Here is a 55,891-nt window from a genome sequence, read left to right as displayed (position 1 = left end):
GTCCGCACAACGTCCCGGTCGGGTTCCGGCTGAACGACGACGGCACCATCGACATCACCGGCCGCGACCTCGGCCGCAGCCGCAAGTACCGGGACGTGGCCGAGCAGCCCGCGGTGTCCTTCGTCGTCGACGACATCGCCGGTACGGACCCGTGGGTGGCGCGCGGGGTCGAGATCCGCGGCCGGGCCACCGCGCTCGCCACCGGCGGGCGGGCGCACAACCCGGACCTCGCCGAGGAGTTGATCCGGATCACCCCGGAGCGGATCGTCGCCTGGGGCGTGGACGCCTCCTGGCAGGAGGGCACCAACGGCCGCGACGTCGGCTGAGCGGCGGAACCACCGGGCCCGGCCCCGTCCGTCACGGAGGGTGGCCGGGCCCGGTTCGTGGGTGGCCGCGCTCAGAGGTGGACGGCGACCGCCCCCGGGGTCAGCGCCTGCTCGCGCAGCCGCTCCTCCGCCGTCTCCTCGATCCGCGCCATGAACCGGCGCAGCAGCGGCGGCGCCATCAGCGAGGTGACGATGGCGACCAGGATCACCACGGTGTACATCTCCTGGCTGAGCACGCCGAGTTTGAGACCGACCATGGCGACCACCACCTCGATCACGCCCCGGGCGTTCATCCCCGCGCCGAGCGCCAGGCCCTCCCAGTGGCTCATCCGGCTGAGCCGCGAGCCCAGGTAGGCGCCGCCGAACTTGCCGGCGACCGCGACCGCGAGCACCGCGAGACCGGCGGCCAGGACCGCGGGCCGGCCGAGGGCGGTCAGGTCCATCCGCAGTCCGGCGGTCGCGAAGAACACCGGGGCGAGCACCGAGACCACGACGGTGCGCACGGGGGCGAGCCTCTCCGGGTCGGCCAGCGGGGTGCCGCTCAGGGCGAGTCCGCACAGGAAGGCGCCGAAGACGGCCTCCAGGCCGAGCGCCTGGGTACCGGCGGCGGAGAGCACCAGCGCGCCGACCAGCACGGCCGGAACGGACGGGCCCGACGCGATCCGGGGCCCGGCAGCGGTGACGGCGCGGCGCAGCACCAGGGCGAGCACCACCACGACCACGAGGTTGGCGATCGAGTGCAGGATCCGGCCGCCGGAGACGCCGACGGTGGCCATCGCCGAGACGACCGAGAGCAGCAGCCAGCCGACGATGTCGTCGACGGTGACGGCGCAGAGGATCAGCTGGCCGATGTTGCGGTGCAGCAGGCCCAGTTCGATCAGGGTCTTGGCGATCACCGGGATGGCGCTGACGCCCATCGCGACCCCCACGAACAGCGCGAAGGTGCCCCGGTCGGAGACGGTGCCGAGCAGTGAGCCGGGCAGCAGGTACGCCAGCCCGATCCCCAGGCCGAGCGGGACGAGGATCCCGGGGACGCTCACCCGGACGGCGGTGGCTCCCCGCCTGCGGACGAGTCCGAGGTCCATCTGCAGGCCGGTCACGCCGACCATCAGGACGACGCCGACCTGCCCGAAGGCGTCCAGGAGGTGGAACCTGGCGGGGTCGTGCGGCAGCAGCCACTCGGCGAAGCCGGGGGCGAGGTGGCCGAGCAGCGACGGCCCGAGCAGCACGCCGACGAACAGTTCGCCGACGACGGCGGAGAGCCCGAGCCTGGTGAAGAGGCGTCCGAGCGCGACGGCGAGCCCGAGCAGCAGGCCCACTTGGAGGAGGAAGACCATCATGTCGTGGGCGGCGAGCGGCGCGACCGGTCCGGCGGCCAGGTGCACGGTGACTCCCTTGCTGGGTAGGGGGTTGGGGCGCGACGGAGTGCCGGGGGCCGGTGGCTCGGCAGGTGCCGGCCACCGGCCCCCGGGTTCGCCGTACGGCGTGGGTCCGGGCGGACGGGTCAGGAGCGGACGGACAACCTCTGGTTGATCAGCTCCAGCAGCTCGCGCACGGTGCCGATCTCACCGAGCTCCCCCTCGGGGAGCTGCACGCCGAACTCGCGCGATATCCGGCTGGTGGTCTCGATCAGGGCCAGGGAGTCGTACCCGAGCTCCTCGAAGCGGAGGTCCAGGATCTCGCCGTCCAGGTCGACGGACTCCTCCTCCCCGGCACAGTCGCGCATGATCCGCTTGAGGTCCTCGATGGTGAACGCGCTCACGATGGTGAATCCTCTCGTTCCGATTCCAGCGGATGACGGATCGTCATCTTCCTTTGACTGGTCGTCAGATTGCCCGCACCACGAGCGCGGTGTTGAAGCCGCCGGCACCGCGTGCCACGACCAGGGCGGTGCGCAGCCGGGCCGGACGGGCCTCGGTGACCAGGTCCAGGCGGTACTCCTCGACCGGCGCCGTGATGTTGACGGAGGGCGGGATCACTCCGTCCCGCAGCGCCAGCAGCGCCAGCGCGACGTCGACCGGCGCACCGCCGGAGCTGAGCCGGCCGAACATGGTCTTCGGTGCGGTCACCGGTACCCCGCGCGGGCCGAACAGCGCGGTGACCGCCTCGGCCTCGGCCCGGTCCGACTCGGGCACCCCGGAGGCGTCGGCGAACACCACGTCGACCTGCTCGGCGGTCAGCCCGGCCGCGTCCAGCGCGCCGCGCATCGCCCCGAGGAGCCGGGAGGGCCGGCCCGACCCCGGGCGCGGGTCGAAGGTGGCGCAGTAGCCGGCGATCTCGCCGTAGAGGTGCGGGGCGCCGCGCTCGCGCGCGGCCGCCGCCGGCTCCATGACCAGGATCGCGCCGCCCTCCCCCAGCACCTGGCCGCTCGCCGCGGTGTCGAAGGGCAGGAACGCCCGCTGCGGGTCCGGCTGTTCGCTGAGCAGGCCGGAGGGCAGCTGGGCGACCAGGCCCCAGGGGCAGAGCGAGGCGTCCATCCCGCCGGTGAGCACCAGGCGGATGCCCTTGGAGAGCTGCCGCCGGGCCTGGCCGAGCGCGTCCAGGCCGCCGGCCTGCTCCGCGACGGTGACGCCGCTCGGCCCGCACATCCCGTGCCGGATCGACAGCTGGCCGGTGTTGACGGCGTAGAACCAGGCGAAGGACTGGTAGGCGCTGACGTACTGCGGGCCGTTCGCCCAGAGCTGTTCCAACTCCTTCTGGCCGAACTCGAATCCGCCCGAGGAGTTGGCCGTCACCACGCCCATCTCGAAGTCGTCGAACCGCTGCGGGTCGACCCCGGCGTCCGCGAGTGCCCAGTCGGCGGCGGCCAGGGCGAGTTGGGTCATCCGGTCGGTCTGCGGGACGAGTCGGCTCGGCACGTGTGCGGCCACCTCGAACCCCGGGACCTCACCGGCCAGTCGGACCGGGTAGCCGGAGGCGTCGAACCGCGAGATCGGGCCGATCCCGCTGGTGCCAGCCAGCGTGCTGCGCCAACACTCCTCGGTGCCCAGGCCGTTGGGGGCGGCGATGCCGATGCCGGTGACGACGGCGGGTGCGCTCGCCGACGCGCCCCCGGTGGCCGTCCGCGCTCCGCCCGCCCCCGGGCCCGGGTGCCCCCGTCGCTCGCTCATGCCCGCACCGCCCCGGGCCGGGTGAGCACCATGGCGCTCTGGAAGCCGCCGAACCCGCTGCCGACGGTGAGGACGGCGTCCAGTTCGCGCTCCCGGGCGGTCAGCGGCACGTAGTCGAGGTCCAGCTCCGGGTCCGGCTCGGTCAGGTTCGCGGTCGGCGGGACGGTGCCGTGCTCGATGGCCAGCGCGCAGGCGGCGATCTCGATCGAGCCGATCGCGCCCAGCGAGTGCCCGATCATCGACTTGATCGAGCTGACCGGTGTCCGGTAGGCGTGGTCGCCGAGGGCGCGCTTGAACGCGTTGGTCTCGTGCCGGTCGTTCTGCCGGGTGCCGGTGCCGTGGGCGTTGACGTAGTCGATCGCCTCCGGGGCGAGCCGGGCCTCGGCCAGGGCCGCGTCGATCGCCGCGGCCATCTCCCGTCCGTCGGAGCGCAGTCCGGTCATGTGGTACGCGTTGCTGCGGGCCGCGAAGCCCGAGATCAGCGCGTAGATCTTGGCCCCGCGCCGGCGGGCCCGCTCGGCCTCCTCCAGGACCAGGACGGCCGCGCCCTCGGCGAGCACGAAGCCGTTGCGGGTCCGGTCGAACGGCCGCATCGCGTGCTCGGGGTCGTCGTTGTAGGTCGAGGTCGCCTTGATCGCGTCGAAGCAGGCCACCGTGATGGGCGAGATCGGGGCGTCCGTCCCGCCGGTGATCACCACGTCGGCGCTGCCCTCCCGGATCAGGTCGCAGGCGTAGCCGACCGCGTCCAGGCCCGAGGTGCAGCCCGCCGACACCATGTTGACCGGGCCTTCCGCCCCGGCCGTCCAGGCCACCTCGGCCGCCAGCGAGCTGGGCACGAAGTAGTCCGGCAGGTGCGGCAGCGCGTACGCGTGGTCCACCTCCCAGCGGCGGCCGCTGTCGCTGACCACCGCGTACTCGGCCTCCAGACTCATGGTGCAGCCCACGGCGCTGCCGAGGCAGACCGCGATCCGCTCGGGCCGCTCCTGGCCCGGTTCGAGCCCGCTGTCGGCCACCGCCTCACGGGTGCCGACCACGGCGAGCTGCGCGGCGCGGTCCAGCCGGCGGACCTCCTGGAGGCCGAGGCCCGCCTGCAGCGGGTCGAACACGCACTGGGCGGCGATCCTGGAACGGTACGGCGACGGGTCGAACCCCGAGATCGTCCGGGTCGCCGTGCGCCCCGAGACGACGAGGTCCCAGAACGCCTTCGTGCCTGGATCTCCCGGCGCCACCACGCCGATTCCGGTAATCGCGACGAGCCGGTCCACCGGCAACCTCCTCATGGCAGTGACCCGCGTCCGGTGCGAACCGCCCCGAGTCCCCGTCGGATCTGTGCTTCCGGACGATGGACGGCCGAGCTCAACCCGCGATCGAGCGGTGGTGGAGGGCCCGCGGCGGCGCCCGCTCCGGCCGACGCCCATCCGGCCTCGTCCGTCCCTCGAACGGCCGTCGCCAGCATCGGCCGGAACGCGAACGTTGCCGAGGAGGTAAGCCGTATGACGACGGATCCGACCAGTCGGCCGCACGCCCCGCTGCTCGTGGTGGGCGCGGGACCGGTCGGCCTGGCGGCGGCCCATGAACTGACCCGCCGCGGGCTGCGCGTGCGGATCGTGGACGCCCGCGACGAGCCGCCCACGACCAGCCGCGCCATCGCCACGCACCCGCGCACCCTTGAGGTCTACGACCACATGGGCATCGTGGACGAGATGCTCGCCGCGGGCCGCCGGATCACCGCCTTCACGCTCTACCAGCGGGGCCGGCGGATGGCCCGGCTCGACGCCGACTACTCGGCCACCCCCACCCGCTTCCCGTTCACCCTCGCGGTCGACCAGGCCGACACCGAGCGGGTCCTGCGCGGCGCCCTGGCCCGGCTCGGGGTCGAGGTGGAGTGGGGTACCCGGCTGACCGAACTCGCCCAGGAGGACGGCTTCGTCCGGGCGAGGCTGGAGCTGCCGGGCGGGGCCCGGGAGCACATCGGCACGCCGTGGCTGCTGGGGTGCGACGGCGGCCACAGCCTGGTCCGCAAGACCCTCGGCGTCCCCCTGGAGGGCGAGAGCGCCGAGACCTGGATGCTCGCCGACGCCCGGGTGGAGACCGCGCTGCCCGCCGACAGCATCTACTGGGTGCGCACCGGCGGGGTGACGCTGATGGCGGTGCCGCTCACCGAGCCCGGCCGCTGGCGGATGCTGGACACCTCGCCGCGCGACCGCAGCACCGACCCGCACACCGTCGCCGACCGCCTGACCCGGATGCTCTCGGCCGGCACCGGGGTGCCCTTCCGGGTCGGCCCGCCCCGGTGGGTCTCGGTCTTCACCTTCCAGCAGCGCATGGTCCACCGGATGCGGGTCGGGCGCTGCCTGCTGGTCGGCGACGCCGCCCACGTGCACAGCCCGGCCTCCGGCCAGGGCATGAACACCGGCATCCAGGAGGCCTACAACCTGGCCTGGAAGCTCGCCATGGTGGTGCACGGCCAGGCCGCGCAGGGCCTGCTGGACAGCTACACCGCGGAGCGGGTGCCGGTGGGCGCCGAACTGCTCGCCACCACCAAGCGGGCCACCCGGATGATCCAGCTGAAGAACCCGGTCGCCGACCGGCTGCTCCCGCTGCTCTTCGGGGTCCTGCGCACCGTCCACCCGCTGCGCGCCCGGGTGCAGCGCGGCTTCCTGGGCGGCATCTCCGGCCTCAACCTGCACTACGGCCTCAGCCCGCTGACCGTGCCGTCCCCCGCCGGCGCCCGCTCCGGGCCGGCGCCCGGCGAGCGGATCACCCAGGTCGACGAGCGGCACTCCGCGACGCCCGGCTGGCAGGCGCTGCTCGCCGAGCTGCGCGACCCCGGCTGGACCCTGCTGGTCTTCTCCGGTCCGGACGCGGCACACACCGGCGAACCGGCCGCCGCCCTGGCCGACCGGCACAAGGACTGGCTGTCCGTCCGCACCGTCCGCACCGCGGCGGAGGACGGCACGGGCCACCCGGCCCCGCTGCCCCACGACCCCCGGCTGACGGCCGCGCTCGGCGGCCGGCCGGGCGGCTGGATCCTCGTCCGGCCGGACGCGTACGTGGCCGCCCGCGGCGAGCGGCTCGACGAGGACGTGCTCGACGAGGCCGCCCGCCGGGCCGGCCTCACCCCGGCCGACTGACCCTGACCGCCCCCACGCCCGGACCCGCCCCCACCGCCACCCGTCCCCGCACCCGATGTCGGGAACCGACCACGAGACTGGAGTCGCCCGTGAAACCCGCCGACCCCGCCGGACCCGCCGGACCCGCCGGACCCGCCGGACCCGCCGAACCGTACGACGTGATCATCGTCGGCACCGGGCTGTCCGGCACGATGCTGGGCTCGATCCTCGCGCGGCACGGATTCCGCACCCTGCTGCTGGACGGCGCCCAGCACCCGCGCTTCGCCATCGGCGAGTCGACGATCGGCCAGACCCTGGCGCTGCTGCGGCTGATCGCCCAGCGCTACGACGTCCCGGAGATCGGCTACCTGGCGAGCTTCCCGGACACCATCAAGCACGTCAGCAGCTCCCACGGCCAGAAGACCAACTTCGGTTTCCAGATCCACCAGGAGGGCGCGGAGCCGGACCCGGCCCAGAGCAACCAGCTGCGGATCCCCGAGGTCATCGGCTACGCCGCGCACTACTTCCGCCAGGACACCGACGCCTACATGTTCCACACCGCCGTCCGCTACGGCTGCGACGCCCGGCAGAACTTCCGGGTCGAGCGCCTGGACCTGCGCAAGGACGGCGTCTCGGTCGCCGGCGCCGACGGCACGGTGTACGAGGGCCGCTACCTCGTGGACGCGAGCGGCTTCCGCTCCCCGCTGGCCCACCAGGAGGACCTGCGCGAGGTGCCGACCCGGCTCAAGCACCAGGCCCGGTCCATCTTCACCCACTTCGTCGGCGTGCGGCCGTACGACGACCACATCGACGTGCCCGCCGGCCAGCGCCCCCCTGAGCGCTGGAACGACGGGACGATGCACCACATCTTCGACCGCGGCTGGATGTGGGTCATCCCCTTCGACAATCACGAGAACGCCACCAACCCGCTGTGCAGCGTGGGCATCCAGATCGACCCGCGCACCTACCCCGAGCGCTCCGACCTCACCCCGGAGGAGGAGTTCTGGCTGCACGTGCGGCGCTTCCCCGCGGTCGAGCGCCACCTGGCCGGCGCCCGCCCGGTGCGCGAGTGGGTGCGCACCGGACGGATGCAGTACTCCTCCAGCCGCACCGTCGGCGACCGCTGGTGCCTGATGTCGCACGCGGCCGGCTTCCTCGACCCGCTGTTCTCCCGCGGCCTGGCCAACACCTGCGAGATCATCAACACCCTGTCCTGGCGGCTCATGGACGCGCTGCGCGAGGACGACTTCGCCCCCGAGCGGTTCGAGTACGTCGAGCGCCTGGAGCAGGGCCTGCTCGACTACAACGACAAACTGGTCAACTCCTCGTTCATCGCCTTCGCCGACCACCGGCTGTGGGACTGCGTGTTCCGGCTCTGGGGCAGCGCCAGCATCCTCGGCGGCCGTCGGCTGGCCACCGCGATCGCCCGCACCGTCGCCACCGGCGACGACGCGCACTGCCGCGCCCTCGACGACGACCGCTACCCCGGCCTGTGGTGCCCGACCGACTTCTACCACGAGCTGTTCACCGAACTGGTCGAGGTCTGCGAGCAGGTCGAGGCCGGCGAACTCGGCAGCGAGGAGGCCGCGCAGCGGATGCAGGCGCGGATCCGGGAGTCCGACTGGATGCTCCCCGCGCTCGGCTTCACCGATCCCGCCACCCGCTTCATCGACCCGACCCCGGCGAAGATGCGCGAGGTCGGCGAATGGGCCCGCAACCACCCCGGCAAGGAACTGCGGGAGTACCTCGCGATCGGCCACCGGGAACTCGACTGACCCCGGCGCCGCGCAACAACGCGACGCCCGTACCGGGGCGGCACGACGCGCCGTCCGTACCGGGACGGCGCACCGCCCGTCCGTACCGAACCCCTTCAGGAGGAACCATGCTGACCATCGTCAACAAGCTGACCGTCACCGGTGACCGGGCCGAGTTCGAGCGGCTGCTGGGCGAGATCACCGGCTACATGAAGAGCCGTCCCGGCTTCGTGTCGCACACCCTGTACAAGTCGCTGAAGGACGAGAACGTCCTGATCGAGACCGGCACCTGGGAGAGCCGCGAGGCCCACGCGGCGGCCCTCCAGGGCGCCGGGTTCCGCGACCGGGTGGGCCTGCTGATGAAGCACGCCACCGCCGAGTTCGAGCCCTGCCTCGAAATCCCGGCGTTCCCCGCCGGCCAGTAGCCGACGACCGCACCGCGGCGGCCGGGAGCCCGCGTTCCCGGCCGCCGCTCCGTACGTCCGAGCCGCCCCCGGACCCGTCCGGGATCCCGCCCGAGTTGAGGAGAGGCAGCACAGATGAACGACACCGAGGCCTCCGGCTTCACCGCCGTGATGCGACTTCGCGAACTGGCCATGAGCGGCGCGTACGCGGCGACCGTCCGGGCTGCGGCCCGGCTGCGCGTCGCGGACGGCATCGGCGAGCACCCGACCACCGCCGGGGAACTCGCGGCCGCCGTCGGCGCCGAACCCGGGGCGCTGCTGCGGCTGCTGCGGGCGCTGGTCGCCCACGGCGTCCTCACCGAGGGCCCGGACGGCTTCGCCCACACCGAGGCGTCCCGGCTGCTGCGCGAGGACGCCCCGCGCAGCCTGCGCAACATGGTCCTGTGGGCCACCGAACCGTGGACCTGGGCGGTGTGGGGCCTGCTCGACGAGTCGGTGCGCACCGGCAAGGGCGTCTTCCAGGACGTGTTCGGCAAGGAGTTCTTCACCTACCTCCACGAGGACGCCCCCGCCTCCGCCGAGATCTTCGACCGCGCCATGACGGAGTCCAGCCGGCTGTCCGCCAGGACGGTGGCGGACGCCCTCGACCTCGGCGGGGCCGCCACGTTCGCGGACATCGCGGGCGGTCAGGGCCTGGTCCTGGCCACGCTGCTGGAGCGCCACCCGCAGCTGCGGGGCACCCTGCTCGACCTGCCCGACGTGGTCGCCGGTGCGGACGGGCGGCTGCGCCCCGGCGGCGCCCTCGCGGACCGGGCGACGCTGCTGCCGGGCGACTGCCGCGACAGCATCCCGGTGAAGGCCGACTTCTACCTCCTGAAGAACATCCTGGAGTGGGACGACGAGAGCACCGTGACCACCCTGCGCAACGTCCGGGCCGCGGCGCCGGCCGGCGCCCGGGTCGTGGTGATCGAGAACCTGGTGGACGGCAGCCCGGAGATGCGGTTCACCACCGCGATGGACCTGCTGCTCCTGCTCAACGTGGGCGGCAAGAAGCACACCCGGGCCGGCCTGTCCGCCCTGATCGCCGAGGCCGGGCTGGAGCTCGGCGGGGTGCGGCAGATCGGCCCGTACCTGCACTGCTTCGAGAGCACCATCCCGGCGTCCTGAGCCACCGACGGAGCGAGGGCCCGAGCCGTGGACAACGGCTCGGGCCCCAGTTCTTGACGGGCGGTCAGCCGTGGTCGACCGTGGCCAGCAGGCCCGGCGGGTAGCGCTCGCCGGCCGGGCCGTGCGGGGGCAGCAGGCCGTCCAGGGCCTTGGTGACGGCCTCGTCCAGCCGCAGCTCCGCGGCCCCGAGGTCGGCTTCCAGGTGGGCGCGGTCCAGGGTGCCGGGGATCGGCAGCACGCCGTCGTGCGAGAGCAGCCAGGCGAGGGCGAGTTCGGCCGGGCCGGTGCCGGCCTGCCGGGCCAGCGCGGTGAGCCCGTCGGCCAGCGCCAGGTTGGGGCCCAGGTTCCCGGGGGCGAACCGCGGGTCGCGGTGGCGGAAGTCGCCGGGAGGCAGCGTCCGCGGGTCGACCCGCCGGCCGGCCAGCAGGCCCGAGCCGAGCGGCCGGTAGGCGACCAGGGTGACGCCCAACTCCCGGCAGGCGGGCAGGATCTCCGCCTCCACGTGCCGCTCCCAGAGCGAGTACTCGGTCTGCAGCACGCTGACCGGGTGGACGGCGTGCGCCCGGCGCAGCGTGGCGGGCGCGGCCTCGCACAGGCCCACCCGGCCGACCTTGCCGGCCGCGACCAGCTCCGCCAGCGCGCCCATCGACTCCTCCACCGGCACCCGCGGGTCGATCCGGGCGAGGTGGTAGAGGTCGATCCGGTCGGTGCCCAGGCGGCGCAGCGAGGCCTCGCAGGCCCGGCGCAGGTGTTCGGGGCTGCCGTCGAGGCCGGGCGGGCCGCCGTCGCGGTGGAGGATTCCGGTCTTGGTGGCGAGGACGACGCCGCTGCGACGGCCGGCGCCCCGGCGGCCGAGGGCGCGGCCGAGGACCTCTTCGCCGGCCCCGCGGCCGTAGTAGTCGGCGGTGTCGAAGAGGGTCACGCCGAGGTCGAGGGCGTGCCGGACGATCGCGGCGGGGTCGTCCGCCGGGCCGTAGGCGCCGGCCAGCGGGAGCCCGCCGAGGCCGAGCGCCGAGACGGCCGGCCCGGACCGGCCCAGGGAGGTGGTCCGCACGGTTCAGTCCTCCAGCAGCGCGACGGCGCGGGACCAGCCGGCGCCGGCCCGCGCCAGCTTGACCGGGAAGCAGGAGACGGTGAAGCCGTACGGGCGGGGCAGCGTGTCGAGGTTGGCGAGCCGTTCGATCTGGCAGTACTCGCGGTCGCGGCCGGCGAAGTGGGCCGGCCAGAGCACCGAGCGGTCGCCGGTCTCCCGGTAGGTGTTCAGGATGTACGGGAACGGCGCGTCCAGGCTGAAGGCGTCGGTGCCGATCACCCGGACGCCGAGGTCCAGCAGGAAGTGCACGGCGGGGCCGTCGAGGCCGGCGAACTCGGAGAAGTAGGCGGGGGTGCCGAGGTGGCGGTCCGCGCCGGTGTTGAGCAGGGCGATGTCCATCGGGGCCGGGGTGTAGCCGATCCGGTCGAGCTCCTCGGCGAGCAGGTCGGCGCCGACGGCCCCGGTCCCGGCCTTGGTGAGGTCGAGGACGAAGGCGGGCCGGTGGAACCAGTCGAGCGGGAGCCGGTCGATGGTGCGGGGGCCGCCGTCCCGGTAGGAGGCGCGGGTGCCGTAGTGGGCGGGCGCGTCGATGTGGGTGCCGGTGTGGACGGTGAGGGTGAAGGTGTCGTTGTTGAGGAACTCGCCGTCCGGGAGGTCGTCCACGTCGAAGTCGACGCCGAAGTGCTCCCGCATCGATTCGGCCATGTGCAGGGCGCCCTCGCGCGGCGACATGGTGACGTGGGTGACCGGGTCCGGCTCCCAGAACGTCGCGTCCACCGGTGAGGAGAGGTCGATCAGCTGCATCACTGCTCCTGGGTCTGGGAGTCGTGGACGGCGGCGGGTGCCACGTCGATGGCGCGGTTGCCGAAGGCCAGTTCGGCCAGCACCGCGCGGTAGAGCGGCGAGCGGGAGAGCAGCGGCGCGAGGAGGGGCCGCAGCGCTCCGGCGGCGCGGCCGGAGGAGAGCATGCCGCGGCTCTGCAGGCGCTGGATGCGCATGATCCGCGCGATGTCGCGGTGCCGGGCGGCTGCGTACCCGCGGACCGGGCCGCTCTCCCCGCCGGCCGCCAGGGAGGCGAGCAGCGCGGGGTGGAGGGCCACCGCGTCCTGGACCGCGAGGTTGATCCCCTGGGCGCCGATCGGGCTGTGGGTGTGGGCGGCGTCGCCGATCAGCACCAGCCCCTCCCGCACCCACTCCCGGGCGACGCCCGAGAAGACGTCCAGCAGCGTCAGGTCGCCGAGTGCGGTGATCCGTTCGCGGACCTGGTCGGCGTACATCGGCATCGCGGCGCAGATCAACTCCCGTACGGCTTCGGCACCCTGTGCCGCGAGCGGGCGGTAGCCGCCGTGCGGGAGGGTCCAGCCGACCTGGATCGCGTCCGGCACGGCGGTGTACGCGAGGACGGGGTTCCCGCCGGCCCGGAAGATCCGCACCTCGTTCAACGGCCTCGCGTCGGCGGGCAGTTTGAACCAGAGGACGTCCTGGTCGAAGACGTCCAGCCGGCCGGCGTCGATCCCGGCCAGTCGGCGCACCTTGGAGTAACGGCCGTCGGCGCCGACCGTCCAGCGGGCCCGGACCGTCTGTTCGCCGCCTCGGCCGGAGGCGACCACGCCGCGGACCCGGCCGTCCTCGGTGTGCAGGGCGCCGACCTTGGCGCCCTCCAGGTAGCGGAATCCGGACGACTCCCGGCAGCGGTCGAGCAGTTCCTCCAGCACGTGCCGCTGGGGGATGCTCAGCAGGCAGTTGAACGGGCCGGGCAGCCGCCGGTAGTCGCCGTCGATCAGCGTCCGGCCGCGTTCCGTCAGCACGAACCGGTCGTGCTCGTGGCTGCCGCGCTCGCGCGCGCCGGCCAGCACGCCCAGCCGGTCGAGCAGGGTCATCCCGCCGGGCTGGAGGATCTCGCCGCGGAACTGCCGCTCGAACGAGCGCGAGCGTTCGACCAGGACGACGTCCACGCCGGAGCGGGCGAGCAGCAGGGCGAGGGTGAGGCCGGCCGGGCCCGCGCCGACGACGCAGACCTCGGCCTCCAGGTCGGTCACCGGCCCGGCCCGGTGCTCGCCCCGCGCTCGACCAGCGCCCGGGCGTGCTCCAGCGTGGTGCGGCTGTTGGCCCCGAGGGCGGCGCGCACCGCGGTGCGGGCCTGCTCCAGGGTGGCGTCGGGGCCGAGCAGGGCGGGCACCGCCTCGGCCCGCAGGACCACGGTGTGGTGGGAGGTCGCGGCGACGCCCTCGGCGGTCTCCTCGAAGGTCCACGCGCCGGTGTGCGCGGCCATGATCGGAGGCAGGACGGTCTGCTTGTAGACGATCCGGTCCGGCAGGCAGACCCGGACCGACTCGGTGGTGTGCGTCGTCCCGTCCGGCGCGCGGGTGTCCATCACCATCCGCTGGATGCCGTCCTCCGGTTCGGTCAGTTCCAGCCGGGCCACGTGCGGCAGCCGCTCGGGCCAGAGGTCGCAGCGGCGGATGAAGTCGTGGGCCTCCGCGCGCGGGCCCCGGACGAGCACGGTGTCGGAGAAGGAGAGCAGCAGTTCGTCGAGTCCGGGGTCGCGTTCGGCGATCTCCCGGAGGCAGTCCAGCTCCGAGCGGGAGTTGCGGTCCACGGCCCGGTCGATCCAGTCGAGGTCCGACGCGCCGTCCCCGACGGCGGCGAAGGTGTGGCCGAGCACCACCTCGGTCCGGCCGTCGGCCGCGGGGTTCATCGCCCAGCTGCCGGTCATCGACGCCACCGGCGCCTGCGAGACCTCCTGGCGGAACTCCACCCGCCGGGCGGCCGGGTCGAGTTCGCGCAGCGAGGTCCAGGTCCGCACCTCGCCGTTGGCGAAGGCCCAGATCCGGATCCGCTCCCGGCGGTCGTCGCCGTCCACCCGCTCGGCGTGGACGGTGGGCGTGAACAGGTGCGGCCAGCCGCCGACGTCGGCGACGAGCCGGTAGAGCGTCTCGGCGGGCGCGGAGACGAGGATGCGGTGGTCGGTGTGGCGGATGTCCTGCGCGGGCACGGTGGCCCTCCTTCCGTGGGGTCCGACGGGGTCCCGGACGGCCCGGCGGCCAGGCGGCCAGGCGGCCAGGCGGCCAGGACGCCGGTGTGCCGGGTGCCGAGTGCCGGGGTGCCGGGGTGCCGGGGTGCCTGGATCAGTAGTTGCCGAGCCCGCCGCAGACGTTGATCGCCTGGGCGGTGACCGGGTCGGCGGCCTCGGTGGTGAGGTAGCCGACCATCGCGGCGACCTCCTGCGGCGTGCTGTAGCGGCCGAGCGGGATCTTCGCCTCGAACCTCTCCAGCACCTCGGCCTCGGTCACGCCCCAGTGGGCGGCGTAGCCCTGCCGGACCCGGTCGGCCATCGGCGTCTCCACGTAACCGGGACACACCGCGTTCACGGTGATCCCGGTTTTGGCCAGTTCCAGCCCCAAAGCTTTGGTAAATCCGACGACACCGTGCTTGGAAGCGGAATAGGGAGCTCCGAGCACCACGCCCTGTTTTCCGCCGGTCGACGCGATATTGATGATTCGCCCCCAGCTCCCGTCCCGCATGCCGCCGCGGGCGAGCACCTCGCGGGTCATTCGGAATACGCCGTTGAGATTCACCTCGATCACGTCGCACCACGTCTCGTCCGGAATCTCGGCCGTAATCCCGCCACCGCCCCGGCCGGCGTTGTTCACGAGGATCCCGATCGGCCCGAAGCGCTCCACCGCCGCGGCGACGGCGACGGCGATCTGCTCGGTGGAGCGGACGTCGCAGCCGACGCCGTCCACCTCCATCCCCTGCCCGCGGAGCCGCTCGACCGTGGCCGCCACGTCGTCCCCGGTGCGCGCGCAGACGAACACCCGGTCGCCGCGTCGCCCCAGCTCCTCGGCCACCGCGAGCCCGATCCCGCTCGTGCCGCCGGTGACCAGCGCGACCCGCTCCTTCTGTTCCGCCATGTCTCCGCCTTCCCGCCGGTGTCCCCGCCGCCGGTCGCGCGCGGGGCTGTGCGTCGTCACACTCCGGCGGACTCTCCCGGGACCGGTTCAAGACACCCTCAAGGCGGGGCGGAACGGCGGGTCGTCGGCCGCCGGGCTGGACCGCAGCTCCAAGAGATCTCCAGGCCGCCCTGCGAGGGTCGGTCAGCGTTCGCCCCCTCACCCGCAGGCACCGCCCGCCGTCCCGAGAGGAAGCCCGATGACAGCCCACGAGGTCGCCCCGCTCGCCGACACCGACACCTACCTGCGCGTCCAGCACTTCTACGCCCGCCAGATGCGGCTGCTCGACACCGGCGCCACCGACGCGTGGGCGGCCACCTTCGCCGAGGACGGGGTGTTCGCCGCCAACGGCCTGCCCGCGCCGGTGCGCGGCCGCGGCAACATCGCGGCCGCGGCGAAGGAGGCCTCCCGGCGGCTCGCCGAGGCGGGCGTGGTACACCGCCACTGGGTGGGCATGCTGACCACCGAGCCGGCGGAGTCGGGCCGGCTCCGGGCGACCTGCTACGCGCTGGTCCTGGAGGTGCCGCGCGGCGGCGAGGCGACGGTGCACCGCTCGACGGTCTGCGTGGACCTGCTGGAGCCGGTCGGTGACTCCTGGGTCGTGACGGACCGCAGGGTCACCCGGGACGACCTCGCCTGAACGGCCGGCCGGTCGGTTTTCCCCTGAGTATTCGCTGAGCAGGCGGACAATCAGACAGTCTTCGTATTGTCAGGTAATACTCCTCCGTGGCAGGGTCAAGCAACAAGATCCACGCACGATCGACCTATCGACCCAGAGCCCCAGAACGGGGGAGAAGAACCGTCATGTCGACCACAGAATGCGCGGAGGCTTCTCTACACCAACGAAGCGGATCACTACCCGCCGGTATTCGAAGCGCTCCCGGCCGACCTGCTGGAAAGATCGTCAGTAACCCGGTCCGTCCCAACGGCAGAACGGTGTCGAAATGAAACCGGTTGAGCCCGCCCGGGTACTGCTCATCGACGACCACACCCTGCTGCGGCAGTCGCTGCGGCAGGTCCTCTCCGCCGAACCCGACCTCGCGGTGGTCGGCGACACCGGCGACATCGACGAAGCCGTCACCCTCGTCGCCGCCACCGCGCCCGACGTCGTCCTGCTGGGCGGCGAACTCCTCGACTCGGAGGTCGCCGAGGCGGTCCGGCGGATCGCCACGGTCTCCCCCGACGCCCGGGTCATCGTCCTGAGCATGAGCGACCGGCCCGCCGACGTCCGCGACCTGCTGGACCTCGGCGTGCGCGGCTTCATGCTCAAGAGCGTGAGCCGGTACGAACTGCTCGCGGCCATCCGCGGGGTCTACAGTCGCGACCAGTCGACCCTCGCCGTCTCCCAGCACAGCCTCGCCCAGCTCAGCCGACAGGCGGCCGCGGTCACGCTGTCGGACCGCGAGCTCGAAGTCCTCGTGCTCGCCGCCCAGGCGCTGACGAACTTCCAGATCGGCTCCCGGCTCGGCATCGCCGAGGGCACCGTCAAGCGTCATCTGCGCAACGTCTTCGGCAAGTTGGGCGCGGTGTCCCGGATCGACGCGGTGAACAAGGCCGTCGCCGCGTCGCTGATCCCGGTCCCCACCCGCACCCGGGGGACCCCGCTGACGGCCGGCCGGCAACCCTGACCGCTCCCGGCACCGACGACGGCCGACGCGCTGCCGGGGCAGCCGGTTGCGAACGGCCGGGGGGCGCGGGACCGGCCCGGCGACCAACGGTGGTCGCCGGGCCGGTCCCGTGTCCGCGCTCACCCCCGACCGGCGGCCCGGGTCACCTCCAGCGGCCCCTCCGCGGAGGGCTCCGGCAGGTCGCGGCCGTGGACCGCGTCCCGGATCTCCCGCCGCTGGACCTTGCCGTTCTGCGAGCGCGGGATGACCTCCACCACCTCCACGTACCGCAGGTGCTGGTAGTACGGCATCCGCGCGTTCGCGCCCCGCACGGCCGCCAGCGCCGCCCCCTCCTCGTCCGCGTACGGCTTCGCGAGCACCACCAGCGCGTACGCCACCGAGCCGCTGAAGCGGTCCGGGCGGTCGACCACCACGCTGTCCGCGACCTCGGGCCGCTGCCGGAGCACCCCCTCGACCTCGGTCGGCGACACCAGCCAGTTGTCGCACTTGAAGACGTCCTTGATCCGGTCGACGACGAACAGGCAGCCGTCCTCGTCCGTGTAGCCGATGTCGCCGGTCGAGAACCAGCCCCCGGCGTCCAGGTGCGCGCCGGGCTCGGCGCCCAGGTACCCCTTCATCAGCTGCGGCCCGCGGACCTGGATCTCGCCCCGCTCCCCCACCGGCAGCTCCGCCCGGGTGTCGACGTGGACGATCCGCGACTCGGTGCCGGCCGACGGCGGCCCGCACGAGCCGGCGCGCGGGTCGTCCAGCCGGTCGAAGTGCGTCTGCGGGGACGCCTCGGCCAGCCCGTAGCCCTGTACCACCGGCACCGCGAAGCGGGCGGTCAGGCCGCGGGTCGCCTCCGGCGGCAGGGCCGAGCCGCCGGAGAGGATCGCGCGCAGCGTCGGGACCGCCCCCTCCGCCGCGGGATCGGCCGCGAGGCGGGACAGCCGCATCGGCAGGCTGTAGTAGTGCGTGACGGCGCCCTCCCGGGCGGCGGCGAGCGAGCCCGGCACGTCCGGGTCGGTCCACAGCAGCTGGGTCGCGCCGGCCTGCACCGCGGCGTTGAGGTGCATCAGGTGGTAGGTCGGCAGGTAGTTGAAGACCACCGACGCGGCGTCCAGGCCGTGCGCGTGGGCCGTCTGCGCCGCGTTGACGGTCAGGTTGAGGTGGGTCAGCTCGACCGCCTTGGGCGCGCCGGTGGTGCCGCTGGTGAACAGCAGGTTGGCCACCGCCCCGGGATCCGCCGCGGCCTCCGGGAGCGGGCGCCCGGCCGCGGCGGCCAGCACCTCGGCCAGGAGCGGCACGCCCTCGTCCTCCGCCGCGCCGGAGGTCAGCAGCACCGTCTCCAGCCGCGGCAGGCGGTCGCGGACGGTGCGCACCCGCCGGTACACCTCGGGCGTCAGCACCGCCGTGCGCGCACCCGAGGTGGCCAGCACGTGCACCAGGGCGTCCTCCCGCAGCAGCGGATTGACCAGCGCGGCGACCCGGCCGGCCCGCGCGGTCCCGTAGTACGCGACCGGGAACGCCGGGGACAGCTCGGCCGCGACCGCCACCACCGACTCGGGACCGGGCGTCAGGGCGTAGAGGGCGGCCGCGAACGCGTCGACCTGCCCGTCGAGCCGGCCGAAGGTCAGCACCGACCCTTCGGGGGTGCGCAGCGCGGCGCGGTCCGGGGCCAGGGCCGCCGCGCGGCTCAGCAGGTGGTCCACCCGGGGGCCGCCGAGCCGGTCCGCGATCGCCGCCAGCGGAGCGCCGGCCGTGGCGCTGCCACGGCGGGCAGGTGGGCTGGACGTGGTCACAGGTCTTCTCCTCCGTCCGGTGGGTGCGACCCGCACCCGGGTACCGGGACGGTGGCAGGCCTCCTTGGGGCACGGGTTGAGACCCGTTCGAGGGGACGCGCCCCTCGAACGGACCGCGAGCGGACCGGTCCAGGCTGACCGGCGCACGTCCGAGCAGAACCGACCGATGGGAGTAGCGGATGCGCGTGTTGTTCGTGGCCACCGCAGGGGCGCACCTGCCGTGGATCACCCCGCTCAGCTGGGCCTGCCAAGTCGCCGGCCACGAGGTGCTGGTGGCCTCCCGTCCGGCCGCGACCGGGTTCCTCACCGCGGCCGGGCTCACCGTCGCCCCGGTCGGCGACGAGGACGCCATCCGTACGGCGCAGTCCGCCCACCGGGGCCTCGCCTCCACGGGCGGCCCCCGCCACCTGGCCTCCGGCTGGGTCAGCAACCCCGAACGGCTCGACCGGGAGGCCCGGCGGCTGCTCGGCACCCGGCAGATCACCTCCGCCGACGCGATGACCGACGACCTGGTCGCCCTCGCCCGCGCCTGGCGGCCCGACGTGGTCGTGTACGACACCGTCGCGCTGGCCGGACTGGTCACCGCGGCGGCGGTGAAGGTCCCGGCCTTCGGCCACACCTGGGGGTTCTCCTTCGGCTTCGACTTCGAACGGGACGAGGACCTCCGGGCGCCCTTCGCCCGGCTCTTCGAACGCTTCGGCGTCGAGCCCCGGTTCGCGCCGGAGGCCTGGATCGACCCCTGCCCGCAGACCCTGCGCTCACCGCACCCGGTGCCGTGGGCGCCGATGCGGCTGGTGCCGTACAACGGGCCGCTGGTGCTGCCCGAGTGGCTGCTGGACCGGCCGGAGCGGCCGCGGGTCTGCGTCACCGGCGGGGTGACCACCACCGCCCTGACCGGCCTGGTGGGGCGGCTGGCCGAGGGCGTCCGGCGGGCCGGGGCCGAGGCGGTCGTCACGGTCGCCGGCCACCACGACGTCTCCGCGGCCGATCTGCCGGACGGCGTCCGGCTGTTGAGCGCCTTCCCGATGAGCACGCTGCTGCCGACCTGTGACGCGGTGGTCCACCACGGCGGGGTCGGCACCGGCATGATCAGCGCGGTCACCGGGCTGCCCCAGCTGGTCGTCCCGCACACCGCGATCCAGGACCACTGGGCGGAGCGGATCACCGAGGTCGGCGCCGGCCTGACCCTGGACGTCCCGGACGGCCCGGACGTCGACGCCGTCGCGGAGGCCGTCACCGCGCTGCTCACCGTGCCCGGCCACCGGGCGAGCGCCGGCCGGCTGCGGGACGAGAACGCGGCCATGCCGGCGCCGGCCCGCCTGGTGGGCCTCCTGGAGCGCGCGGTGGCCGAGGGCGGGGTCGTCGGCAGCGAGTTGGTCGTCCGGCCCTGACCCGGGCGCCACCGCGCCGGGCCCGGTCCGCGAGCCGCGGGCCGGGCCCGGCGCGTTCCGGGCCGCGCCCGGCGTCCTCCGCCGGCCGTCGCCATCCGCTGACGGTCACCGCGCGTCGGCCGTCACCGCGCGCCGGCGTCAGGCCAGGGCGGGCTCGGCGGGTACCGACCCGTGCCCCTCCGCCCGCAGGAACGCGGCCGCCGCCAGCACCGTCCGCCGGTCGTCGGCGGGCGCGCCGCGCCGGACCGGCAGGGTGGGGACCGCCGCGCTGCGCCCGGAGGAGACGGCCGGCCGACGCCGTGCCAGCGCCGTGAGGCCCTGCCCGGGGCCGGCCTCGACGAGCACGTACCGGCCGGTGTCCAGCAGGCGGCCGAGGGCCGGTCCGAACAGCACCGGTGCGGCCGGCTGCCCGGCCCAGAACGCCGGGTCGGTGGCCTGTTCGGGCGAGAGCGGCCCGGCCGTGTAGCCGGAGAACAGGGTCGGGCTCGGCGGCGACAGCCGCAGGGCGGCCACCGTCGGCAGCGACTGCGCGGCGGCGGCCGCGAGGCTGGGGCTGTGGAAGCCCTGGACCGCCCGGGTGCGCCGACAGAGGAACCCGTCCGCCCGCAACCCGGCCTCCACCGGGGCGAGTTCGGCCTCCGGCCCGGCCAGCACGCACTGCCTGGCACCGTTGACCACGCCCACCACCACCTGCTCGCTCAGGTACGGCGCCAGCTCCTCGCGCCGGGCGGCCACCGCGAGCATCCCGCCGGGCGGGGCGGCGCTGATCCGGGAGATCCGGTCCATCTGCAGCCGGACCGCGTCCGGGAGGTCCAGCACCCCGGTCAGGACCGCGCCGACCACCTCGCCGACGCTGTGCCCGAGCACCGCCGCGGGCCTGACCCCCCAGGCCAGCACGAGCCGCGCCAGCGCGTGGTCCACGGCGAAGAGCAGGGCCTGGGCGCGGGTCACGTCGTCCAGCGGCACCGCCGGACGGTCGCTCAGCCAGTCCGCGCGCACCCGGCGGCCCTCGGGGCCCATCAGTTCGAAGACCTCGTCCATCGCAGCGGTGAACACCGGCTCGGCGTCGTACAGGCCCACCGCCATCCCCTCGTACTGCGCACCCTGGCCGGGCAGCAGCAGCACCACCGGACGCGGTCCGGTGCCGGCGCCGTCGTCACCGCCGGCGGTCGCGGGGGTCGCGGTGGTCGCTGCGGCGGCGGTGGCGGTGGTGGCGGCGGTGGCGGCGGTGGCGGTGGTCCGGCCGGGGAGTGTCGTCATCACGGTCCGTCCTTCCAGGGGCGGGTCAGGTGGCGCCGATGCTCCGCGCCCCGGGTCGAGACCGTCTCGACCGGCGTTCGACCGACGTTCGACCGGCGGCCGACGGCCGTCCGACCGGCCCGGCCCGGCCTCGAACGACGCTCCACGCGAGGTCGAAGCCCCCGGCCCAGGATGGGTCCCGACCGACCCACGCGGAACCCGCGGGACGGTCGACGGAGGACGACCCCCGGGCGCGCGCCACAAGCCGCCGGCCGGCGTCGTCCTGGCCGACCACCACGGCACGGTGCCGGACCGGCGGGGCCGACAGCGCCCACCGCCCGGTCCGGCACCCCGCCGCGACGAAGCGAAGCGAAGCGGCGACCCGCAGACACGTCAACCCGTCGACATCGGAGTGAGGATGAGGTTCGAGGGCCTGTTCATCGCCGGCGCCGCCCTCCATCTGCCGCCGCCCGTGGCCGTGCACGACGCCGTCCGCGCGGGCTGGTGCGAGCCGGAGCTGGAGTCGTCCACCCGGATGGTGTCGGTGCGGGTCTCCGACACGCTCTCGGCGCCCGAGATGACCGTACGGGCGGCGCGCGCCGCGCTGCGGTCGGCCGGGCGCGATCCCGCCGACCTCGCGCTGCTGCTGCACGCCACCGCGTACTACCAGGGGCTGGACGAGTGGCCGGCCCCCTCCTTCGTCCAGCGGGAGGTCGCCGGGTCGAGCCACTGCCCGGCGATGGAGGTGCGGCAGATGTCCAACGGCGGCATGGCCGCACTGGACCTCGCCTGCCACTACCTGGACGGCGCCCCCGAGGACCGGGCCGCGCTGCTGACCGCCGGGGACCGCTTCAGCCCGCCCGGCTTCGACCGCTGGCGCACCGATCCGGGGACGTTCTACGCGGACGGCGCGGCCGCCGTGGTGGTCACCCGCAGGCCCGGCTTCGCCCGGATCGTCGCGCTGGTGTCGCACTCCGAGCCCGGCCTGGAAGGCATGCACCGGGGTGACGACCTGTTCGCGGACGCCCCGTTCACCCACCGCCGGCCGATCGACATGGGCGTCTGGCAGAAGGCCTTCATCGCCCGGCACGGCATGCCGTACACGGCCGCACGGGTCTCCCGCGGCGGACGGACCTCCCTGGAGACGGTGCTCGCCGAGGCCGGGACGGACCTCGCCGACATCGACCACTTCGTGCTCCCCAACCTGGGCCTGCACCGCCTGGACTCCGGCTACTTCCGCCGCTACGGGATCCCCGTGGAGCGCTCCACCTGGGAGTGGGGCCGGACGGTCGGGCACCTGGGGCCCGCCGACCAGTTCGCCGGGTTGGCCCGGCTGTGGCAGGACGGCCGGCTCGCGCCGGGGCAGCGGGTGCTGCTGCTGGGCGTGGGCGCCGGCTTCACCTGGTCCGGCGCCGTCCTGGAGGTCCTGGCGCCCGCCGCCGACCGCTGACCACCGCAACCGCCGAACGCACCGCGGCGGCCGGCCCGGTCCCCCGGGTCGGCCGCCGCGGTGCGCAGCCCCGTCAGGGCCCGGTACGGGCCAGCAACCGGCCCAGCACATGGGCCAGTTCGCCCTCCAGCGCGGCGCCGCCCCGCCCGCCGTGGTCGACCGAGCGCCAGGCGACGAAACCGTCCGGCCGGACGAGGGCGGCCCCCGTGTGGCCCAGGTGGTAGCGGGCGCCCCAGTCGCCGTCCGGGTCCACGAGGTCGGTGCCGATCCGGTGGGCGGCGAACGGCGCCCCCAGCCGGGCGGCGGCGCGGGTGCCGGCCTCGGCCCAGGGGGTGCCGTCGCGGCCGGTGAGCAGCACGAAGCGCTCACCGAAGAGGTCCAGGGCGGAGAGGGTCGTGCCCTCGCGCTCCAGCCGTACGTGCGGGGCGCGGGTGCCGGCGAGCCCGGCCAGGTCCGCGGGCTCGCACGGGTCGGTGCCCGCCGGTGGACCGCCGATCACCGCCGTCGAGCGGTAGTGGTAGCCGAAGGTCAGGGCGAGCGGCGAGAATCCGCCTCCGGCGCCGTCGGCCCGGCTGCGCTCGTGCTGCTTGGCGGCGGAGAAGGCGCAGGTGGTCTCGGCGACCGGCTGCCGTTCCGGCTCGTAGGAGTCCAGCAGGCCGGGCCCGGCCCAGCCGTTCAGCACGCCGGCGAGCTTCCAGGCCAGGTTGTGCGCGTCCTGGACGCCGGTGTTGGCGCCGAAGCCGCCGGCGGGCGAGACCACGTGGGCGGCGTCCCCGGCCAGGAAGACCCGCCCGTCCCGGAACCGGTCGGCCACCCGGGCGGCCAGCTCCCAGCCCTGGACCGGCCGGTCGGCGCCGTCCAGGGTGGGGACGATCCGCGCGTCGAGGGTCGGGTCGCCGGTGGCCGTGCGGACCAGCTCCAGGCACCGATCGGGAGTGAAGTCGTCCAGGTGCTCGCCGTGTTCGGGGTGGTAGGGCACCATCAGCAGCCAGCGGTCCTGGCGTTCGAACATGGCCAGCAGGGTGCCGGCCTCGGGCCGGTCGATGTAGCAGACCGAGATCAGCCGGCCGCGCAGCAGGGCGGTGAGGTCGGCCTCGAAGACGATGTTGGCGACGTGGTGGAGCACGCCGGGCCCGTGGGTCGCGATGCCGAGCGCCCGGCGGACCGGCGAGCGGTGTCCGTCTGCGCCTATCAGGTAGCGGGCGCGGATCCGGTGGCGGCGGCCGGTGGCGGTGGACTCGACCAGCGCGGTGACGCCGTCCGGGTCCTGCTCGAACTCCAGCATCCGGGTGGAGAAGCGGATGTCGGCGCCGAGTTTGCGGCCGTGCTCCAGGACGAGCGGCTCCAGCACCTGCTGGTCCACGAAGGCGGGTTCGCACGGGCTGAGGTGCGCCACCGAGCCGGGCTCCTCGCGCCGGACCCGGTAGACCTCCGGACCGGCCAGCGTCTCGACCCGGGCCAGTTCCGGGTAGCGCTCGAACACCGACGGCGGCGCCGCCCGGATCACCGGTTCCAGTCCGCAGGCGCGGTAGAGCTCCATGGAGCGGGAGTTCATCACCCGGCCGCGGGGCAGCACCGAGGTGCCCGGGTGCCGCTCGACCACCGTCGTGGTGACGCCGTGGCCGCGCAGGAAGGCGGCCGCCGACAGCCCGACGAGGCCACCGCCGACCACGAGCACCGAAACTTCTTCGTCGTCCATGACTCTCCCTCGTCCGACCGTGTCCATGGCTGGGCGCGGACGTCGGTGCCGCTCGCGCGCCCGCGCCCCCTCACCCTGGCCGGTCCGCCTCGAACGGTGCTGGAGAACGGCTGCGCGCCCCGGCTCCCGCCCGCCCGACCCACCGTCGGTTCCCGGCCGCCGACGGTCCTGCGGCCAGGGCGCTTCGCAGGATCCGGCGGGCGCCTCCTTCCAGCCGTTCTCCAACCGCGCCCGCTACTGCTGAGCGGTCGGGGAACGGGGAAGGACCCCGGGGAAGCCGGGGACGTCGGGAAGGGGACCGAGGATGACGCGATCGAACGGGCGACGGGTGCTGGTGACGGGAGCTTCACGCGGGATCGGGGCGGCGATCGCCCGGGCGGTGGCCGCCGACGGCGGTCGGCTCGCCCTGCTGGCCCGCCCCTCGGCGGAGCTGGACCGCCTGGCGGCCGAACTCGGCGCGGTGGCGGTGGGCGTGGACCTGGCGGACCCGGACGCGGCCGGGGCCGCGGTGGGCACGGCCTGCGCGGAGCTCGGCGGGCTGGACGTCCTGGTCAACAACGCGGGGGTGTTCCCGCTGGGCCTCGTCCGGGACGGCGATCCGGCGGACTGGCGGGCGATGGTCGACCTGAACGTCCTCGGGCTGCTGGCGGTCACCCGGGCCGCGATCCCGGCCCTGCTCTCCGGCGATCACCCGCAGATCGTCAACATCGGTTCCACGGCCGGGCGTTCGGTGGCGCACGCGATCCAGGGCGTGTACGCGGCGACCAAGCACGCACTGGTGGCGATCAGCGACGGGCTGCGGATCGAGCTCGCAGGGGACGGCGTCCGGGTCACCCTGGTGTCGCCCGGCGCCGTCCGCACCGGGGGCAGCGAGCGGATCCGGGACGAGGCGCTGCGCGGGGTGCTGGCCAAGGTGCAGGAGGCGGTCGGGCTGGATCCGGCGGAGGTGGCGGAGCAGGTGCTGCACGTGCTGCACGCCCCGGCGGGGGTGCACCTGACCGAGCTGACGGTGCTCTCCACGCGGGAGCAACTGGGCTGAGGCAGCGGCGACGTGCGGGGCGGCCGGGTCGAACCGGCCGCCCCGTCCGCACGCCCGGGGACCTCCGGGCGCCGGGCGGCCGCCGGGGCGCTCAGCGGCCGCCCGCGACGGTCAGCACCTCTCCGGTGATGTTGCCGTTGGCGCCGGAGCAGACGAACAGCACGGCGTTGGCGACGTCGGCGGGCGCGCTCAGCCGGCCGCTCGCGGTCCGCGTGGTCTCCTGGTCGCGCACCGCGGCGGGCAGGCCGGTGAGGGCCCGCTCGGTCAGGGTGAGCCCGGGGCAGACCACGTTGACCAGGATGCCGTCCGCCCCGGTGTCCCAGGCCAGGCTGCGGGCGAAGCCGTGCAGTCCGGACTTGGCCGCGCCGTAGAACTCCTGGCCCCGGTGGCCGTCGACCGCCACGTGCGAGGAGAGCAGGGCGATCCGGCCCCAGCCGCGGCGCCGCATGCCGGGCACGACCAGCTGGGCGAGCCGCAGCGTCGGCGCGAGGTTCTGCTGCACCACGGGTTCCCAGTCCTCGACGGCGACGTCCTCGAAGTGCACGCCGGGGGCCCGGCGGCTGCCCATCATCCGGACGGCGCTGGTCACCAGGACGTCGATGTCCGCCCAGCCGTCGCCGGCGGCGGCGAGCTCGGCGAGCGTGCGCTCGGGCTCGGTGAGCGCGTAGCGCACGGCCCGCGCCCGGCCCTTGGCCGCGCCCAGTTCGTCGGCGAGTTCGGCCGCCTCGCGTTCCTTGCTGTGGTAGCCGATCAGGACCCTGGCGTCCTCGGCGGCGAAGGCCCGCGCGATCTCCCGCCCGATCCCTCCGGTCGCACCGGTCACCAGGACCACCCGGTCCGCGACTGCGAGTTCCACGCTGCCTCCTTGCGGCCCGGTGTCGGGCGGGCCGGCTCCCGGGGGATCGAGCGGATCCCGTCGCGAGCCTGCCCGGGCCGTCTGGAGGGCGGTTCGAGACCTCTCCCCCGTCCGACTCCGGCCCCCACAAGGACATCGGCCGAGCCGGCGCGTCGGCCGGAGTTCGAACCCGGGTCGAAACCGCTCTGCCAGCCTCGCCGCCATCCGCGCGGCCGCGACGGCCGGCCGCGGGGCGTACCCGAGGACTGGGAGGAAGCATGAGCACCGAGACCGGGAACCGGCACACCGACGGGCGGGTGCTGCGGATCGACTACGACGACAGCGGACCGCACGTGGACGACAGCGTGTTCCGCTCGATCATGGCCACGCTGCCCACCGGGGTCACCGTCATCACCACGCTCGACGAGGAGGACCGCCCCAAGGGCCTGACCTGCAGCGCGGTGTGCAGCGTCTCCGCCCGTCCGCCGCTGCTGCTGGCCTGCCTGGACAACCGCAGCACCGTGCTGACGGCGGTCCTGGCGCGCGGCGCCTTCGTGGTCAACGTGCTGCGCGAGCGTGGCGAGGGGGTCTCCAACCTGTTCGCCTCCCGGACCGGCGACCGCTTCGGCGCGACTCCGTGGCGGGCGAGCCCGGTGACCGGCCTGCCGTGGATCGAGCGGCACGCGATCGCGCACGCGGAGTGCCGGCTGGCGGGCGCCGTCCGGGCCGGCGACCACACGGTGCTGGTGGGCGCGGTCGTGGACGGCACCGCGCACCGGGGGCTGTCCACCCCGCTCATGTACTGGCGCAGCCAGTACGGGACGTGGCCCGCCCAGCCGGACGAGGCGTCCGCCGCGATCACCCTGGCCGCGGAGGGCTGAGCCGGCACGCACCTGCCGTCTTGCACTCAGTGCAAACTTTGCATAATCCGATGGAAGTGCAAGCTCTGCACTTCTTGCAGGCCGCGCCAAGATTGCATAGAGTGCAGTGGTGATGAGTGCATCCGATCAACGCAGAGAACGCCAGAAGGCGGCCAAGAGACATGCGATCACGCTCACGGCCGTCCGACTGGTCCTCGACAAGGGCCTCGACGCGATGACCGTCGAGGCCATCAGCGAGGCCGCCGACATCAGCCCCCGAACGTTCTTCAACTACTTCTCCAGCAAGGACGAGGCGCTCCAGATGCGGCCGTCCTGGTCGGCCGTGTCGCTGACGGCGCTCTTCCAGGACCGCCCCGCCGACGAGCCTGTGTTCCGCTCGATGCGCGTGGTGGCCCAGGAGATCGCCGACTCGTTCGTCCCGGCGCGCGAGGAGTCCGAACTCTGGCGCGAACTGTGGCGCCGGCACCCCGAACTCCTGGCCAAGCGCAGCTCGGAGGGCGAGGAGGAGATCTTCCGGAGCCTCATCCTGGCGGTCGCCGAGCGGACGGGCACCGACCCGATGAAGGACAGCTACCCGAGCGTCGTGGTCACCTCGGCGTTCTCGGTGATCCAGTGGGCGGTCCGCTTCTCCTGGATCAACGAGGACGACCGGACGTCCGCCAACCTCATCGACGAGGCCTTCGACCTACTCGAACGCGGCCTCTGAGTCCGCCGGATCCACCGGCCCCGCACGGCCGGTCGGACCCGCCGGAGACGTACAACCCGCGCCCCCTGCACGACCCGCACGACCCGCGCCCCCTGCACGACCCGCACGACCCGCGCCCCCTGCACGACCCGCACGCCCGCACGGCCGCGCCCCACCGCAGCTGCACCGCTCCCCACTGCTCGTCGGCACCACCCCAGACCACCGTCCTCGTGACCAGCCGCACCAAGGAGCCACCCGTGCCACCAACAGCTGGCGACGCCGCCCGGAGCCCCCTGAGCCGCCGCCAACTGGCCGTCGTCATGTCGGCCTTGCTACTGTCCATGTCCCTCGGCGCGCTGGACCAGACCGTGGTCGCCACCGCGCTGCCCGCGATCGTCGGGGATCTGCACGGCCTCAAGTACACCTCGTGGCTGTTCACCGCCTACATCCTCGCCTCGGGCATCTCGACCCCCATGTACGGGAAGCTGGCCGACCTCTACGGGCGGCGCAAGCTCTACCTGTTCGCCCTGGTCGCGTTCCTCACCGGCTCGGCCCTCGCGGGCGCCGCCCAGTCGATCTTCCAGCTCATCGCCTTCCGGGCGATCCAGGGCGTGGGCGCCGGCGGCCTCATGGTGCTGACCCTGACGATCATCGCCGACATCGTGCCAACCCGTGAACGCGGCAAGTACATGGGCCTGTACGGCGCCGTCCTCGGCCTGTCCTCGGTGGCCGGCCCGCTGATCGGCGGCTACTTCGTCGACCACACCACGTGGCGCTGGGTCTTCTACATCAACCTGCCGCTCGGCCTGGTCGCACTCGCCGTGGCCGGCACCGCGCTCAAGCTGCCGGCGCGCACCCGCGGCGGGAAGATCGACTACGCCGGGTTCCTGATGCTGGCCGGCGCGCTCACCTGCCTGGTGCTGGCCACCTCGTGGGGCGGCACCAAGTACGCCTGGTCCTCCACCACCATCCTCGGACTCTTCGCGGGCATGGCGGTCTTCATCGCCGCCTTCGTCGTGGCCGAGCGCCACGCCCCCGATCCGCTGATCCCGCTGCGGCTGTTCACCGTCCGCACGGTGGTGCTCGCCTGCCTGGCCAGCATGCTCGTCTTCACCTGCGTCAACGGCCTGGCCACCTTCATCCCGATGTTCCTGCAGCTGGTCACGGGCATCACCGCCACCAACACCGGGCTGCTCACCCTGCCACTGATGGTCGGCCTGATGTTCTCCTCCGTCGTCGGCGGCAACCTGATCACCAAGACCGAGCGCTACAAGTGGTCGCCCATGGTGGGTGCGGTGATCGGCGCGCTCACCATGTTCCTGCTCTCCACGATGAACGAGCACACCGGCTGGTGGCTGCTCGCCGTCTACGTCACCATCCTCGGCGCCGGCCTCGGCCTGATGATGCAGCCCCTGGTGATCGCCGTGCAGGTCACCGTCGAGCGCCGCGACCTCGGCGTCGGCACCGCGACGGCGGCGTTCTCCCAGCGCATCGGCGGTTCGATCGGCCTCGCCGCACTCGGCGCGCTCTTCGCCCACCAGTACGAACACGGCCTCGCCAAGCACCTGACGGCCGCACAGGTCGCGGCCGTGCCGTCCGACGGCTCGGTGTCGCCGACCGTGGTCGAAGCCCTGCCGCCGGCGATCAGGGACGGCCTGCGGCTGGCCTTCAGCGACGCCCTGACCGACGTCTTCTTCTGGCTCACCCCGGTGATGGTGGGGGTGCTGGTCATCTCCGCCTTCCTCAAGAACGTGCACCTCGACCAGAGCGTCCCGCTGGGCGAGTTCGCCCACCTGGACCTCGACGAGGACGACGACTCCGCCGCCTCCCCCGACGGCGCCTCGCCCGACGCCGACTACCCGGTCGACGCCTTCGACGTCCCCTCCCAACCAAGCGGATTCGAAGGAGACTTGACGCCTCGTCAGAACTGACGGAACGTCAAGTCCGAGAAGCCGGCCGCGGCGCGGCCGCCCAGCGCCCACCCGTCACCCCCGTACGGGTGATCGCACAGCGACCGCGCCGCGCGCCATCTCTCTTCAGTGACATCGCCGGATACCCCGAAGGTGGGTGTCCGGCGCCCCCTTGGAAGCATTCGCCTTGAGCGTTTCCCGACAACGCTCCTAGGGTCCTGATCGCAGGCCGGCCACCAAAACGGGCCGGCCACCCGCGTTCATGAGGATTCAGCCGACCGGCGAGGAGCTTCCCATGGATTTCAAGGTATTGGGACCACTGGAGGTAAGCCACCTGGGTTGCCCGCGGACGCCCAGCCCCCCGAAGACCCGTCAGCTGCTGGCTCTGCTGCTCCTGCGGGTCAACCAGGTGGTGAGCCTGGACTCGATCATCACCGAGCTGTGGGACGACCGCCCGCCGCGGAGCGCGGTCACCACCGCCCAGACCTACATCTACCAGCTCCGAAAAGCCTTCGCCGCCGAGGTCGGCGAGGAGGCGGCCGGGCACATGATCTCCACCGTCCTCCCCGGCTACGTCCTGCGGATCGACGAACGGCAGCTCGACGCACCCCGGTTCGACCGGCTCGTCGAGGACGCCCGGCTGCTGAACGAGGACGGCGAACCGCTCCGGGCCGCCGGACTCCTGGCGGACGCCCTGGCGATGTGGCGCGGACCGGCCCTGTCCAACGTCAGCTGCGGCCCGGTGCTGGCGAGTTACGCCACCCACCTGGAGGAGCGGCGGATCAGCGCCCTGGAGGCCCGGGTCCGCACCGACATGGAACTCGGGCGCCACCGCCGACTCGTGGCCGAGCTGCAGACCCTGGTGAGCACCTACCCCTTCAACGAGTGGTTCCACACCCAGCTGATCCTGGCGCTGAACCGCTCCGGCCGGCGCGGCGACGCCCTCAACGCCTACCAGCGGGTGCGCCGACTGCTCGGCGAGGAGCTGGGGCTCGACCCGTCGGCGGAGCTCCAACGCGTCCACCAACAGGTGCTTCGGGTGGACGGCCCCGCGGTCCAGCGGATGCCGGTCGGCTCCGGGGCGAGGAGGGGCTGACATGCGGCCCGTCACCCCGTCCGCCGTCCCGCCGAGTACGTCAACCGGACCGCCGGCGCCCGCCCCCACGGCCCTGGACGTGGTCGCCGGCCACGACCTGACCGGCCGCACCGCGGTGGTCACCGGCGGAGGCTCGGGCATCGGCCTGGAGACCGCCCGCGCCCTCGCCCTGGCCGGCGCCCGGGTGGTCATCGGCGCCCGCGACCCGCGGACCGCCGAGACCGTCGCGGCCGGACTGCGGAAGGGCACCGGGAACCCGGCCGTCACCATCGCGGCGCTGGACCTCGGCTCCCTGCGCTCGGTCCGGGAGTTCGCCGACGGCCTGCTGCGCCGGCGCGACCCCGTCCACCTGCTGATCGCCAACGCGGGCGTCATGGGCGTGCCCCCCGGCCGCACCGCCGACGGCTTCGAGACCCACCTCGGCGTCAACCACCTCGGCCACTTCGCGCTGGCCGTCCGGCTGCTGCCCGCGCTGCGCTCGGCCGGGCACGCCCGGGTGGTCGTGGTGGGCTCCAGCGCGCACCACCTCGGCGGACTGGACCTCGACGACCCGCACTTCGCGCACCGCCCGTACGACCCGTACCTCGCCTACGCCCAGTCCAAGACCGCCAACGCCCTGTTCGCCGTCGCCCTCACGGCCCGGCACCGGGACCACGGCGTGCTCGCCAACACCGTCAGCCCCGGCGCCACCCTCACCGGCCTCCAGCGCCACCTCAGCACCGAGACCAAGCGCGCGGTCGGCCTGATCGGCCCGGACGGCACGCCCGACCCGCGCCTGCGCACGGCGGCCCAGGGCGCGGCCACCTCGGTGTGGGCGGCGCTCGCCCCGGAACTCGCGGAGACCGGCGGGGCCTACCTGGAGGACTGCGCCGTCGCCGGCCCGTGGCAGGGGACGGCGCCGGCCCGGGGCTACCTCCCCGCGGCCCTCGACCCGGAGCGCGCCGACCGGCTCTGGGAGCTCTCCGCCGCGCTGGTGGGCGCGGACCGACCCCGCCCCACCCGTACCCCGCTCAACCAGCCGACCGCCGGCCCTCACCCCGACCGGGCGGCTCCGGGAGTGCGCTGAGCTCCCTGAACAACCGCAACTCCACCTCGCTCAGGGGCAGTTCCGGGCACAGTCGCTCGGGGTGCCCCGGGGCGGGACCGCGCAGTTGCCGCGGCTCCGGCACCTCCGCCGGAGCCGCGGCGGCGCGTGCGGCGGCCTCGTACATGTCCGCCCCGCCGAGCACCTGCAATCCCGACCACAGCCATCCCACCGGTGCGGCCAGGGCCCGCAGCACCCACCACAGAGCGATCACGTCCGCCTCCCGTCGGCGTCCCGTCCAGCGCGGGCAGCCAGCGTGCCCGCCCCGCCTCAAGCCCGCCTGGAGGCACCGGCGCCCTCCGGACCGGCCGTCGTCGGGCGCCCGGCCCGGAAGGCGCCGGGCCGGGCCGCCGCCGATACTGGGGCCGCGACCCCCGGGAGGAACCATGGAATACGGGATCGGCGTACGGCTCGACCGGCCGTTCGCGCAGACGGTGGAGGCGGTCACCGCCGCCCTCAAGGCGCAGGGCTTCGGCATCCTGACCACGATCGACGTCCGGGCGACCCTGCGCGAGAAGATCGACGCCGAGATCGAGGACTACCTGATCCTCGGCGCCTGCAACCCCGCCCTCGCCCACCGCGCGCTCGGGGCCGACCGCCGCATCGGGCTGCTGCTGCCCTGCAACGTCGTCGTCCGCGCCGACGGCGGCGCCACCGTGGTGGAGGCCGTCGACCCGCAGACGCTGGTCGCGCTGGCCGGCCCCGACGGCGGGCTCGGCGAGGTCGCGGACGAGGCGGCCCGGCGGCTGGGCGCAGCGCTCGACACCCTGCGCGGCTCCCGGAGCGGGCCGTGACCGGGCCCGTCGTCGCCGGCTTCGACGGCTCACCCGAGAGCGTCGCCGCCACCGCCTGGGCCGCCCGGGAGGCGCAGCGCCGGGACTGCCCGCTGCGGCTCCTCCAGGCCCGGCCCCGGCCGAAGCGGAACGCGGCCGACGACGAGCGGGAGCGCGGGCACGCCGTGGAACGACTCGGCTCCCGCGAGGCCGAGTTGCGCGCCCTCGTCGAGGTCCCGGTCAGCTCCGCACTCGTCCCCGAGGCCCCGGCCGACGCACTGGAGGACGCCTCCCGCGACGCCGCCCTGCTCGTGCTGGGCTCCCGCGGCCTGGGCGCCGTACGCGGCTTCCTGGTCGGCTCGGTGAGCCACGAGGTCCTGCGCCGGGCCGGCTGCCCGGTGGTCCTGGTCCGCCCCGGCGAGGACGAGCCGGCGGGCCCGGTCCTGGTCGGCCTCGACCTGGTCCACCCGATGGAGGAGGTGCTCGCCTTCGCCTTCGACGCGGCCGTCCGGTACTCGGCCCCGCTGCGCGTGGTGCACGTCTGGTCGCCGCCGGTCGGCAGCGAGTACATGGCCTTCGAGGCGATCGGCGGCCTGGAGACCGAGCTCTCCTCCGTCGAGCGGACCCGCTTCACCGAGCTGCTGGAGCCCTGGCGGGCGCGCTACCCCGAGCTGGACGTGACGACGGACCTGATCCGCGGCAGTGCCGCCGTCGCCCTCGTGGACGCCGCCGGATCCGCCCGGCTGCTCGTCGTCGGACGGCGCGTGCGGCGCACCCTGCTCGGCGCCCACCTCGGCCCGGTCGCCCACGCGGCGATCCACCACGCCCGCTGCCCGGTCGCCCTCGTCCGGCACGCCTGACCGCGCCCCTGACGGCGCTGACCGCGGTCGGGGGCCCGGAGTCCAGGAGCCGGGGCCGGAACCACCGGCCCGGCCCTCCGCTCCGTGCGGTGCGGCCGGCCCGGGCTCACCCGGACAGCCCGGCCGGGATGCCCCCCGGGGTGGGAGTGCGCAGGCTGCTGGCACGGACCGGGCTCGTGTGGGCACACCCGGGGCACGGCTCAGGGAGGACGACATCGACGGGACGCGGCAGGTGGGCCCCGACGGGGACGTGACCGCACGGGTGCTCGCGCGGTGCGCGCTGCTGGCCGCGGTCGGTGCCGTCGTCGTGCTGCTGATCGCACTGGGCGAGGGCAGTCTGGCCGTGGTGGCGATCGGCTTCCTGGTGCTGGTCGTCTGGGCGGCCGGGGCCTGGTGGTTCCTCGCGCACCGCGGCGCCCTGCGGCTGGTCGGGGGGCTGCTCACCGTCGCCGCGCCGGTCGGCCTCGTGGTGCTGTTCGCCTACCACGACCTGTGGCCGACGGCGCTGGTGCTGTTCCTCTGCTGGGGCGCGGCGCTGGCCCTCGCCCGGGCGGCACTGCGCCGCGTGCGCCCGAGCGGGGCGAACCCGGCGGTCCCCGCCACCCGGCCGGTGCATCCGGTACTGATCATGAACCCGAAGTCCGGGGGCGGGAAGGTCGGCCGCTTCGGCCTGGTCGAGCGGGCCGAAGAGCTCGGCGCCCGGGTGGTCCTGCTCGACCCCGCCGTGCACGCCGACGTCGCCGCACTCGCCCGCGAGGCGGTGGCCGGCGGCGCCGACCTGCTCGGCGTCGCGGGCGGCGACGGCACCCAGGCCCTGGTCGCGGCCGTCGCCGCCGAGCACGGGCTGCCGTTCCTGGTGGTCTCCGCGGGCACCCGCAACCACTTCGCGATGGACCTCGGCCTCGACCGCGCCGATCCGTCCCGCTGCCTGGACGCGCTGACCGCCGGCGAGGAGCTGCGGATCGACCTCGGCGAGGTCGCGGGCCGGCCCTTCGTCAACACGGTCTCCTTCGGGGTGTACGCGGACGTCGTGCAGCGCCCCGAGTACCGCGACGCCAAGGCGGGCACGGCCCTGAACCTGCTGCCGGACCTCCTGGTCGGCGAGGGGGTGCGGCGCGTCGACGCCCGGATCGAGGGCGGCAGCGTCGCGGCCCTCTCCGCCCAGCAGGCGCTGCTGATCAGCAACAACCCGTACGGCTCCCCCGACGACCTCGAAAGCGGCGGCCGACGCGCCCGCCTGGACAGCGGCCTGCTCGGCGTCACGGGCATCAGGGTCGAGGGCGCGGCACAGGCCGCGGAACTGGCCGTCCGGGGCGCGCAGGCCACCGGACTGACGGTGCTGACCGCGCGCCGGGTCGAGGTGACGTCCGAGGAGACCGAGATCCCGGTGGCCGTCGACGGCGAGGCGCTGCGGCTGCCCACGCCGGTGGTGTGCACGCTGCGCCCGGGCGCGCTGCGGGTGCTGGTGCCGCGTGACCGCCCCGGCGTCGCGCCCACCCGGCAGCGGGTGGACTGGCGGCAGCTGGCCACGCTCGCGTTCAGCCGGGGCACGCCGGATTCCGGGCGGGCCCCGGACGAACGGGACGGACGGGGACCGGACGACCGGGACGGCGACGGACGAAACGGCGGGGGGCGGTCCCGTGCCTGACCGGAACGTCTCCGCGGCGGCCGTCCTCGCCGACCTGCGCGCGATCGACGGCGCCCTGTACGCGGCCGTGGCCGCCACCCCCACCCCGGCCCTGGACTCCGCCCTGCGGCGGCTGTCCCGGACGGCCGACCACTCGAAGATCTCACTGACCGTCGCCACCGGCCTCGCCCTCCTGCCCGGCCGTCCCCGGCAGGCGGCCGCGGTCGGGGTCGGCGCCGTCGCCCTGGCCTCGGCGGCGTCGAACCTGCTCGGCAAGCGGCTGGTCCGCCGCCGACGGCCCGACCGGGAGGAGGCCCGGGTGGACGTGGCCCGGCACGTGCCGATGCCGAAGTCGGCCTCCTTCCCGTCCGGCCACACGGCGTCGGCGACGGCCTTCGCCACCGCCGTCGGCGTGGTGCTGCCCCCGGCGGCGGTGCCGCTCGGGGCGCTGGCGGTCGCCGTCGGCTACTCCCGCGTCCACACCGGCGTGCACTACCCGGGCGACGTCGCGGCCGGCGCCGTCCTCGGCTTCGCGGCCGCGGCCGCGGCCCTGGCCGTCGGGCACGTGCCGCTACGGCTCGCCGGGGACTGAGCGGCCCACCCGGGCACCGGCCCCGAACGGACGCGCGGCCCGTCCGCGCCCACCCCGACCGCCGTCCCGGCTGCCCCGGGGCGGCGCCCGGTCACCCGGCCAGCGGTGCGGGCAGCGGCCGGGAGTGCAGGATGTCCAGCCGGGAGACCGCCCTGGTCACCACGACGTACAGCCGGTGCAGGCCGCGCGGTTCGGCCTCGACGATGGCGGCCGGTTCCAGGACCACCACGTGGTCGTACTCCAGTCCCTTGACCAGCGAGGCGGGCAGCACCGTCACCCGGGCCGTGGTGCCGACCTGCTCGGCCGAGGCCGTCGGGATGCCGGCCGCCCTGAGCGCCGTGTCGGCCTCCGCCACCGCGCCGTCCGCCGCGATCACCGCGATCGAGCCCTCCCGCTCCAGCGCGGCCCGTACGGCGGCGACCGCCGCACCGCCCAGCCCGGCCGCACCGCCCGTTCCGCCTGTTCCGCCCGTTCCTGCTTCACCCCCGTCGCCCGACCCGTCGACCCGGCGCACCGTCAGCTCGCCGTCCCGCCGCAGCGACACCGCCTGCGGCACGTCCACGTCCAGCGCACCGAGCACCCGGTTGGCCAGCGCCATCACGTCGGCCGGGACGCGGAAGCCGGTGGTCAGCGGCACCACCGCGGCCTCCGGCTTGCCGAGGTGGGAGAGCTGCTCGGGCCAGCTGCGGGCGGCCCACGGGGCGGTCGCCTGGGCGAGGTCGCCGAGGACGGTGAGGGAGCCGAAGGCGCTGCGGCGGGCGATCGCCCGGCACTGCATCGGGGAGAGGTCCTGGGCCTCGTCCACCACGACGTGACCGAAGCCGGCCGGGCGCTCGATCAGGCCCGCCACCTCGTCCAGGAGCATCAGGTCGTGCTCGGACCACTTCGCGCTCTTCGCCGAGCGGGGCGGCCTGCGCCACAGGACCGCCGCCTGCTCCCCGGCGTCGAGCACCCCGTCGGCGGCCTCGGCCAGCACGGCGGGGTCGCTCAGCAGCGCGGCGACCACGGCCTCCGGCCGCAGGGCGGGCCAGGCCGCCTCCAGGAACGCCGCGACCGGCTTGCAGCGGCCGACCTTCCGCTGCCACCCGCCGGACATCACGCCCGCCCGGCGCTCCGCCTGGTCCTGCAGCATCGCCACCACCCGGGTGCGGACGCTCTCCCGGCCGATCGCGTACGGCGGCTCCTGCTCGCGCAGCTCGGCGACCATCCGGTCCAGCCGCTCCGGCGCCACCCGCCACCGGTACGAGCCGTCCGGGACGACCAGCTGCTCCGCGCCCGACGTGCGGATCCGCGCGTACAGCGCCCGGCGCAGCACCGTCGCCATCCGTGCGTCCTGCTTGACGGCAGCGGCCCGCTCGTCGTCCACGGCCGCGACCGGCCGGTCGGCGACCAGGTCCTCGACGGTGCACTGGCCGACGTCGATCTCGCCGAGTGCGGGCAGCACCTCGGCGATGTAGCGCAGGAAGGTGCGGTTGGGGCCGATCACCAGCAGGCCGCTGCGCCGGATCCGCTGGGGGAAGCTGTAGAGGAGGTACGCGGCGCGGTGCAGGCCGACGGCGGTCTTGCCGCTGCCGGGCGCGCCCTGCACGCAGACGGACCCGCTCAGCCCGCCCCGCACCAGCTCGTCCTGCTCGGGCTGGATGGTGGCGACGATGTCGCGCATCGGGCCGGTGCGGGGCCGCTCGATCTCGGCGGCGAGGATGCCGCCCGGGCCGTTGCCCGCCGTGCTCCGGCCGGCTCCGTCGAGGCGCTCGTCCTCCAGGCCGGTGAGCTCGTCGGGGCGGCCCAGGCTCCACGGCGCCCAGCCGAACCGTCGGCGCTGCGCCAGCCCGAGCGGGGTGTGGGCGCTCGCCTGGTAGAACGCCCGGGAGACCGGGGCCCGCCAGTCGACCACCAGCGGTGGCACGGTCGGGTCCTCGGAGATCCGCCGACGGCCCACGTAGTAGCGCTGGCGCCGGTGGTCCCCCGCCTCCGGGGTGTCGGCGAAGTCGAGGCGGCCGAAGAACGACGGGCTCTCCGGCAGCTCCCTCATCCGCTTGGCCCGCGTCCGCAGGTACCGGCCGAGCGCCTCCGCGCTGGCGCCGTCGCCGGAGACGTCCTCCCCGGCGACGACCTGGTGGCTGGCGTCCTCGACCTGTCGGGCCGTCGCCGCCCGGCAGACCTCGACGTAGGCCCGTTCCCGCCGCAGCTCGCCGTCGAGGTGCCGGGCTTCCGGCGCCGTCCGCTGGACTTCCGAGGTCATCGTTTCGCGTCCCTTCCCGTCCCGAGCCGACGGGCTCACGGCTCGCTCGGGATCCAGCATAACTGAACTCAGTAAAGTTACTGACTCGGTTACGCAATCTGGGGACGAGGACGGGCGCGAGGGCGCAGAAGCGGGCGGGGCGGGGCCCCGGACCGGCTCAGGACACCAGGGGCGCCTCCGCCAGCTCCGTCAGCGTCACGGTGCACAGCCCGCCGCGCTCGGTGCGGACGTCCGTGACCTCCAGCTGCGTACCCGGCAGCAGGATGAACTCCTCCTCGCCGGTGAAGGCCGAGAAGTTCTGGATGCCCGTGGCCCGGGCCGGACGCACCTCGAAGAGCGTCCGCTTGCCGCGGCTGCCGAGGAAGGCCTGCGCCACACCGAGCTTGGACGTGCAGGAGGACACGCCCCACCACGTCACCGTCTTGCCCAGCGGGTACTGCCGGCGCAGGTCCAGCGAGACCCCGCGCCAGAGCGGCTCGGTGCGGACGGGCAGCCGCGACACCGCCGCGAACAGCAGCCGCAGGTACGGGAGGTAGGGCACCAGCCGGCTGCGGTCGGGCGAGCGCAGGACGGCGTTGATCTCCCGGTAGAACGCGGACTCGCAGGTGTACAGGTACAGTGCGGCGATCTCGTCGGCCGACGGGCCGTTGCCCGCGTCGTCCGCCCGCCGCTTGCCGAACTCGTGCGACAGCTCGACGTGCCGGTCCAGGCCGCGCAGCACCTCGGCGACCGGGGCCGCGGCCTCCTGGAAGCCCATCAGCGGGGTGTCGAACACACCGGTGATGGCGGGCAGGACGAGGCCCTCGTCCTTCACGCTCGCGAGGCGGTCCAGGTAGAGCTGGTGCAGCTCCATCGTGGAGGCGATGAAGGCGCCCATCCGCTCGGCGACCGCGCCGTCCGCCCCGCCGCCGTCGGCCGACTGCGCGTTCCAGCCGGTGCTGGGCAGCCAGTCCACCGGCTCGGCGCCGAGCGCGGCGAGGGCGTCGTTCACCGTCGCGAAGTGCTCGCCGTCGCAGAAGATGTCGCCCTGCGCAGCCGGGTTGGCGTGGTCCAGGTGCCGGACCTCGACCTCGGGGTACTTCTTCTGCAGCCGCAGCACGACGTTCTTCAGGTTGCGCGCGTGCGCGCCCCACCACGCGAAGACCACGTAGCGGTCCTCCTCCGGGCCCTGCTGCTTCGCCCGGAGGATCTCCTCGACGATCCGCTCGGCGACCGGCCGCCAGAACCCGGTGTGCTGGTCCGGCCCCATCGCGCCGTCGCTGCTGGCGGTCAGCGCCGCGTTCAGCAGCAGCACGCCCTGGGTGAGCATCGCCTGGAACCACTCCGGCGGCTGGACGGTCTCCCGCTCCTTCAGCAGCGCCCGTACGTCGGCGATCGGCGTCTTCTTGGCGATGCCGTACTTCCACATCGCCGCCGCCTTGATGATGCACCGGATGCTCACCACCCGGCCGAACTTGCTGTCCTTCCAGTCGTGGAAGGTGTTGTCGAACATCGCGATGCCGGTGGCGCTCTCCGGCCGCGGGTACGGGTTCTGCCCGAAGACCACGACCTTCCACTTGTGCGGCGCGTGCGGCTTGAGCGCCTGGAAGGTCAGCTCGCGGACGGGCACGACGTCCGGGCCGCGGCCGGGGCCGATGAACGAGGCCGCGCCGGGCTGGGCCTCGATGACCGGCTTCAGCAGCGGGAGCCACGGCTCACCGCCGCCCGTGAACAGCTCCGCGAGGGCGAGCGGGTCGTTCGGGTCGGGCTGGGTGGCGGGGGTGTCGGCAGCGCTCATGGTGGTGCCCCAAGACTGTGAGGCGGCCCGGACGGTCGGGGCCGCACGAATGGCAGGCGAAAGGGATGTGACGGCCAGTCTGTTTCCCTGGCGGACACCACAGTCCTACCAGCGGGCACCGACAGTCCGGGCGCCGGACGACGGCGGTCCGGGCCGGCGGCCGCCCGCGGCCCGGCCTGCCGGACCGCGGGCCCCGGCCACGGCCGGCGGGCACGACGGACTGTCAGTGCCGCGGGCTAGCTTCATGGACGTCAGCAGGAACCACCCCCGACCGACAGGAGCCCCCGCATGACCACGGACCGCGCACAGTCGCCGCTCAAGGTGGTGTTGACCGACCTCAACGCGACGGTGGTCGAGTCGTGGCGGTCGGCCTTCGCCGACACCCCCGGCGTGGAGATCCGCAACGCCTCGATCCTGGCCACCGACGTCGACGCCTGGGTCAGCCCCACCAACTCCCGCGGCCGGATGGACGGCGGGACGGACGCCGCGATCAAGCGCCACCTGGGCGCCGGCATCCAGCTGCGGGTGCAGCGGGCGATCCGCGCGCGGCACGCCGGCTCGCTCCCGGTCGGCAGCGCGGTGTGCGTGCCGTCCGGGGCCGTCAGCCCGCGCTTCCTGATCTCGGCCCCGACGATGCAGACCTCCTCGCAGAACGTGAGCGAGACGCTGAACGTGGCACTGGCCTGCGCCGCCGCCTTCCAGGCGGTCCACCGGCAGAACCGGCTGGAGCCGGGTTCCATCCGCTCGGTCGCGCTGGTCGGCATGGGTGCCCAGACCGGGCGGGTGCCGGCCCGGGTCTGCGCCAACCTGATGTGGACGGGCTACACCCTCTTCAACGACCACCACTTCGAGGACGACGACGACCTGCGCGCCACCGTCCTCGCCCAGCTGGACGACATCGAGCGGGCACCCGTCACCGAGCGGGTCCGCATCACGCCGCCCGCGCGCCGCAGCACCCCGGGGCGCAGGGCCTGAGGAGGCGCTGACGATCCTTCATCCGAGTCGCGCTGACGATCCGTCAATCAGCGCCGACCGCGGCCGCCCGCCCGGCCGGGGTTCCCAAGCGTAAGGAGGACGCCCCGATCCCTCCCGTGTTGTTGCCCTGACAAACCTCCCCAAGCCCACCCGGGCGGGTGTTGAATGGCCCTTTCTGAAAGCCCTTGCAGCCACCTGCAGCCCCTGCAGGCGTCGGCTGGCAGACCGGAAGGAAGGCCTCCCATGCACCCGCCCCGCGACATCGCCTGGCACGAAGGCAGCTGGCTCAACCAGCCCGAGCGGGCGCGGGCCGACGGCACCGACCTCCTGGTCACCGCCCGCGGCCGCAGCGACTTCTGGCGCACCACCGGCTACGGCTTCGTCCGCGACGACGGGCACGCGCTGCTCACCGGCTTCCCGCCGGGCAGCGCGACCGAGGTCACCTTCGTCGCCGACTTCGGCGCCCTCTACGACCAGGCCGGCCTGCTGGTCCGGGTCGACCCGCAGACCTGGATCAAGGCCGGGGTGGAGATGAGCGACGGCCTCCCGCACCTGGGCGCGGTCGTCACCCGCGGCGTCTCGGACTGGTCGCTCGCCCCCGTGCCCGAGTGGCACGGCAGAGAGGTGACCGTCAGAGCCAGCCGCAGCGGGGACGCCGTGACGGTCCGCGCCCGCTGCGACGACGGCCCCTGGCGCCTGGTCCGACTGGCCCCGCTCCCGCCGGCGGCACCCGCGGCGGCCGGGCCGTTCTGCGCCTCACCCGAGCGGGACGGCCTGCAGGTCCGGTTCACCCGCTTCGCCCAGGGCCCGGCGGACGTGACGCTGCACCTGGCAGACTGACGGCTGATCGACCCAGGGAACGCCCACCCACCGGAGCCGCCCCGTGACCACCCTCCGCCTCGGCGTCGACGCGGGCGGCAGCCGCACCCGCGCCGTCCTCCTCGACACCTCCGGCACGCCGCTCGGCCGGGGCGAGAGCGGCGGCGCCAACCCCGCCGGGCAGGCCCGGGCCGGCGCCGTCGACCAGCTGGCCGCCGCGGTGTCGGCCGCGCTCGGGCCGCGCGACCGGGCCCGGGTCGCGGCCTGCCTGGTCGGCCTCGCCGGGTACCGGGCGCTGCCCGACCCGGACGGCTTCGCCGGGCTGGTCCGCACCGCGCTCGGCCTCCGCTGCCCCGTCCGGCTCGTCCCGGACACCGTCCCCGCCCTGGCCTGCGGCGGCGTCGCCGACGGCCGGGGCACCGTGCTGATCGCCGGGACGGGCGCGATCTGCGTCCGCCTCGACGGCACGCGCACGCTCGCCCGCAGCGGCGGACTCGGCTGGCTGCTCGGCGACGAGGGCGGCGGCTTCTGGCTCGGCCGGGAGGCGCTCCGGCACGCCCACGCCGACCCGGACGGCCCGCTCGGCACCGCCGTGCGCGCCCACTGCGCCGCCGACTCCCCCGACCGGCTGCTGCGCTGGGCCTACGACGGCCCGCCGCGCCGGCTCGCCGAACTCGCCCCGCTGGTCTCCCGGCTGGCCGACGCGGGCGACTCCGCCGCCCTCGCCATCGCCCGCGCCGCGGCCGACCACCTGGCCGCGCTGGTCCGGGCGACCGCCGTGCCCAGCGAACCGCTCGTCCTGACCGGCTCGGTGGCCACCGCACCGGGCCCGATCCGGCAGCACCTGCTCCACGGCCTCGCCGACCTCGCCCCGCTGCTGCCGGTCACGGACGCGGCCACCGCCGCCGCCCTCCTCGCCCGGCCGGTCACCTGATCCGCCCGCCCGCCGTTACTCCAACAGGCCCCCCATGTGGCCGTCGTCGACCCGGATCGGCCAGAAGTGCGTGTCGGACGCGAAGGCCTCCGGGTCCAGCCTGCGCAGGGCCTCCTCCGCCGCGGCGTCCAGCAGCTCGCTCGGGTGGAAGACCTCCCAGGGCACCGGCGCGTACCGACCGCCCCAGCGGCGCCGGTCGGCGCGCAGGCGCTCGTACGTCCAGACCACGTAGAGCAGGGCCGAGACGTCCCGGTGGAGGTACGCGGCGGGCTCGCCGTCGTCGAACCAGGCCGGGAGTTCGACCCGGCCGGTGGCACCGTCCAGCGCGACGGTGAACTCGTACGGCCAGTCGGCGAGGGCCAGGAACTCGCCCTGGTGGTCGCGGCGGTGCTCCGCGCCGTACTCGGGGTCATCGGGGTCGTAGAGGTCCGGGAAGATCTCCGCCATCGTGTACAGCGGCCCCACCGCGTCGATCCGGAACACCCCCCGGTCGGAGACCGGCAGGCCGATCCCGGTGAGCAGCCGCCGCGTGGGGGCGTGGGCGAGCGCCGCGGGCAGGTCCGACTCCTCGAAGCACTGGACGGTGCCGTCGGTGAGCGCCGCGAGCTCCTCGACCAGGGACGCGTCGACCGCGTACCGCAGGCCGCCGGCCTCGCCGGGCAGTGCCCCCCAGGCGAGCGCCCGGACCCGCATGGCCGTCTCCCAGTGCGCCGGCCGGCCGTCGGTCCGCCGGAACAGCTCCGGATCGGCCGCGCGCATCCGCTCCAGGGAGATCCTGGCGGCCTCGGCGACCGCCGCCGGGCCGCGCGGCTCCTCCTCCTCGCCTTCCTCGGGCTCGTACGGCTCGTCGGCACCCGCCGTGACGGCCTCGACCTCGATCATCAGCGCGACCAGCGGTTCCAGGCCGCTGGCGAGCAAGTCCCGCTTCAGGGCACCGGAGTCGTCCCGGCAGGCCAGGTACACCTCGCCGGTGGCCCCGTCGAGCAGCACATCGGCGAGGGCGTCGCCGAACGCGTCGCGGTACGTCGTCTCGCCGAGCACGACCAGAGCCTCGGCACCGTCCTCCCGGAGCCCCTCGTACCACGTCGCGGCCGTCGCCATGGGCTCGTGCCACGACGCGGTCAGGTCCAGGTGGGCGAAGCAGCGGGGCAGGCCCCCGGCAGCCAGCCGCTCCCGGCTCGGCCCGTGGGTGAGCCCGGCGGGCAGCTCCCGGGGCCCGAAGCCCTCCGGCACCGGGACCCCCGTCGCCGCGCCGACGTCCTCCGCCGCCCCGACGTCCTGCGCCGCCACCGCATCCGGCTCCACCCCGACCTGCTCCGCGCTCATGCCCACTCGCCCCCTCCCCCGCCGTTCCGACGGACGATCTTGCCTCGACGCGACCGACCCTAGCCGACACCGCCGACAACCGGCCCGAACGCACCGGCCGCCCCGGCCCGGGAGGCGTCAACTCCGGGGCGTGCCAAAGGAAATGGCATGCACGCCACTAGCCAACCGGCCAGTAGCGCCCCTACCGTCGACCTCCCGTGGCTTCGACGGAGGAGTCCGCCTTGCGCCTACGCCCCCACCCCCTCCGACACCCCTTCCGATCCCAGGCGGCCGCCGCCCTCGCGTCGGCCCTGCTCGTCACCGCCGCCCTGACCGCCGTCCCCACCGCGGCCGCCGCCCCCACCGCGCCGGGCGCCGCCGCCGGCGACTACTGCGGCGGCCACTGCGCCGACATCCTGCCGCCCGGCGAGAACGGCAACGCCACCCTCGCCGACATCCTGCTCAACCGGATGTTCGGAACCCGCCCCGCCCACACCGACGACCAGCTCGGCCCCTACGCCGCGCTCGCCTCCGGCTACCCCGGCCTCACCGAGGCCAAGCTCCGCGACTTCTTCGACGACGCCTCCTTCGGCGTCCCCGCCGACCAGGTCGCGAGCACCACCAGCCCCCGCCCGGACGTCACCATCGTGCGCGACAAGGCCACCGGCGTCCCGCACATCACCGGCACCACCCGCTACGGCACCGAGTTCGGCGCGGGCTACGCCGCCGGCCAGGACCGGCTGTGGGTGATGGACCTCTTCCGGCACGTCGGCCGCGGCCAGCTGTCCGGCTTCGCCGGCGGCGCCGCCGCCAACCGCCAGCTGGAGCAGAGCTTCTGGCAGGCCGCGCCGTACACCGAGGCCGAACTGCAGCAGCAGATCGACGCCATCGCCGCCCGCGGCGGCCGGGCCACCCAGGCCCTCGCCGACGCCAACGCCTACCTCGACGGCATCAACCAGTACGCCGAGGAGTCCTACAACGCCCGCACCTTCCCCGGTGAGTACGACCTGACGGGGCACATCGACCCGATCACCAACGCCGGGTCGATCGAGCCGTTCAAACTGACCGACCTGGTCGCCCTCGCCTCCGTGGTCGGCGCCCTGTTCGGCTCCGGCGGAGGCAACGAACTCGCCTCCGCCCAGGTCAAGTCGGCCGCCGAGGCCCGCTACGGCAAGGACGCCGGGGACGCGCTCTGGAAGTCGCTGCGCGAGTCCGACGACCCCGAGGCCGTCCAGACCCTGCACGACGGGCAGAGCTTCCCGTACGCGAGCGTCCCCGACCGGCCGCAGGGCGAGGCACTGCCCGACCCCGGCTCGGTGGTGCCCGAGCGGATGGTCTACGACGCCACCGGCTCCGCGAACACCGCCGCCACGAAGGCGGACGGCGTCCTGCCCGGCAACCTGCTCACCGCCAAGCACGGCATGTCCAACGCCCTGCTGGTCTCCGGCGCGCACACCGACGACGGCCACCCCGTCGCCGTGTTCGGCCCGCAGACCGGCTACTTCGCCCCGCAGCTGCTGATGCTGGAGGAGATCCAGGGCCCGGGGATCAGCGCGCGCGGCGCCGCCTTCGCCGGCCTGAGCTTCTACGTGCAGCTCGGCCGGGGCCAGGACTACGCCTGGAGCGCCACCTCGGCCGGCCAGGACATCACCGACAGCTACGCCGTCCCGCTCTGCACCACCGACGGCTCGCCGGTCACCACCGCCGCGAACTCCTACCTCTGGCACGGCCAGTGCGTGCCCCTCGACCGGCTGGAACGCAAGAACGCCTGGAACCCGACCACCGCGGACTCCACCGCGTCCGGCTCCTACACCCTGGTGATGTACCGCTCGAAGTACGGCCTGGTCACCGCGCGCGGCACGGTCGGCGGCGCACCCGTCGCCTTCACCTCGCTGCGCTCCACCTACCGCCACGAGGCCGACTCCATCATCGGCTTCCAGGAGCTCAACGACCCCGGCGCGGTGCACGACGCGGCGAGCTTCCAGCGGGCCGCGCAGGACATCGACTACACCTTCAACTGGTTCTACGCCGACTCCCGCGACATCGCGTACTACAACTCCGGCAGCAACCCGGTGCGCGCCCCGGGCGTCGACGCCGGACTGCCCGTCCGCGCCGAGCCCGCGTACGAGTGGGCGGACTTCGACCCCGCCGCCAACACCACCCGGTACACCCCGGCGGCCGAGCACCCGCAGTCCGTCGACCAGGACTACTACGTCTCCTGGAACAACAAGCAGGCGAACGGCTACACCTCGGCCGGCTTCGGCAACGGTTCGGTGCACCGCGGCAACCTGCTCGACGACCGGGTCAAGGCGCTGCTGCAGGGCGGCGGCAAGGTCAGCCGGGTCTCCCTCACCCAGGCCATGGAGAGCGCCGCGCTCGCCGACCTGCGGGCCGAGGACGTGCTGCCCGACCTGATCCGGGTGCTGCGCAGCGCACCGGTCACCGACCCGGCCACCCTCACCGCCCTGCAGCAACTGGAGGCCTGGCTCGCCGACGGCGCCCAGCGGAAGGAGACCTCGCCCGGGAGCCACACCTACGCGGACGCCACCGCGATCCGGGTGATGGACGCCTGGTGGCCGCTGGTCGCCGAGGGCGTCATGCGGCCCGGCCTCGGCGACCAGCTGTTCGGCGCGCTGACCGGCGCCCTGCAGATCAACGAGTCGCCGTCGGGCGGGCAGACCGGCCCCGCCGGCGGCCCGGTGAGCGCCAACGAGGGCATCCCGCACAAGGGTTCGTCCTTCCAGTACGGCTGGTGGAGCTACCTCGACAAGGACCTGCGCGCCGTCCTCGGCGACCAGGTCAAGGGCCCGCTCGCCCGCCCGTTCTGCGGCGGCGGCGACCTCGGCGCCTGCCGGGGCGTCCTGCTCGACACCCTCAAGCGCGCCGCCGCCCAGACCCCGGCCCAGGTCTACCCCGGCGACCCGGACTGCTCGGCCGGAGACCAGTGGTGCGCCGACACCGTCATCCAGCGCCCGCTGGGCGGCGTGACGGACGCCAGGACCACCTGGCAGAACCGCCCGACCTACCAGCAGGTGGTGCAGTTCCCCGCCCACCGCTGAGCCGCCGGACGGCAGCCCCCGCCGGACTGTCGGCGGGGGCTGCCATCATGACCGGCATGAACATCGAAACGTTGTTGCACCGGCTGGCCGAGGAATTCACCGACGAAGACATGGGTGACCGCCCGCAGGAGTTCCACCGCATCGCGGACCTGACGGTCACCTCGTCGCTCGTCTTCAGCAGCCCCGACGCGTCGGAGTGGTCCGCCTGCGACGAGATTCCGGCCGGCAGCCACCCCGTGCACGTCGGGGCACGGCGGTGGCAGGACCCGGAGAGCGGGAAGGAGTCGGCGAACGTCACCATGGTGCTCATACCCTTCGCCGACCCCGAGGTCATCGCGGAGGCCGAGTTCGAGGACGCCATCGAGGACTACCAGCCGATGGGGCCCGACCTCGGCTTCCTCTGGGACTCCACCGCGATGGACGCCCTGCGGTTCGACGGCCCGCGCCCGGACGCCTTCCCGGACCTCGACGCTTTGGTGGCGCACGTCGAGTCCGGGCTCGCCACCCCCGGCGAGGACGGCCGCCTGCCCGTCTGGGTCGACATCACGGTGGACGAGCGCACCGGCGCCAACGTCCTGGCCCTCCCGGTCAGCGCCGAGTCGGCCGGCTGCTTCGAGGGCCGTGACGCGGACGGCCGCCTGGTCGCCCTCCTGCTCACCGCCTCGTGACCTCCGGACGGCCGCCGGCGCCCCACGGGGCCCCGGCGGCCGTCACTTCGCCCGCCTGGCGGCGACCTCCGCGTCACCCCTCAGGTTGTTCGCCTCGCGGCTCAGCCGCCTGCGCGCGTCCATGTACGTCGGCCGGGTGTCGATGGTGGTCAGCCGACCGGCGGTCGCATCGACCAACTCTCCCAAAGTGTCCACCAGTTCGGCGATCGCACCCAGCAGCGCCGCCTCCTCCGCGGCCGGCACCGGCTCCCGCCCGCTCTCCCGGGCCTTCGGCAGCGCGTCCTCCCGGATCTTCGTCCTCGCCGCCCGAACCGCCTCGACCATCGCCCCGATCCCGCTGTCCATCCCAGCCTCCTGTCCGCATTCCGCTTCCGGTGTCCCGCGCGTCCCGCGTGTCCCGGGATTCCTTCCCTCCCACGCCCCGCTTAGGCCCAACCGGACGGGCGACGCCCGAGAACTACCCCTAGCGTGGTCCGGGGACCGCCCGACCAGGCCCGGGCGGGGTCCGACACCCGCACCAGGAGGCACACCGACCATGACCGCCACCCTCTCCGACCTCACCGGCGACTACGTCCTCGACCCCGCCCACACCCGGATCGGCTTCGTCGCCCGGCACGCCATGGTGACCAAGGTCCGCGGCGCGTTCCAACGGTTCGAGGGCACCGCCCACCTCGACGGCGCGGACCCGACCCGCTCGACCGCCCAGCTGGTGATCAAGACCGAGAGCATCGACACCGGCGTCGAGCAGCGCGACCAGCACCTGCGCACCAACGACTTCCTGGACGCGCCGAACTTCCCGGACATCACCTTCCGCACCACCAGGGTCGAGCAGAAGTCCGACACCGACTACCGGGTCACCGGGGACCTCACCATCAAGGACGTCACCAAGGCGGTCACCGTCGACTTCGAGTACACCGGCAACGCCGTCGACCCGTACGGCAACCTGCGGGTGGGCCTGGAGGGCTCACTGACCATCAGCCGCAAGGAGTTCGGCGTCACCTGGAACGCGGCGCTGGAGGGCGGCGGCGTCCTGGTCGGCGACAAGGTGGTCCTGGAGTTCGACATCTCCGCGGTCCGCCAGGACCAGTGACCGCCGCGGGAGCCCGGCGGCTCCGCCGGGAGCCCGCCGGCCCCGGGGCGCCAGCCCCGCAGACCCCCGGGGCGGGAGCCCGGCTAACCGCCGGACCGGACGCCCACCGCCCGGTTAGTCTCCTGACATGGCAACAACAGACTCCCTCGCGACCGGCCAGCGCTCCCTCGGCGACCCCGACCTCGACTACCCGCTCTGGCCCCCGCTCACCGCGGGCTGCCCGGGCACCGGCACCGAGGACGTCTCCTACCCCGTCGAGGTCGACTACGCCTACGACAAGGCCGACCCGGCGAGCCTGTTCGCCCCCGCCGCGACCCGCGGCGGCCTGGAACGGTGGGCCCCGCTGCTGCCGCCGCTGCTCGCGCCGGGCCTGGGCGAGGGCGCCACGCCGCTGGTCGAGATCGAGCCCGGGGTGTACGTCAAGGACGAGTCGCGCAACCCCACCTGGAGCCACAAGGACCGGCTGAACCGCTGCACCGCCAGCGCCGCCGTGGGCGTCGGCGCGCCCGGCATCGCGGTCGCCTCCTCCGGCAACCACGGCGCCTCGGCCGCGGCCTACGCCGCCCGCGCCGGGCTGCGCTGCGTCGTCTTCACCGGCCCCGACGTCCCGCCGAACGTCGACGCCTTCCTCAACGCGTACGGCGCGGTGGTGCTCCCGGTGCCGTGGGAGGCGCGCTGGCCGCTGCTGCGCCAGGTGGTCGACCGGCTCGGCCTGCACCCGGTCAGCAACCTGACCACCACCCACACCGGGCACGCGTACGGCCCCGAGGGCTACAAGACCGTCGCGTACGAGATCTTCCAGGACGTCGGCCTGCCCAGCGCGGTGTTCGTGCCCACCGGGTACGGCGAGTTGCTCTTCGGCGTCTGGAAGGGCTTCGCCGAGCTGCGCCGCCTGGGCCTGACCGACCGGGTGCCGCGCATCCACTCCTGCGAGGCGGCGGCCTCCGGGCCGCTGGCCCGGGCCGTCGAGCAGGGACTCCCTGCCGCCAAGGTGACGGTCGGTCCGAGCAACGCCTACTCGATCGCCTCCCCGGTGAGCGGCTACCGCGGGGTGGTCGCGGTCCGGGAGAGCGGCGGCCGGGCGCTGACCCTGGACGACGGCCGCCTCGCCGACGCCCAGCGCGAGCTGGCCCGCGCCGGCCTGTGGACCGAGCTGTCCGCCGCGGCCGGCCTGGCCGGGCTGCGCAGCCTCGGCGAGCCGGACCTGTCGGACGGACCGGTGGTGTGCGTGTCGACCTCCACCGGCTTCAAGGACCTGGGCGTCGGCAGCCGCCGGACCGATCCCGTCACCCCGGAGTGGGACGCCGTCCTCCGCCGCCTGCGGGCCGCCGGAATCACCGGCTAGGAGCCTCACCGCCGGAATCACCGGCCAGGGGCCCCGCCCCCGGGCCCGCGCCCCGCTACACCGTGGTGCGGGCCCGGCGGACCAGCCACCAGGTCACCGCCAGGGACACCAGGAACAGCCCCAGGTTCAGCCCGTTCTCGATCAGGTGGAAGGTGCCCAGCCGGCTCGCCGGCTGCAGGCTCTGCTGGATCCCGGTGAGCCCGTGCTCCTTCAGGCAGGCGGTGAACGCCGCGGTCCGCCCGTCCGGGACGGCGCCGCACCACTGCCCCATCACCTCGTCGTACGGGTGGAGGGCCCCGGCCGCGTCGACGAAGGGCGCCTTGCCCCCGTCCAGCAGCAGTTCGTTGGCCACCGGCGCGAACGGGTCGACGCCCTGGCCGTGCTCCGCCCCCAGCCGGATCGTCCGGGTCACCGGGTCCATCAGGTGCGGCCGCAGCTGCTCCATCAGCATCGTCCGCGCGCCGAAGGCGCCGAGCACTGCCACGAACGCGGGCAGCAGCCTGCGCAGCCCCGCCCCCACCGCGACGCCGAACATCCCCCAGCCGAGGGCGAGCGTCAACGGCAGCCAGCCGCCCGCCTGGTAGAGCGTCCCCTCGAACAGGCTCCGCCGGTCGGCGAGGTGGACGAGCCCGGCGACGTGCAGGCACTCGGCGGACAGCGCGGCGGCCAGCCCGCCGACGACGGTGCCGAGCACGGCCAGCTTGCCGAACAGCCACTGCCGGGGACTGACGTCCTGGGACCAGGCGAGCAGCAGGGTGCGCTGCTCGTACTCCCGGGCCAGCAGTGGCACCCCGATGAACATGCCGAACATCGCGGGCAGCAGGACCACGAGGCTCAGCTGGTAGCCGGCGATGTCGGCGGCGTGCCGGATCCGGGCGAGCCGGTCGTCCGCGACGGCCTTGGCGCAGTCCGGCCCGTGGCACAGATCGAGCGCGCTCTGCAGGTCGGCGGCGTTGACGGCCATCCAGACCAGGAGGGCGAGGGTGGTGACGGTGGCGCCGATCAGCTGCCAGCGGTGCTGGCGCCAGCCGAGCCAGAGGATGCCGCGCCACAGGTGTCCCCGGGCGGCGGGCGCGGTCCGGGTGGCGGCGGGTGGCGGGGTGACGGCCGGGGCGCTCACCGTCCGCTCTCCCCGAGCGAGGTCTTCAGGTAGCCGAGCACGAGGTCCTCCAGGGTGACGGGGTGGCCGGTCCAGCCGGGGGCGCCGAGCGGGGTCGCCGCGCCGAGCAGGGTGCGCACCACGAAGGTGGACTGCCGGGCGGTGTGGTTCTCGTGGACGACCTGTCCCTCGACGGGCGGCCGTTCGGCTCGCGGGCCGGTCAGCCGCACGTGCTGGGCAAGGAGGTCCTCGACCTCGCCGTCCAGGATGTTCCGGCCGTACGAGAGGAGGAGTAAGTGGTCTCCCACGCCCGCGAGTTCGGCGACGACATGGGTGGACAGCAGCATCGTCATCCCGGTCTCGGCGACCTCGGCGAGCAGTTCGCCGGTGACGGCCTTGCGGGCGACCGGGTCGAGGTTGGCCAGCGGTTCGTCCAGCAGGAGCAGCGACGGGCAGGCGCCGAGCGCGACGGCCAGCGCGACCTGGGCCTGCTGCCCGCCGGAGAGCTTGTCGCAGCGCCGGTCCAGCGGGACGTCGAACCGGGCCAGCCAGGCGAGCGCGCGGGCCTGGTCCCAGACGTGGTTGGTGTGCCGGCCGAAGTTCAGCATGTCGGTGACGCTGAAGTCGCGGTAGAGCGGCTTGTCCTGGGAGAGCAGCACCACCCGGCCGTCCGCCCGGTACTCCCCGGCGGTGGGCTTGAGCATGCCGCCGACGATGCCCAGCAGGGTGGACTTGCCCGCGCCGTTCGCGCCGACCAGCGCGACCACCCCGCCGGCCGGGAGCGAGAAGCTGCAGTCGTCCAGGGCGGTGACGCCGCGGTAGCGCTTCGTCAGTCCGCGCGCCTCCAGGACCGCGGTCACGCCCCCACTCCCTGGCGCGTGTCGCGCTCGGCGGCGGCCGGCTCCTCGGCGAGCACGGCGGTCACCAGGGCCTTGACGTCCTCGTCCTCCAGCCCGGCCTCGCGGGCCTCGGTGACCCAGCGGGCGAGCCCGGTGCGCAGCCGTGCCATGTCGTGCGGCTCGACGGCGCCGAGCGAGCCGGTGACGAAGGTGCCGGAGCCCTGCCGGGCCTCGACGAGGCCGCCGTGCTCCAGCTCGCGGTAGGCCTTGAGCACGGTGTTGGCGTTGACCGTGCACGAGACGACGACGTCACGGACGGCCGGGAGGCGGTCGCCGGGCTTCAGCAGCCCCAGCCTGAGCGCCTCCCGCACCTGCTGCACGAGTTGCGCGTAGGCCGGGAGGCTGTCCGCCCGGTCCACATGGAATTCGATCACGGGGCATCTCCTCGGTCGTTGAGGCCTGCCCGTGAATTGTTATGGTTCAGTAGAACACTAGTCAACCACTACACCGAAACACTGCTTCGAGACTTCGAGAGACTGCGCCGAAACACTGCAGCGAACACTGCCCGGAGCGCCGGGGCCGCCGCTCAGAGCTCCACCAGCACCTTCCCCCGGCTCGCCGAGCGGTCCACGTAGAGGCTGCGGTACGCGGCGGGAATGCTCTCGAAGCCCCGGTGCACGGTCTGCTGGTAGCGCAACTCCCCGCCGCGGACCAGCGCGCCGAAGTCCCGCCGCAGCGCCGCCCAGTTCTCCTCGGTGAACCACTCCAGGGAGAAGATGCCGCGGATCGTCGTGCGCGGGTACATGATCATCGGCAGCAGCCGGGGCCCCGCCCAGTCGCCGCCGACCTGGCTCCCCCACTGCCAGCAGACCGCCACCCGGCTCTCCACCGCGAGCATGCCGAAGACCACGTCGGTCAACACCCCGCCGAGGCTGTCGAAGTAGCGGTCGACACCGTCCGGGGCCAGCTCGGCGAGCTCCTTCGCCAGCCGTTCGGGCGCGTCGCCGTCGCGGTACAGCACCACCCCGTCGAAGCCCAGCTCCCACAGCCGCTCGGCCTTCTCCGGCGTCGCCGTGGTGCCGATCACCCGCGCGCCCCGGTGCCTGGCCAGCTGCCCGACCAGCGAACCGACGGCCCCGGAGGCCCCGCTGACCAGCACGGTCGATCCGGGGCGCACGTCCAGGAACTTCTCCACCGTCCCCCAGGCCGTCATGCCCGGCCCGCCCAGGACGCCCAGCGCGGTGGACAGCGGCAGCACCTCGTCGTAGTCCCCGGGGTCCAGCCGGCGGAAGGCCGGGAAGACCATCGGGAAGGTGCCGGTCTGCCAGAGCCTCGGCGCACCGTTGCTGACCACGTGGCTGCGCCAGCCGCCGAAGCCCTGCACCAGGTCACCGACCGCGAACCGCGCGGCCGGCCCGGCCTCCAGCACCTCCATGATCGAGTCGGCGCCCATGTGGTCGCCGATCGGGGTGTCCAGCGCGATGCCCTGCAGGTACGGGTCGACCGAGACGTAACGGGTGCGCAGCAGCATCTCGTCCTCGGCGAGCCGGACGTCCACGTCCTCCACGACCCTGCGGTACATCCGCTCGATGTCCGGCACGCCCTCCACGTGCTCCCGGACGGTCCACTTCTCGATCCTCACGAGGTGACTCCAAACTGGCGCTCGACGGGTCCGACCGGGTCGATGAGCAGGGTGGGCGGCGGCGCGCTGTCGTCCACCTCGGCGGTGAACGGCCGGCCGTCGTCCCGGCAGATGAACTGGACGACGTGCCGCCCGGCCGCCGCCGCCCGGATCAGGCCGCCGGTGGTCGCCCACACGCCGGAGAGGTAGAAGTTCTCCAGGCCCGGCAGCCCCGGCCCGTTGCGCTTGATCTCCTCCTCCAGGGTCTCGCCGCTCTCCACGAAGGGCTGCCAGCCCAGCACCGTGCCGTCGTAGTTGCCGGTGTAGCGGACCTGGGTGAGCGGGGTGGAGACGTCCCGCACGGCCACCGCGTCCCGGAGCCCCGGGTGGTGGCCGTCCAGGAAGTCGATCACCGCGTCCCGGACCCGGCGCTTCTCCCGCTGGTACTCCCGGCCCCGGCCGACCGGCAGGGTGTGCAGTTCCTCGCCGCGCCGCAGCCGGGGCGTCTGCTCCGGGCCGGTGCTCAGCGCCCGCCAGGGGGCGATGTCACAGAAGTAGCTGGCGTAGACCACGGTGGTCCCGGCCGGGGACAGCTCCGGGTAGTGGCGGCTGCGGAACTGGACGTTGATGCTGGGGTGCCGGATCCCGGTGAGGCGGGCGGCGACGTCGTCCTCCAGCAGGAAGGTGGTGCACGGGTCGCCGGCCGGGAAGGGGCGCCGCAGGCCGAGGAAGACGGTCAGGTAGCCGGGGAAGACCATGCCGGGCTCGGTGATGGTCCGGGTGTACAGCCGGCGGTAGGTGTCGTTCAGGTAGCGGCCCTTGAGCAGGTCCAGCACGGTCGTCCGGCCGTCGCAGGCCGCCACCACGATGTCCGCCCGCACCTCCCGGCCGTCGCTCAGCCGCACCCCGACCGCCCGGTCCCGCTCGACCAGGATCTCGGTCACCTTGGCGTTGTACGTGATCTCGCCGCCGAGCCGCCGGTAGCGCTGCTCGACCGAGTGCGCCAGGCCGAGCGAGCCGCCCTCCGGCACCCCGGCCGACTGCCCCGCGTGCGAGGCGAGTTGGAAGTACGTCGGCAGCACCGGGAAGTTGGGGTGCTTCTCGTACAGGATGAAGTTGAACGCCTCGCGCAGCAGCGGGCTCCGGAACCGCGCCGAGTAGTCGCTCATCAGCACCGTGATCGAGCGCCGGATCACGTTGAAGTACGGCAGGAAGGAGGCGAGCATCCGCCACCGCTCGCGCCGTCCCATCAGTCCGACGGGCTTGAGGAAGGGGTAACGGGCCAGCGCCAGGCGGAACTTGCGCAGCCCCGCGCAGAACTGCCTGATCTGCCGGGCGTCTTCGGGCGCCAGCTCCAGCAGGTGGGCCTCCAGCCGGTCCGGGTCGGAGTAGAAGTAGACCGCCCGGCCGTCCCGGGCGCGCACCACGTTGAACACGTCGAAGTTGCGCATCCGCTTGCCCTGCAGGGCGCCGAGCTCCAGCCAGATCCGGTGCATCTCGTTGCCCGGCCCGCTGCCCAGCAGCCAGCTGACGCAGCAGTCGAAGGTGAACTCGCCGCGCTCCCAGCCGGTGCAGCAGCCGCCGGGGATCTCGTGCATCTCCAGGATCCGGGTGCGGTAGCCGTTCATCTGCGCGTAGCAGCCGGTGGACAGGCCGCCGAGCCCGCCGCCGATGATGACCATGGTCCGCCTGTCGGCCGTCGTCCCGCTCACTCCGCAACTCCCACTTCCGCCGCCTCCGCTTCCGGCACGACCGCCTCGGGCACCCCCGCGTCCGGCGCTCCCACGGTGGCCCGGTCGAGTTGCGGCAGGCTGCCCCACTTGCCCGGGTGCCAGGGCTCCCGGTTGTCGCTGGGCCAGGCCCGGAACGGCCGGCCGAGTTCCCGGCAGAGGTACTGCGCGGCGAACCGGCCGCTGGTGGCGGCCCGGATGAGCCCGCCGAGCGCCGTCCACTGCCCGGCCATGGAGAACCCGCTGAGGCCCGGCAGCCGCATCCGGTCCCGGTTGACCAGCCGGTTGGCGGCGTCCTCGGCCTCGGAGAAGGCCTGCCAGGCGAGGATGCTGCCGTAGGTGTTGCCGGTGAAGCGCTCGGTGGTCACCGGCGAGGCCACGTCGACCAGTTCGATCCGCCCGGCGAGGCCGGGGTGGGTCCGCTCCAGGAAGGTCCGGACGAACGCGGCGACCTCCTGCTTGCGCGCCCGGTACGCCTTGCGGTCCCGGACCCGCAGGTCCTTCCAGGAGCGGTAGTCGCTGAAGTAGGTGCAGTGCAGCACCGACTTGCCGGGCGGTGCGAAGCCGTCCGCGTAGGACGAGCGCAGCTGCACCACCAGGCTGTGCTGCAGCGAGCCGGGCAGCCGGGCGCCCTCCTCGGGCGCCAGCAGGTAGGTGGTGCTGTGCGGCTCGCCCTCGGGCAGCGGGCCGTCGACGCCGACGAAGGCCGAGACCACGGCCGGGTACAGGTTGCCCGGCTTGTCGAGCAGTTCGCCGTAGAGCAGGTCGGTGGCGGGGCTGGAGTAGCGGCCCTCCAGCAGCCGGTCCAGGACCGTCGGGCCGTCGCAGGCGGCGACCACATGGTCGGCGAAGTGCCTTGACCCGTCGCGGAGTTCGACGCCGACGGCGCGCCCTTCCTCGACCAGGATCCGCTCCACCCGGCAGCGGTAGCCGATCACCCCGCCGAGCCCGGTGTACC

Annotated in this window: 50 protein-coding genes (2 of these 50 cut by a window edge); 26 read left to right on the top strand and 24 right to left on the bottom strand. The window is 74.3% G+C overall.

Going from position 1 to position 55,891, the window contains the following annotated elements; genetic code table 11:
* Nucleotides 1-326 carry the 3' portion of a PPOX class F420-dependent oxidoreductase gene (locus tag ACZ7KX_RS01435; RefSeq protein WP_470324696.1) on the top strand. 79 nt of this gene lie to the left of the window's left edge, so the window shows 326 of its 405 coding nt (coding positions 80-405); the start codon falls outside the window, past its left edge; the stop codon is at nucleotides 324-326.
* Nucleotides 327-397: 71 nt separating this feature from the next.
* Here the strand turns inward: ACZ7KX_RS01435 and ACZ7KX_RS01430 are convergent, their stop codons facing one another.
* The 4 genes from ACZ7KX_RS01430 to ACZ7KX_RS01415 form a co-directional block, all read right to left on the bottom strand.
* On the bottom strand, nucleotides 398-1,711 hold the full coding sequence (locus ACZ7KX_RS01430) for a cation:proton antiporter (RefSeq protein ID WP_470324695.1): 1,314 nt from the start codon (nucleotides 1,709-1,711) through the stop codon (nucleotides 398-400).
* A gap of 119 nt (nucleotides 1,712-1,830) precedes the next feature.
* Complete coding sequence (locus ACZ7KX_RS01425) at nucleotides 1,831-2,088, bottom strand: acyl carrier protein (protein ID WP_470324694.1); 258 nt, start codon at nucleotides 2,086-2,088, stop codon at nucleotides 1,831-1,833.
* Between the two features lie 64 nt (nucleotides 2,089-2,152).
* A complete protein-coding gene (locus ACZ7KX_RS01420) occupies nucleotides 2,153-3,436 on the bottom strand; it encodes a ketosynthase chain-length factor (protein WP_470324693.1) in 1,284 nt (427 codons plus the stop codon).
* Complete coding sequence (locus ACZ7KX_RS01415) at nucleotides 3,433-4,716, bottom strand: beta-ketoacyl-[acyl-carrier-protein] synthase family protein (RefSeq protein WP_470324692.1); 1,284 nt, start codon at nucleotides 4,714-4,716, stop codon at nucleotides 3,433-3,435. Before ACZ7KX_RS01415 ends, ACZ7KX_RS01420 begins: the two co-directional genes overlap by 4 nt.
* Nucleotides 4,717-4,929: 213 nt before the next feature.
* Here ACZ7KX_RS01415 and ACZ7KX_RS01410 point away from each other — a divergent pair, with 213 nt between their 5' ends.
* The 4 genes from ACZ7KX_RS01410 (at nucleotide 4,930) to ACZ7KX_RS01395 (ending at nucleotide 9,874) form a co-directional block, all read left to right on the top strand.
* Entirely contained in the window at nucleotides 4,930-6,570 is a 1,641-nt protein-coding gene (locus ACZ7KX_RS01410) for an FAD-dependent oxidoreductase (RefSeq protein ID WP_470324691.1), read from the top strand.
* An 89-nt stretch (nucleotides 6,571-6,659) separates the two neighbouring features.
* Nucleotides 6,660-8,324, top strand: coding sequence for an NAD(P)/FAD-dependent oxidoreductase (locus ACZ7KX_RS01405; RefSeq protein WP_470324690.1), 1,665 nt, complete (start codon nucleotides 6,660-6,662; stop codon nucleotides 8,322-8,324).
* Between the two features lie 107 nt (nucleotides 8,325-8,431).
* Complete coding sequence (locus ACZ7KX_RS01400) at nucleotides 8,432-8,728, top strand: antibiotic biosynthesis monooxygenase family protein (RefSeq protein ID WP_350521953.1); 297 nt, start codon at nucleotides 8,432-8,434, stop codon at nucleotides 8,726-8,728.
* A 114-nt stretch (nucleotides 8,729-8,842) separates the two neighbouring features.
* A complete protein-coding gene (locus ACZ7KX_RS01395) occupies nucleotides 8,843-9,874 on the top strand; it encodes a methyltransferase (protein WP_470324689.1) in 1,032 nt (343 codons plus the stop codon).
* Between the two features lie 64 nt (nucleotides 9,875-9,938).
* Here the strand turns inward: ACZ7KX_RS01395 and ACZ7KX_RS01390 are convergent, their stop codons facing one another.
* From ACZ7KX_RS01390 to ACZ7KX_RS01370, 5 genes are all read right to left on the bottom strand, one after another.
* Nucleotides 9,939-10,928, bottom strand: coding sequence for an aldo/keto reductase (locus tag ACZ7KX_RS01390; RefSeq protein ID WP_470324688.1), 990 nt, complete (start codon nucleotides 10,926-10,928; stop codon nucleotides 9,939-9,941).
* 3 nt (nucleotides 10,929-10,931) lie between these two features.
* Nucleotides 10,932-11,711 carry a cyclase family protein gene (locus ACZ7KX_RS01385; RefSeq protein WP_470324687.1) on the bottom strand — a complete coding sequence of 260 codons (780 nt, stop codon included), beginning with the start codon at nucleotides 11,709-11,711 and terminating at the stop codon, nucleotides 10,932-10,934.
* Nucleotides 11,711-12,946 (bottom strand): FAD-dependent monooxygenase, encoded by a 1,236-nt coding sequence (locus ACZ7KX_RS01380; protein ID WP_470324686.1) that lies wholly within the window; start codon nucleotides 12,944-12,946, stop codon nucleotides 11,711-11,713. Before ACZ7KX_RS01380 ends, ACZ7KX_RS01385 begins: the two co-directional genes overlap by 1 nt.
* Nucleotides 12,943-13,902 carry an aromatase/cyclase gene (locus ACZ7KX_RS01375; protein ID WP_470324685.1) on the bottom strand — a complete coding sequence of 320 codons (960 nt, stop codon included), beginning with the start codon at nucleotides 13,900-13,902 and terminating at the stop codon, nucleotides 12,943-12,945. The genes ACZ7KX_RS01380 and ACZ7KX_RS01375 overlap by 4 nt, the downstream gene beginning before the upstream one ends.
* Nucleotides 13,903-14,035: 133 nt before the next feature.
* Complete coding sequence (locus ACZ7KX_RS01370; RefSeq protein ID WP_470324684.1) at nucleotides 14,036-14,821, bottom strand: SDR family NAD(P)-dependent oxidoreductase; 786 nt, start codon at nucleotides 14,819-14,821, stop codon at nucleotides 14,036-14,038.
* 238 nt (nucleotides 14,822-15,059) lie between these two features.
* On the opposite strand from ACZ7KX_RS01370, the gene ACZ7KX_RS01365 reads away from it, so the two are divergent.
* The gene (locus ACZ7KX_RS01365; RefSeq protein ID WP_350521960.1) at nucleotides 15,060-15,500 is read left to right on the top strand and encodes a nuclear transport factor 2 family protein; all 441 of its coding nucleotides are present in this window, start codon (nucleotides 15,060-15,062) and stop codon (nucleotides 15,498-15,500) included.
* A gap of 304 nt (nucleotides 15,501-15,804) precedes the next feature.
* A complete protein-coding gene (locus ACZ7KX_RS01360; RefSeq protein WP_470324683.1) occupies nucleotides 15,805-16,488 on the top strand; it encodes a response regulator in 684 nt (227 codons plus the stop codon).
* 119 nt (nucleotides 16,489-16,607) lie between these two features.
* Here the strand turns inward: ACZ7KX_RS01360 and ACZ7KX_RS01355 are convergent, their stop codons facing one another.
* Nucleotides 16,608-18,269 carry a class I adenylate-forming enzyme family protein gene (locus ACZ7KX_RS01355; protein ID WP_470324682.1) on the bottom strand — a complete coding sequence of 554 codons (1,662 nt, stop codon included), beginning with the start codon at nucleotides 18,267-18,269 and terminating at the stop codon, nucleotides 16,608-16,610.
* Nucleotides 18,270-18,448: 179 nt separating this feature from the next.
* On the opposite strand from ACZ7KX_RS01355, the gene ACZ7KX_RS01350 reads away from it, so the two are divergent.
* Nucleotides 18,449-19,660, top strand: coding sequence for a nucleotide disphospho-sugar-binding domain-containing protein (locus ACZ7KX_RS01350; RefSeq protein ID WP_470324681.1), 1,212 nt, complete (start codon nucleotides 18,449-18,451; stop codon nucleotides 19,658-19,660).
* A gap of 138 nt (nucleotides 19,661-19,798) precedes the next feature.
* On the opposite strand, the gene ACZ7KX_RS01345 is transcribed toward ACZ7KX_RS01350, so the two are convergent.
* On the bottom strand, nucleotides 19,799-20,920 hold the full coding sequence (locus ACZ7KX_RS01345) for an acyltransferase domain-containing protein (RefSeq protein ID WP_470324680.1): 1,122 nt from the start codon (nucleotides 20,918-20,920) through the stop codon (nucleotides 19,799-19,801).
* 397 nt (nucleotides 20,921-21,317) lie between these two features.
* On the opposite strand from ACZ7KX_RS01345, the gene ACZ7KX_RS01340 reads away from it, so the two are divergent.
* Nucleotides 21,318-22,349 (top strand): ketoacyl-ACP synthase III family protein, encoded by a 1,032-nt coding sequence (locus ACZ7KX_RS01340; RefSeq protein WP_470324679.1) that lies wholly within the window; start codon nucleotides 21,318-21,320, stop codon nucleotides 22,347-22,349.
* Nucleotides 22,350-22,422: 73 nt separating this feature from the next.
* On the opposite strand, the gene ACZ7KX_RS01335 is transcribed toward ACZ7KX_RS01340, so the two are convergent.
* Nucleotides 22,423-24,048 (bottom strand): FAD-dependent monooxygenase, encoded by a 1,626-nt coding sequence (locus ACZ7KX_RS01335; RefSeq protein WP_470324678.1) that lies wholly within the window; start codon nucleotides 24,046-24,048, stop codon nucleotides 22,423-22,425.
* Between the two features lie 304 nt (nucleotides 24,049-24,352).
* On the opposite strand from ACZ7KX_RS01335, the gene ACZ7KX_RS01330 reads away from it, so the two are divergent.
* Entirely contained in the window at nucleotides 24,353-25,087 is a 735-nt protein-coding gene (locus ACZ7KX_RS01330; RefSeq protein WP_470324677.1) for an SDR family oxidoreductase, read from the top strand.
* Between the two features lie 91 nt (nucleotides 25,088-25,178).
* Here ACZ7KX_RS01330 and ACZ7KX_RS01325 read toward each other — a convergent pair whose 3' ends face one another.
* Nucleotides 25,179-25,943 (bottom strand): SDR family NAD(P)-dependent oxidoreductase, encoded by a 765-nt coding sequence (locus tag ACZ7KX_RS01325; RefSeq protein ID WP_470324676.1) that lies wholly within the window; start codon nucleotides 25,941-25,943, stop codon nucleotides 25,179-25,181.
* 257 nt (nucleotides 25,944-26,200) lie between these two features.
* On the opposite strand from ACZ7KX_RS01325, the gene ACZ7KX_RS01320 reads away from it, so the two are divergent.
* The 5 genes from ACZ7KX_RS01320 to ACZ7KX_RS01300 all read left to right on the top strand — a co-directional run bounded on the left by ACZ7KX_RS01320 (nucleotide 26,201) and on the right by ACZ7KX_RS01300 (nucleotide 31,560).
* Nucleotides 26,201-26,803: a flavin reductase family protein gene (locus tag ACZ7KX_RS01320; protein WP_470324675.1), complete on the top strand. Its 603-nt coding sequence runs from the start codon at nucleotides 26,201-26,203 to the stop codon at nucleotides 26,801-26,803.
* Nucleotides 26,804-26,915: 112 nt separating this feature from the next.
* Nucleotides 26,916-27,509 carry a TetR/AcrR family transcriptional regulator gene (locus ACZ7KX_RS01315; protein WP_350521971.1) on the top strand — a complete coding sequence of 198 codons (594 nt, stop codon included), beginning with the start codon at nucleotides 26,916-26,918 and terminating at the stop codon, nucleotides 27,507-27,509.
* 236 nt (nucleotides 27,510-27,745) lie between these two features.
* Entirely contained in the window at nucleotides 27,746-29,419 is a 1,674-nt protein-coding gene (locus ACZ7KX_RS01310) for an MDR family MFS transporter (protein ID WP_470324674.1), read from the top strand.
* Between the two features lie 274 nt (nucleotides 29,420-29,693).
* The gene (locus ACZ7KX_RS01305) at nucleotides 29,694-30,494 is read left to right on the top strand and encodes an AfsR/SARP family transcriptional regulator (protein ID WP_350521973.1); all 801 of its coding nucleotides are present in this window, start codon (nucleotides 29,694-29,696) and stop codon (nucleotides 30,492-30,494) included.
* Between the two features lies 1 nt (nucleotide 30,495).
* Nucleotides 30,496-31,560: an SDR family NAD(P)-dependent oxidoreductase gene (locus tag ACZ7KX_RS01300; protein ID WP_470324673.1), complete on the top strand. Its 1,065-nt coding sequence runs from the start codon at nucleotides 30,496-30,498 to the stop codon at nucleotides 31,558-31,560.
* On the opposite strand, the gene ACZ7KX_RS01295 is transcribed toward ACZ7KX_RS01300, so the two are convergent.
* Nucleotides 31,505-31,966, bottom strand: a complete 462-nt coding sequence (locus ACZ7KX_RS01295; RefSeq protein WP_470324672.1) for a DUF6059 family protein — start codon at nucleotides 31,964-31,966, stop codon at nucleotides 31,505-31,507. The genes ACZ7KX_RS01300 and ACZ7KX_RS01295 overlap by 56 nt on opposite strands.
* Between ACZ7KX_RS01295 and ACZ7KX_RS01290 the strand changes: the two genes are divergently transcribed.
* The 4 genes from ACZ7KX_RS01290 to ACZ7KX_RS01275 all read left to right on the top strand — a co-directional run bounded on the left by ACZ7KX_RS01290 (nucleotide 31,965) and on the right by ACZ7KX_RS01275 (nucleotide 35,430).
* Nucleotides 31,965-32,372, top strand: a complete 408-nt coding sequence (locus ACZ7KX_RS01290) for a DUF302 domain-containing protein (RefSeq protein ID WP_470324671.1) — start codon at nucleotides 31,965-31,967, stop codon at nucleotides 32,370-32,372. The two genes, ACZ7KX_RS01295 and ACZ7KX_RS01290, sit on opposite strands and share 2 nt — an antisense overlap.
* Nucleotides 32,369-33,211 (top strand): universal stress protein, encoded by an 843-nt coding sequence (locus tag ACZ7KX_RS01285; protein ID WP_470324670.1) that lies wholly within the window; start codon nucleotides 32,369-32,371, stop codon nucleotides 33,209-33,211. Before ACZ7KX_RS01290 ends, ACZ7KX_RS01285 begins: the two co-directional genes overlap by 4 nt.
* A 214-nt stretch (nucleotides 33,212-33,425) precedes the next feature.
* A complete protein-coding gene (locus ACZ7KX_RS01280; protein WP_470325089.1) occupies nucleotides 33,426-34,859 on the top strand; it encodes a diacylglycerol/lipid kinase family protein in 1,434 nt (477 codons plus the stop codon).
* Nucleotides 34,852-35,430 (top strand): phosphatase PAP2 family protein, encoded by a 579-nt coding sequence (locus tag ACZ7KX_RS01275; RefSeq protein ID WP_470324669.1) that lies wholly within the window; start codon nucleotides 34,852-34,854, stop codon nucleotides 35,428-35,430. The genes ACZ7KX_RS01280 and ACZ7KX_RS01275 overlap by 8 nt, the downstream gene beginning before the upstream one ends.
* Nucleotides 35,431-35,521: 91 nt before the next feature.
* On the opposite strand, the gene ACZ7KX_RS01270 is transcribed toward ACZ7KX_RS01275, so the two are convergent.
* Entirely contained in the window at nucleotides 35,522-37,672 is a 2,151-nt protein-coding gene (locus tag ACZ7KX_RS01270; protein ID WP_470324668.1) for a HelD family protein, read from the bottom strand.
* A 157-nt stretch (nucleotides 37,673-37,829) separates the two neighbouring features.
* Complete coding sequence (locus tag ACZ7KX_RS01265; protein WP_470324667.1) at nucleotides 37,830-39,449, bottom strand: ADP-ribosyltransferase domain-containing protein; 1,620 nt, start codon at nucleotides 39,447-39,449, stop codon at nucleotides 37,830-37,832.
* Between the two features lie 288 nt (nucleotides 39,450-39,737).
* Here ACZ7KX_RS01265 and ACZ7KX_RS01260 point away from each other — a divergent pair, with 288 nt between their 5' ends.
* The 3 genes from ACZ7KX_RS01260 (at nucleotide 39,738) to ACZ7KX_RS01250 (ending at nucleotide 42,177) form a co-directional block, all read left to right on the top strand.
* Nucleotides 39,738-40,424: a macro domain-containing protein gene (locus ACZ7KX_RS01260; RefSeq protein ID WP_470324666.1), complete on the top strand. Its 687-nt coding sequence runs from the start codon at nucleotides 39,738-39,740 to the stop codon at nucleotides 40,422-40,424.
* Nucleotides 40,425-40,667: 243 nt separating this feature from the next.
* Nucleotides 40,668-41,264 (top strand): DUF1349 domain-containing protein, encoded by a 597-nt coding sequence (locus ACZ7KX_RS01255; RefSeq protein ID WP_350521982.1) that lies wholly within the window; start codon nucleotides 40,668-40,670, stop codon nucleotides 41,262-41,264.
* 43 nt (nucleotides 41,265-41,307) lie between these two features.
* On the top strand, nucleotides 41,308-42,177 hold the full coding sequence (locus ACZ7KX_RS01250) for an N-acetylglucosamine kinase (protein WP_470324665.1): 870 nt from the start codon (nucleotides 41,308-41,310) through the stop codon (nucleotides 42,175-42,177).
* 15 nt (nucleotides 42,178-42,192) lie between these two features.
* Here ACZ7KX_RS01250 and ACZ7KX_RS01245 read toward each other — a convergent pair whose 3' ends face one another.
* Nucleotides 42,193-43,503, bottom strand: a complete 1,311-nt coding sequence (locus ACZ7KX_RS01245) for an SUKH-4 family immunity protein (RefSeq protein WP_470324664.1) — start codon at nucleotides 43,501-43,503, stop codon at nucleotides 42,193-42,195.
* 221 nt (nucleotides 43,504-43,724) lie between these two features.
* Here ACZ7KX_RS01245 and ACZ7KX_RS01240 point away from each other — a divergent pair, with 221 nt between their 5' ends.
* Nucleotides 43,725-46,541 carry a penicillin acylase family protein gene (locus ACZ7KX_RS01240; RefSeq protein WP_470324663.1) on the top strand — a complete coding sequence of 939 codons (2,817 nt, stop codon included), beginning with the start codon at nucleotides 43,725-43,727 and terminating at the stop codon, nucleotides 46,539-46,541.
* Between the two features lie 56 nt (nucleotides 46,542-46,597).
* Nucleotides 46,598-47,209 (top strand): hypothetical protein, encoded by a 612-nt coding sequence (locus tag ACZ7KX_RS01235; RefSeq protein WP_470324662.1) that lies wholly within the window; start codon nucleotides 46,598-46,600, stop codon nucleotides 47,207-47,209.
* Nucleotides 47,210-47,251: 42 nt separating this feature from the next.
* On the opposite strand, the gene ACZ7KX_RS01230 is transcribed toward ACZ7KX_RS01235, so the two are convergent.
* On the bottom strand, nucleotides 47,252-47,554 hold the full coding sequence (locus tag ACZ7KX_RS01230) for a hypothetical protein (RefSeq protein WP_470324661.1): 303 nt from the start codon (nucleotides 47,552-47,554) through the stop codon (nucleotides 47,252-47,254).
* Between the two features lie 190 nt (nucleotides 47,555-47,744).
* Here ACZ7KX_RS01230 and ACZ7KX_RS01225 point away from each other — a divergent pair, with 190 nt between their 5' ends.
* Together ACZ7KX_RS01225 and ACZ7KX_RS01220 are read left to right on the top strand one after the other, a co-directional pair.
* Nucleotides 47,745-48,299 carry a YceI family protein gene (locus tag ACZ7KX_RS01225; protein WP_470324660.1) on the top strand — a complete coding sequence of 185 codons (555 nt, stop codon included), beginning with the start codon at nucleotides 47,745-47,747 and terminating at the stop codon, nucleotides 48,297-48,299.
* Nucleotides 48,300-48,426: 127 nt separating this feature from the next.
* Nucleotides 48,427-49,644, top strand: a complete 1,218-nt coding sequence (locus ACZ7KX_RS01220) for a threonine synthase (protein WP_470324659.1) — start codon at nucleotides 48,427-48,429, stop codon at nucleotides 49,642-49,644.
* A 55-nt stretch (nucleotides 49,645-49,699) separates the two neighbouring features.
* Here ACZ7KX_RS01220 and ACZ7KX_RS01215 read toward each other — a convergent pair whose 3' ends face one another.
* The 6 genes from ACZ7KX_RS01215 to ACZ7KX_RS01190 all read right to left on the bottom strand — a co-directional run.
* On the bottom strand, nucleotides 49,700-50,764 hold the full coding sequence (locus ACZ7KX_RS01215; protein ID WP_470324658.1) for a hypothetical protein: 1,065 nt from the start codon (nucleotides 50,762-50,764) through the stop codon (nucleotides 49,700-49,702).
* Nucleotides 50,761-51,603: an ABC transporter ATP-binding protein gene (locus tag ACZ7KX_RS01210; RefSeq protein ID WP_470324657.1), complete on the bottom strand. Its 843-nt coding sequence runs from the start codon at nucleotides 51,601-51,603 to the stop codon at nucleotides 50,761-50,763. The genes ACZ7KX_RS01215 and ACZ7KX_RS01210 overlap by 4 nt, the downstream gene beginning before the upstream one ends.
* Complete coding sequence (locus tag ACZ7KX_RS01205) at nucleotides 51,600-52,016, bottom strand: GntR family transcriptional regulator (protein ID WP_470324656.1); 417 nt, start codon at nucleotides 52,014-52,016, stop codon at nucleotides 51,600-51,602. The genes ACZ7KX_RS01210 and ACZ7KX_RS01205 overlap by 4 nt, the downstream gene beginning before the upstream one ends.
* A gap of 152 nt (nucleotides 52,017-52,168) precedes the next feature.
* Complete coding sequence (locus tag ACZ7KX_RS01200; protein WP_470324655.1) at nucleotides 52,169-53,224, bottom strand: MDR family NADP-dependent oxidoreductase; 1,056 nt, start codon at nucleotides 53,222-53,224, stop codon at nucleotides 52,169-52,171.
* Entirely contained in the window at nucleotides 53,221-54,885 is a 1,665-nt protein-coding gene (locus tag ACZ7KX_RS01195) for a phytoene desaturase family protein (RefSeq protein ID WP_470325088.1), read from the bottom strand. Before ACZ7KX_RS01195 ends, ACZ7KX_RS01200 begins: the two co-directional genes overlap by 4 nt.
* A 26-nt stretch (nucleotides 54,886-54,911) precedes the next feature.
* Nucleotides 54,912-55,891 carry the 3' portion of a phytoene desaturase family protein gene (locus tag ACZ7KX_RS01190; protein ID WP_470324654.1) on the bottom strand. It continues 760 nt past the right edge of the window, so only the last 980 of its 1,740 coding nucleotides appear in the window; its start codon lies beyond the right edge, outside the window — the gene reads right to left on this strand; it ends in the stop codon at nucleotides 54,912-54,914.

The organism is Kitasatospora sp. NPDC038210, assembly GCF_055600605.1.
The sequence above is the reverse complement of the archived record's forward strand: the minus strand, read 5'-3'. Positions and strand labels throughout refer to the sequence as shown.

Bases quoted from the DNA above. Each gene is read 5' to 3' on its own strand.
- ACZ7KX_RS01420 (WP_470324693.1), bottom strand. From the start codon at position 3,436: ATGAGCGAGCGACGGGGGCACCCGGGCCCGGGGGCGGGCGGAGCGCGG.
- ACZ7KX_RS01345 (WP_470324680.1), bottom strand. From the start codon at position 20,920: ATGACGACACTCCCCGGCCGGACCACCGCCACCGCCGCCACCGCCGCC.
- ACZ7KX_RS01330 (WP_470324677.1), top strand. From the start codon at position 24,353: ATGACGCGATCGAACGGGCGACGGGTGCTGGTGACGGGAGCTTCACGC.
- ACZ7KX_RS01360 (WP_470324683.1), top strand. From the start codon at position 15,805: ATGAAACCGGTTGAGCCCGCCCGGGTACTGCTCATCGACGACCACACC.
- ACZ7KX_RS01265 (WP_470324667.1), bottom strand. From the start codon at position 39,449: ATGAGCGCTGCCGACACCCCCGCCACCCAGCCCGACCCGAACGACCCG.
- ACZ7KX_RS01385 (WP_470324687.1), bottom strand. From the start codon at position 11,711: ATGCAGCTGATCGACCTCTCCTCACCGGTGGACGCGACGTTCTGGGAG.
- ACZ7KX_RS01395 (WP_470324689.1), top strand. From the start codon at position 8,843: ATGAACGACACCGAGGCCTCCGGCTTCACCGCCGTGATGCGACTTCGC.
- ACZ7KX_RS01235 (WP_470324662.1), top strand. From the start codon at position 46,598: ATGAACATCGAAACGTTGTTGCACCGGCTGGCCGAGGAATTCACCGAC.
- ACZ7KX_RS01320 (WP_470324675.1), top strand. From the start codon at position 26,201: ATGAGCACCGAGACCGGGAACCGGCACACCGACGGGCGGGTGCTGCGG.
- ACZ7KX_RS01370 (WP_470324684.1), bottom strand. From the start codon at position 14,821: ATGGCGGAACAGAAGGAGCGGGTCGCGCTGGTCACCGGCGGCACGAGC.
- ACZ7KX_RS01315 (WP_350521971.1), top strand. From the start codon at position 26,916: ATGAGTGCATCCGATCAACGCAGAGAACGCCAGAAGGCGGCCAAGAGA.
- ACZ7KX_RS01290 (WP_470324671.1), top strand. From the start codon at position 31,965: ATGGAATACGGGATCGGCGTACGGCTCGACCGGCCGTTCGCGCAGACG.
- ACZ7KX_RS01410 (WP_470324691.1), top strand. From the start codon at position 4,930: ATGACGACGGATCCGACCAGTCGGCCGCACGCCCCGCTGCTCGTGGTG.
- ACZ7KX_RS01295 (WP_470324672.1), bottom strand. From the start codon at position 31,966: ATGGTTCCTCCCGGGGGTCGCGGCCCCAGTATCGGCGGCGGCCCGGCC.
- ACZ7KX_RS01350 (WP_470324681.1), top strand. From the start codon at position 18,449: ATGCGCGTGTTGTTCGTGGCCACCGCAGGGGCGCACCTGCCGTGGATC.
- ACZ7KX_RS01300 (WP_470324673.1), top strand. From the start codon at position 30,496: ATGCGGCCCGTCACCCCGTCCGCCGTCCCGCCGAGTACGTCAACCGGA.
- ACZ7KX_RS01340 (WP_470324679.1), top strand. From the start codon at position 21,318: ATGAGGTTCGAGGGCCTGTTCATCGCCGGCGCCGCCCTCCATCTGCCG.
- ACZ7KX_RS01245 (WP_470324664.1), bottom strand. From the start codon at position 43,503: ATGAGCGCGGAGCAGGTCGGGGTGGAGCCGGATGCGGTGGCGGCGCAG.
- ACZ7KX_RS01270 (WP_470324668.1), bottom strand. From the start codon at position 37,672: ATGACCTCGGAAGTCCAGCGGACGGCGCCGGAAGCCCGGCACCTCGAC.
- ACZ7KX_RS01230 (WP_470324661.1), bottom strand. From the start codon at position 47,554: ATGGACAGCGGGATCGGGGCGATGGTCGAGGCGGTTCGGGCGGCGAGG.
- ACZ7KX_RS01260 (WP_470324666.1), top strand. From the start codon at position 39,738: ATGACCACGGACCGCGCACAGTCGCCGCTCAAGGTGGTGTTGACCGAC.
- ACZ7KX_RS01220 (WP_470324659.1), top strand. From the start codon at position 48,427: ATGGCAACAACAGACTCCCTCGCGACCGGCCAGCGCTCCCTCGGCGAC.
- ACZ7KX_RS01335 (WP_470324678.1), bottom strand. From the start codon at position 24,048: ATGGACGACGAAGAAGTTTCGGTGCTCGTGGTCGGCGGTGGCCTCGTC.
- ACZ7KX_RS01415 (WP_470324692.1), bottom strand. From the start codon at position 4,716: ATGAGGAGGTTGCCGGTGGACCGGCTCGTCGCGATTACCGGAATCGGC.
- ACZ7KX_RS01305 (WP_350521973.1), top strand. From the start codon at position 29,694: ATGGATTTCAAGGTATTGGGACCACTGGAGGTAAGCCACCTGGGTTGC.
- ACZ7KX_RS01225 (WP_470324660.1), top strand. From the start codon at position 47,745: ATGACCGCCACCCTCTCCGACCTCACCGGCGACTACGTCCTCGACCCC.
- ACZ7KX_RS01255 (WP_350521982.1), top strand. From the start codon at position 40,668: ATGCACCCGCCCCGCGACATCGCCTGGCACGAAGGCAGCTGGCTCAAC.
- ACZ7KX_RS01400 (WP_350521953.1), top strand. From the start codon at position 8,432: ATGCTGACCATCGTCAACAAGCTGACCGTCACCGGTGACCGGGCCGAG.
- ACZ7KX_RS01195 (WP_470325088.1), bottom strand. From the start codon at position 54,885: ATGGTCATCATCGGCGGCGGGCTCGGCGGCCTGTCCACCGGCTGCTAC.
- ACZ7KX_RS01365 (WP_350521960.1), top strand. From the start codon at position 15,060: ATGACAGCCCACGAGGTCGCCCCGCTCGCCGACACCGACACCTACCTG.